A 57671-nucleotide genomic window follows, 5' to 3' on the forward strand; every position below is an offset into this window, starting at 1 on the left:
CGTTCCCTTATTATCCTTCCGTCCGTTAACGGGTGTCCACTTTTTATTCTAGCTCCATGGTGATCGTTAGAATTCCAGAAAGCTAGATTTGGCCTAAATAAGCTCATCTGAGATCGTTAGATTTTGGATTGATGAAGAGATCTGTAGAGAGCTTCAGTTTCTATCATTCATATAATAGACCTTTAGCATTAAGAACTAGTTTAACTTTAAGCGTTCTCTTCTACGCGGCGTTCAATGGCCTCCGACATCGTTTTGTCAGTCAGATGCGCATAGATTTCGGTTGTTTCGGTTGAAGCGTGACCAAGCTGCTCTTTTGTTTTATAAATGTCATTTTGCAAATAATAGTCGGTGGCGAAAGAGTGGCGTAATTTATGCACGGTCAGATAGGGCTTGCCAAAACATTTGGCATATTTCATGATCATTGCCTGAATAGCACGTTTAGTCATGCGGCTGCCTTCCGATTCCCCGTTACGGAGTGCGATAAAGAGCGCCTTTTCTCGTTTGGGTGTGCGATACCGTGATTGCCGCAGATTCATATAGGTTGCCAGTTCATCTTTGGCCTGTTCCCTGAAATATACGGGAGTTTTATACGTTTCATCATTGTTACCTTTGCGGTAAACATAAAGCAGTTTATTGCCTGGATCAAGGTCATCCACATTCAAATTAACGACTTCGGATACCCGCAGACCTGAGTTCAGAATAAGGCTGGCAATACAAGCATCTCGTTCTTTGTTCAGCTCATGTGAGTAAAGGGCTTGTTTGTTCTTTTGCATATCTATGGCGTAGCCTTCAAGGATGTAACCTATAAATTCAAGCAACTCGTTTTCTTCCAGTATTTTTCCTTTGAGTTTCGCGGCGGTGTCTTTTGGTTTATGGGTGCGTTTGATCTCAATCTTGGCCATGATATTCCGTTTAAGAAGGGGATAGAAGTCTTCATCTTCAGCAATCTGGCTTAAATAATGAAATAACGACCGCAGGGAAGATAGTTTACGTGAAACCGTAATTCTCGAATTGGTGCCCTCGCGTCTCGTGGTCAGGAATAATCGGTACGCAGTAACGGAATCCATACGAAGCACTTCCAGTTCGGTCAATGTCACCCCTTGGTTCGAGTCAGCCTGGGACAACCCTTCTGCACGCAGCCAGCTAAAAAAGGTATCATAATCTCTCAAGTATTCTAGCAATGTAGACGGAGAGAGGTCAGGCAGTTTATAGTCAATGAATTGCTGAACAAACCAGGGCATTGAGGGTAGTTTTTCATCCAGTTTACGTCGGTCAATCTCTTTTTGCACGTTGGTCAAATTCGGCACCTCCATATGAACGATTGTTTTATCAAAGTATATTAAGTGTACCATAATTTACATGCAATCATCTTGTTTAATATTACTGGTATATATGCAAATAACTAGGCTGTTCATGCTAAGCCATGTCATGTTATTGCCCTACATCTTATAAAGGTTTACAGTATGTTATACATGCAGACTAGACTAGAGGAGGCGAACCAAATGAATATGCAGATTGAGATGGTTCCCCGCGAACGCAGTCAGGTGATTCGGCATCTCATGCAATTTTATCTCTATGATTTTACGAAATATCTGAATATTGATGTAGATCAGGATGGCATATTTCCGGAATATCCGGGTCTGGATGCTTTCTGGACGGAGACAGGTCGAAAATTTCCTTTTCTGATCACGAGTGAAGGAGCACCGGCTGGATTTGCACTTGTGGAGAAGTTAGAACCAGGGAGCAAGGATAATGACTACTATTTGACTGAATTTTTTGTTATGCAAAAATACAGGCGCAGCGGCATTGGAACACAAGCCGCGTATGAATTGTTCAGACGTTTCCCCGGACGATGGAAAGTAACACAGGTTCGAAACAATATGATTGCGCAGGCGTTCTGGCGTAAAATCATTGGCGATTATACGGGAGGGCGTTTTCGAGAAAAATTCCATCCGGAACTGGGCAATCCTAGTCAGTATTTCTTAACCTGATACAAATATTAGGACAAGTCTATATAATAAAGTCAGAATTTCGAAAAAGGAGGGATAATTATGACCGCACCGGCATTTCATCTGGATGGACAAACAGCACTGGTCACAGGTGCAGGCAGGGGGATCGGCAAAGCACTTGCTATCGGTCTAGCCGAATCGGGAAGCAACGTCGTGCTTGTATCCCGCACCATGAAGGAGATTGAAGAAACAGCAGCGACGATTACTGAACAGACGGGACGCAAAGCATTGGCTCTCTGCGCGGACGTAACTTCTAAAGAACAGATGCAAGAGACTTTCGAGCAGGCGATCTCCGAGATGGGACGTATTCATATTCTCGTGAACAATGCAGGTATGAACATCCGAACGCCAGCCCTGGAAGTAACAGATGAACAGTGGGAAACGATCATGCAAACGAATCTTAAATCAGCTTTTTTTGCTTCACAATGGGCGGGTCAGCATATGAAGCCGTATGGGGATGGGAAAATTATTAACATCTCATCGGTCGGCGGACATACAGCATTGCGAACAGGTGTTGTATACGGGGCAACAAAAGCGGCTTTAATTCATATGACGAAGGTGCTGGCGCTGGAATGGGGGAAATACGGTATTCGTGTGAACTCGGTTGGGCCTTGGTATTTCCGCACCCCGCTGACGGAGAAACTGCTTGATGATCCGCAGTATATGCAAGAAATTACTAGTCGTACTCCGCTTGGGCGTGTAGGGGAATTACAAGAGATTGTTGGCCCCGTTGTTTTTCTTGCTTCGGATGCAGCAGGTTATATTACAGGTCAGACTCTATTGGTGGATGGTGGCATGTCTATTTACGGTTTCTAAACGTATTCACGTATATTGGTGTACGAGAGAAGTTTTTTTAAAAATGTGCTGCTTTCTGCCGCAACGGGTAATAACATATGAACGCGACATAAAACATGAAATACGAAACCGTGCAGACAAGTCAACGTGCAAGTGATGCAAATGAGATCATACGAAGAAGACGAAAGTCTCCTGTATCGTACTTATCTTGTTTAAGCCACTAACCTATTCTGGAGGAGGATCACGATGGAACTTCGTAATTACGGAAATACCGGGATGAAAGTCAGTACACTTGGTTTTGGCGGCTCTGAGATTCGGGATGCATCCAAGGCAAACGTAGAATTGTTACTTAATCGTGCTTTGGATGCGGGTCTAAATATGATTGATACAGCGGAATGTTACGGGGACAGTGAGGAAAAAATCGGCGACGTGTTGGGACATCGCAGGCAAGAATATTTTCTTTTTACCAAATGTGGACATGCAGCAGGTGTGGACGGGCCCAACTGGGATGCCAACGTGCTCGAACAGACTATTGATCGTAGTCTCAAACGCTTAAAAACGGATTATGTGGATGTAATCCACCTGCACAGCTGTTCGGAAGAAGTGCTTCGACAGGGTGATGTGATTGAAGTGCTGCAACGGGCAAAAGAGGCAGGTAAAACCCGTTTTATCGGGTATAGCGGTGATACGACAGATGCATTATATGCTATCCGTACAGGTGTATTCGACAGTCTGGAGACATCGTTAAATATTGCTGATCAGGAAGCGATTGAACTGACTTTGCCTGAGGCGTGTAAACGAAATATGGGCATTATTGCTAAAAGACCGATTGCCAATGTAGCATGGATGTACGATACGGCAACGGAAGAAGATTATGCTTATGACTATTGGAAACGGTTAAATGAGCTGAAATATGACTTTTTGAGCGAAGAAGCACAGCGAGTGGTGGAAATTGCTCTTCGGTTTACGCTCAGCACCGAAGGGGTGCATACCGCAATTGTGGGAACTGCCAAACCTGACCGTTGGCAACAAAATGCTGATCTGGTGGCGAATGGGCCGCTAGAGAAGGAACAATATGAGGCTATTCGTGCACGTTGGAAAGAAGTCGCACGAGCTGACTGGACTGGCCGCATCTAATCCAAATTCATTCAAACCACGTTAAAAGTAGTTGTTTTGAATAAATCAGAATTTTTCAATGATTAGGATTTCTGGAAAACTGCCTTTTGTGGGCAGTTTTTTTGTGCTCAGAATAAGGTGAGATGAGCGGAAAGGCAGAAAGATCAACTACTTAAACTTCGAAATATTATTTTTTCAACATATGAAAAATTCACAATAGAAAGCGATCCAAAACCAAACCCTGTAATAAAGGTGGGGGATGGTTGCGTTCGGCAAAAGTTTAAAAAAAGCCCCTTAAGGGGCTTCTGGTGAGGTGGAACGTATCGCATACACAATTTGGCTCGACTCACTGCTTATTGACGCAAGTCACTGTTCAATGGCTGGACGAGTGTGGCCGGAATTTTTGGAAGTACGGTTAACCTTACCATACGTAAGCTTTCGCCAGATTGATTCCATTGGCCCGGTCTTGAAACGTTTTAGCCACAGCGAGGCGAATATTACAAGCACGACATACACAGCTATACTAAGCATAAGTGTACCCATAGGTTTTATAGAACTAGCCAATCCAAATCCATATGGAAGCAGAATCATGGTTCCAATGATGGAATGAAGGAGGTAACAGGTCAGCGACATACGTCCAACTTTGGTAAATATCATCAACCCTTTTCGGAGTGCAGGAACATACAAAAACAGCATCGCAAGGCTGCTCATATAAAACATGCTTCCGGTTAAGTTCCCGTGTTGAGCCAGAATCATGAAAAGCTCCATCAAAAATGTATTTTCACTCGAAATAAGTGTATTCAGCATAGTGCTTAACTGAGTAAATATAAATGCACCCAAGCTAATGAACCAGATTCGCTTCCAAATCGATTGCTTGGATTCCATGTTTGTGAAGAAGTCCATTTTTACAAAATACATACCGATCAGGAACATCAGGAACATGGAATAAACTGTAGAAAATGAACTTGCTGCCATCACGCCCATGTCTGCCCATCTTGCTACCAAGGAGTCCAGATAGGTAAGGCTGGTATGACTGGTTAATGTGAAATCGAAATAAGTTGGCATGTCCGAAGATGTAGTTCTCATCGCATTATAAATCATCATAAATACGGAAGCCAGTAATTGCATCGATATAAGAGCGATAATCCAGCGCAAAATCGTTTTAGGCGTGCGGGCATAGAACGCGAGTAATAAAAATCCGGCTACGGCGTAAAAAGTCAATATGTCGCCAACCCATATAAAGGTGATGTGCAACAAGCCAATACAGAATAGAATGATTAACCTGCGGGCAAAAAGTTTTCGAGGATGTTCTACGCGTTGTACGGCCCGATCCATAAAAATCATAAAGCCAACACCAAATAGAAAAGAAAATAACGTAATGAATTTTCCTTCGGCGAATGTGGAAACCAGGCTGTGGACCAGATCGTTAGAAGTCATATCAAATCCCTTCATCGAGTCTACGATCAAAAAGTAATTCACAATAATAATGCCGAGCATAGCAAATCCACGAACGATATCTAAAAAATGGACACGTTCTTTCAAACTCAGGGGTTGTGCAAGATTCTCTTTTTTCGCATTCTCGTTCATAACATTTCTCCTATTCATGTTTATATTTAGCCTGAGCGAGTCTTGGTGTGTATAAATACTGCCCTTACCTTAAATAACTATAATGACCGATTCTTAACAGTTTCTGAAGGATCGTTTTTTATTTAAAATTTGTGACGAATGTATGACAAATGATTGCATTCATAAATGGTTAAGATTTATGATTTATCGTATTACCTAAGAGTTGCCGAAGGACGATATATAATGAAGACGCGTAAATAACATCAGGAATTATGAGGTGAGTAAGGCATGTCCCATCGGATATTAGTCGTAGAGGATGATCAGGATATTGGTGATCTATTAGAAGAGTCCCTTACAAGAGCGGGCAATGAGGTGTTAAGAGCCAGGGACGGACAGCGTGCGTTACAACTCGTAGATGACGATCTGGACTTGGTCATTTTGGATATCATGATGCCAGGGATCTCGGGGATTGAAACATGTGAGCGGATTAGAACTTATTCCAACGTTCCTATTCTGTTTTTAACTGCTAAATCGAGTACGCTGGATAAAACGGAAGGTCTTCTGGCAGGCGGTGATGATTATATGACAAAGCCATTTTCAGAAGAAGAGCTTCATGCCCGGGTTATCGCGCAATTACGAAGATACAAGATTTACAAGGAAAAAAAAGAAAGCGGAGATACTTTTCTTGTTGGGGGCAAATTAAAGGTCAACGAGCATTTTAATGAGGCTTCAAAAGAAGGGCAACAGATTAAGCTTTCTGATCTGGAGTATCGCATCCTGAAGCTCCTGATGAGCAAACGAAACAAAATATTTTCTGCGCATAATATTTACGAGAGTGTCTGGGAACAGCCGTATTTTTATTCTTCAAATAATACAGTGATGGTACACATTCGCAAATTGCGTGCAAAGATAGAAGATGATCCGGCGCACCCGGTTTATATCCTTACCGAATGGGGGAGAGGATACCGTTTTGGCACACCGTAAATTTACGCTTACCAAAAAATTAGCTTTAATCATTTTGCTCGCGGCTACGGTAAGTGGTCTGATCTTTATGACGATGCAGAAGATCAGTAATGGGCTGATTGACAGATACCTTAACTCGGATGAGTACTATAAGAGTGAGTCTACCCAATCGATTGCGAAGTTTAGCAATTTTGTTAAGACAAATCATCTACCATCAACTGATCGCAAGGCATTTGGGGAATGGGTGAAAAAAGAGAACTACATTATGCTTACCATCTACAAAGATCAGGTCTTGCAATATGATTCCAATTACTCGCTGGAAGATGAGTCCGGATATGGAGTAGAGCGGGAAACGTTATATGCTCAGAAACATTCATACTCAGTCATGTTTAGTGATGGAGAGGGGAGAGTGACGGTTGACGGATTTTTCTCATCCCGATATTACGATATCACCTTCACCCTGGAACTACTCAGCTCTACGTTAATCTTCCTGTTAATTGTACTGCTAGGCATTCGTCGGAGTCTCGCTTATCTAAGAACGATTCATGAGGAGATTCACATTCTTGAAGGTGGAGAGCTAAATTACGAAATGACGATTCGAGGTCACGATGAATTGGCCATGATCGCTGAAAGCATCGAAGAGCTCCGTAAAGCCTTTCTGGATAAACTGGATGCGATTGAAACATTACAAGCGGAAAGTCGCAGTCTTGTCACCGAAATGTCTCATGATATGCGAACCCCGCTGACCTCTTTGATCATGTATTTGGAGTTTGCAAAGAAAGAACAGAGTGAGTCCGTTTCAGATAATGGCCGTTACATCACGAATGCATACGGTAAAGCCATTCAACTCAAAAAGCTGTCCGATGACTTGTTTGATTATTTCCTTTTGGATAAAGAGCAAGAGGAAGACCTTGAAAGCATTGCTGTGCAGGAGGCTATTTATGATCTGATATCCGATCAGATCGCCATTCTGCGTCAGGAGCAATTTAAAGTCCGCATTATGGGTGAACTGCCGCAAGTTTATATCACGGTGAATTTGGAGGAACTCGGGCGGGTCTTTGATAATATTCTGTCCAATCTATTGAAGTATGCAGAACCCAAGGATGAAATCTGCATTACATTCAACTCGAATGCGGAGTTATTCGAGATTCAACTGACCAACACCATCAAAATTGCAGAGGATTCTCCGGAAAGTACAGGTCTGGGAGAGCGGATCATAGGCCGGATGATGAACCGTATGCAAGGGCAGTTTTCCAGGAGTCAAGAAGGAACAAGCTATCGTGTTGTGCTCAGCTTCAGTAAATCCAAGGTCTAAAACGTGCTGTTGAGTGCGTTTGCATTTCAGATAAAAATACACAAGGGGTTTAATTACATCTGTGGAGGAATCAGAATGAACCCGATAGAGAAACCTATGAAAGGCACCTTATTAGCAGCTCAATCCACGTTTACGTCACTTATGGACACGTATCAATCGATGGTATGGAGGTTGGCTTCGCGCTATTTCCGAGATCCACAGGATCGAGATGATATCGTGCAGGAGACATTCCTGCGGGTATATACGCATATCGAACAAATGAACAGCCAAAAGAATGTCGTAAACTGGATTTATACCATTGGGAGAAATGTATGTCTAGACGTTCTGCGCAAGAAAAAGAGACAGAGTCTTGCCATAAGCTCGTTATATGTAGAGGATACAAAAACGTCTCCGGATGCTACATCTGATCTAATGTCCCGTGAACCTGGCCCTGAAGAAAGGCTGATTCAGAACGAGACTTCTTCCGAGCACAAACGTCGGATCAATGATGCATTTTATCAGATTCCAGGGAAGTGGAGACACTACGTCTATCAGCGGTACTACTTGGAAATGACCGTCAAAGACATCAGTATTTTGAATGATATACCTGAAAATACGGCCAAAACGTACCTTTTTCGAGGAAGAAAACATATGAAGCAACAATTAATTGACATCACGTATTGAACTAGGAGACATGACAAATGAAAGATTTCGTTACTAAATTCCAAAAAACACCACACATTTTACAAGCGCTTCTGAATATCTGCCTGTTCTTTCTGGCCTTGGCTTTAAGCGCACTTCTAATAAGTGAGACATGGTATATTGTACAAATTGTGTACCAGTCTTTTGTAACTCGTCAAGATAGCTACTATGAAATGTTATCCGAATTGCTCGTTTTCTTCTTGTACTTTGAATTTATCGCCTTAATTGTGAAGTACTTTAAGTCTAATTTTCATTTCCCTCTTCGTTACTTTATTTATATCGGAATCACAGCGGTGATTCGCTTAATTATCATAGATCATGATCAAGCAATGTCGACGTTCTGGTGGTCGTTGGCTATTTTGATCATGGTAGGTGCTCTGTTTATATCAAATCGACGGAATCCAGGAGCTCAGAAACATGAAAAAAATGAAAGTGATCATTGATGGGAAAACGATAGGAAGCGTAGAAGATCTGCAGCGCGTACTTCAAACCGAGTTTTCGTTGCAGCCCGCTCATTTTGAGAGTATGGATGCCCTATGGGAAGCGCTAGTATGGCATGTGCCAGTGCCGGTTACGCTGGAATGGATTCATTATAACGACAGCAGAGCCGCGATTGGACCTTATGCAGATCAACTGATGAACTTACTGTACGAGGTCGATGAACAGCTAGAGGAATTGTTTAGATTTGCAGTAAAATTATAAAATTTCAACATATGAAAAATTCATAATAGATAAATCAAATAAGCTCCATTGTTACTTTACTGTATATCAACCCTATCACACTCCAATCAACTCCGAGTAACGTATTAACGAACCTACACATGCTGAGGTGAACGTCAATAGAAAAGCTGCTCCTTTCGCTATGAAAGGGCAGCTTTTTTATGTTCTATAAGCAATTCGTAAGCTGAGACGGATGATAGGCGACGTATATCATAGAAGCACATTGAAGCTAGGGCTATTTATCTAAAAAATAACTTGCCACACTGCAATGACAAACTTGTACAAAAAGTAGAACGCAAAACCGATCAGAAGAACCCCCGCCAGACTCGAAACGAGCTGTACCATCTTGGCACTCATCATTTTGCGTGTGATGGATACGATGGTGAGCAGACCCAGATCATGCAACAGAATGCCGCATAATATCCCGATTGCTGCAATGATAAAACTGAGTTTTCCTGCTGATTGATAAGAGTCTGATAACACAACACCAAAGACAGAAACCCAAAACATCAGATTACCAGGGGAGATGGCTACCAACAGACCATTACGATACGTTCGCCAAAAGGAGGGGGGAGCTTGTACTGCTTTTCCGTCCGTGGTGGACAGATTTACATCTGAGTTACGTATGGAGTCATATCCCAAATAAGCCAAAAATCCCGCACCAGCCAACCATAACGGAATCTGAACGAAAGGAATGGACAGCAGCGCAGCAAACCCAAAATACATCGCAAAAATCAAAACCGTATCCAGTGTCATTCCGCCCAGACCGACCGCCCAACCATGTAGGAATCCATTTCGCAGTCCCTGCTTGGTCATCTCTACCGTGATGGCTCCTACAGGCATGGCAATAGCAAGCCCAATCAGGATAAACTTCACATAAATCTCCATAATCATTTCCTTTCCGGAAGGTTGGGGTTGGGTAAACTAACAGCTACAGCTTGTCCATTTATGAAAATGCATGCTTAGGCCAGATCTATGTACCTCTTCATACCGAGTGAAAAATGAAAAAAATGCGCTCTCCTCACATGATCTGCTGGTATACAGCTTATTCGGAGGAGAGCTTTTTTAGAATGCTAAATTTTATTCTCTCGCTTTTTCTTGCTGCAGTGAGCGTAGAAAAGGACACTTGGATGGAGCCGTGTCATCATCTCGCAGAAAATACTGTTTGTACTCCAGATTTCCTTCTGCCCCGTATTGCTTTAATTCAGGATGCGCGGGAACGGTGTCGTAGGCAGCAAGCCTGGCACGAATTCTCGGGCCTATGGCTGCAGCCCGCTCGGGCTGCTCATTCCACAGATCAAGTACCCAGCGAGGTGTCATAGCGAGCATAAAATAAGGGAAATGGCGACTTTGCCTTGAGCTATGGGCTGGTGTACCGCAGTAAACGAAATATCGTTCATCGTTAAAACAGTACTCCCATAGGGGGTTCTCTGGATCTTCAGGGATATCTGCTGGCCAAGATTCGGTATCAAGAGTTCGCATCTCACTTAACAGGTTCCAGAATGATTGTTCGTAAGTGAGCACATCCTTGTGTTCCTTTTCTTGTTCAAAAAAAATAACCAGTGAAGAATAATTTCCGAAGGTACGTGAAGAAGCTCCATATTCGGATACGATTTTCGATAATTGCTCGGCAAGAGAAACTCTTTCGGACTGAAATATAAATCCATAACGAAGGTGACCCAGTGCGTACGCTTGGGTAGCAGGAATACAGGGAAACCTGGCCTCCCGGTCACTCATCTTGGCGGAAAATAACCGATAAGCATCTCTTTGCCATTGAGCAAGAGGAAGCTCACCATTTACCATATCGGCAGAAGAAAACAACAGAGACATTGAGTAATCCTCCTTTTACTTATAGGATATAGCCCGTAAGCAAAATGGTGACTGTCCATGTCATCCGATTCGAATATTATTGAAATGGTGTACCCTAAAGATTACTAATTGTAAAAGTACATATATCCATAAAAATCGTAGGAAACTAGGCTCGTAAGCAATTAAAGAATGGAGGACTAACATGTTTTTCTATCGTGAAGACCTGATTAATCTGATTGTACCGGACAAGCCCGATCCGGCTGCAGCCAAGGTACTACAGGAAACGCTCGGTGGTCAGTTCGGTGAAATGCGTACCATGATGCAGTTTTTCTTCCAAAGCAGCAATTTTCGGGGGAAAGCAACACAATATAGAGATTTGATTCGCGGCGTGTTTCTGGAGGAGTTAAGTCACATTGAGCTAGTACAGCAAACCATTAACCAGTTGTTAACTGGAGCTGGAGCAGCTGGGGCCGGAAATGCCGGTGTAGACGGTGCTCCACTGGATGAAGCGATCAAACATGCCAACCCTCATCATTATATTATGGGAGCACAGAGCTCTTTACCTGTAGATGCTGCCGGCAATCCGTGGCTGGGCAATTATGTGTATGATCATGGAAATCTAGTCAGCAATCTGTTAGATAACATTGTTCTTGAATCCACTGGTGTTCTGCAAAAATCAAGAATATATGAGATGAGCACCAATAAGGCGTTTCGCGAGACGCTGGGTTTTCTGATTGTTCGGGATAATGCACACCAAAATGCATTTGCGAAAGCACTGGAGACACTTGGCGTGGATTGGGGCGGAATATTCCCGATTCCGAATTATGACATTAACAAATATCCGGAATGTCGAAAATATGTCGATATGGGCTTCCACAACGCACAATTCAATTTCCGTTTGGACAATACACGTATAGCTGAAATTTTCAGTGGTCAAACGCCAAGCCGCAACGGGGGAGAACTCAGAGTGGTCGATCCACCTCAGGGCCATCCGCTTCCATATATGCCAGAGCTACCGAATGAACATAGCCCGGGCACACATGATTTACATGCTTAAGTTTTAAAAGGAATGATCGACTGACTATGCGTTCTATGAACTCAGCTCAGATAGAGACCCTACGGGGTCTTTTTTTTAATCTGAATTAGTTGAAACATCAAAAGGAGCCCGTTAAACGAGCTCCTTGTTTTTCCTTTTTATAGACTAACTCTTCTCAACCTATTGACGATGCTGGTTCGAGAAATTGCCAAAAGATTGACTTTGACCTTGAATGGTCGTGTTAGGTGTATTGTACGGTTGGTCGATGTAAGACACATGCTGGGAAGATGTATTCGCAAGCTGTTGAGCGAGGTTGGAAATTTGTTGAAGCTGCTGAATCGCTGTCTGATGGCCTTGCAATGCCGTTTGAATAATATGAGCCGCTTGCTGCTCGCGCTGGGCCAGTTGCTCCAGTTGTTGTGCATTACTTTGCTCTTGTCTCAGCAATTGTTGATATTGCATGGATGCTTGTTGTGTTTGTTGTGTCAACTGTTGAGCGAGCTGAGTAATCTGTTGTGATTGCGAAAATTGGTTCATGAACGGTGCCTCCTAAGTGTTTGAATTTACCTGTGTATTATGCTGAGAGGGTTGAAGAAATATTCAGGGAGATGTTTTGCTGAAAATAGGGAAGGCTACGTATTGCGATTACAATACACTGGAAAGGGATTGACGAAATGGGTCAAGCTTCAAGCAGCAAGTCATCGGGAGAAAAGAAATTGAAATGGTGGCAGCTCAGTCTGCTGGGCGTTGCGGGCACCATTGGAACGGGCTATTTTCTCGGCTCAAGTCTAGCTATTACCATCGGCGGTCCCGCCGTAGTTATTGCTTATGCACTTGCTGCGTTAGGTACATACGTTGTTTTTGATGCATTGGCACGCATGACTTCAGATCATCCGGAACAAGGATCGTTTCGTTCTTATGCCAAGAAAGCTTTTGGTAATTGGGCAGGTTTTGCCAGTGGATGGGTCTATTGGTTTTCGGAACTTCTCATAATGGGGAGTCAGTTGACTGCACTATCTATTTTTTCACGTTTCTGGTTTCCCAGTGTGCCACTATGGATCTTTGCCGCGGGTTTTGGAATCGTCGGTTTATGTATCGTGTTCTTCGGGAACAAGGGATTTGACCGGGTAGAAAATGTACTGGCAGTCATTAAAATAGCAGCTATAATCATGTTTCTTGTTCTGGCGATCGCTTTGCTTGCCGGTTGGATAGGCGGCACAAAATATGCACACAAAGTGCCGATGGATATGCCTTCCATTTTTCCGAAAGGCGGTCTGGGTTTGTGGTCAGCCTTCCTGTTTGCGTTCTATGCGTATGGGGGTATTGAAGTGCTCGGCATTATGTCGTATCGACTGGAAAAACCGGAAGATGCACCGAAGGCGGGCAAAGTCATGCTGATTTCGTTGTCTTTGGTGTATGTTGTATCCATTGGGCTTGCGTTAACGATGGTGCCGCTGTCTGCTTTTAATCCGAAGGAGAGCCCTTTCGTACTTGCACTGAGCAGTGATCACCTCGCTTTTGTCCCGCATTTGTTCAACGGCGTTCTGATTGTGGCGGGTTTCTCCACGATGACTGCATCGCTCTATGCAGTAACGTCTATGATGATTACGCTGGCACAGGAAGGGGATGCGCCAAAGTTATTCTCACAGAAGTGGAAGAAGAAATATCCTCTATTTGCGTTGTGCCTGATCGGATGCGGTTTGATTGGTACCATTATCATGTCGCTGCTGCTTCCTGGAAAAGTCTATGAATATGTAACGACAGCTGCAGGTTTAATGCTGATGTATAACTGGCTGTTCATCTTACTTTCCTCAGGCAGATTGTTAAAATCTTGTACAATAGATGTCGTAAAACGGTGGATTGGACTGGTGCTGATCAGTGCGGCTGTAATAGGAACTCTTTTTCACGGTTTAAGCCGGCCGGGTTTCTTTATCAGTTTAATGCTGGTATCTCTGATTGCTCTAAGTGATATCATCGTGCAACGTAAGCGCAAAAAAACATCATCTGTTGCATTTGCTGCAGATGCAGTGCAACAGGAACAGAAGGAGCAAGCAGATGAGAGTAGCCCATCGGAGAGAGCCGGCTTTCACATTACAGGTATTCGAAAACAGAAGAGTAAAATGAAGTGAACACTTTAGGACAAAAACGTTATAACCTTTCTTTAAAACACGATTCCTGTACACGTCGGGATCGTGTTTAATGCTATCTAATCTATTAACTTTCAAGTAGTATAATGATTACGAGATTCGTAGTGTAAGGTCTCGAAGCCTCAATTAGATAGTGAACTGCATCCCAGAAAAGCGATGGAGGACAACGATGATGAACAAAGATTACGTATTGCTTTCCAATGAAGGAAAATGGGGTGATCAAGGGGACGGTACTTATGTCAATCCAGTCTTGCCCGGAGATTACTGCGATCCAGATGTTATAAGCGTTGGGGAAGACTATTATGCAATCTCTTCCACGTTACATTGTTCACCAGGTATGGCTGTTCTGCACTCTAAAGATCTCGTGAATTGGAATGTCATTAGTCATGTCGTAGAGGATTTAACAGTGATCGGGCCAGAATATCGGTATGATCGAATGAACCGTTATGCAAAAGGAGTCTGGGCAGGAGCTATCCGTTTTCATGACCAACAATTTTGGGTGTATTTTTTTACGCCGGATGAAGGTTTGTTCGTGAGTACAGCTGAAGATCCTGCCGGCCCATGGGAGCCTCTTCATCATAGTTGGGAAATCGCTGGCTGGGATGATTGTTGTCCTTTCTGGGATGATGACGGTCAAGGATATCTGGTCGCTACGAATTTTGCTAACAATTACAATATTCATCTGTTTAAACTTAGTGAGGATGGAAAACAAATTTTGCATGACAGTGGTGTCGTGATCCATCAATATAAAGGTAGTGAAGCGAGTAAGCTTTATAAAATAAACGGACTTTATTACATTTTTCACAGTGAGGTTCGACCAATGAATGGTGAAGATGTAAGGGTTGTTATGATGCTTCGTTCGGAGCAACTATACGGCCCTTACGAAGAAAAAGAGTTAATTCATACGCATGGCGTGGAAATGGACCGCGAACCGAATCAAGGCGGGCTTGTACCAACACCGTCTGGAGAGTGGTATTTCATTAGTCATCAAGGAGCCGGTGGTTACTTTGAGGGTAGAACACTTCATCTGCTTCCGGTTTCATGGATAGATGGTTGGCCAATCATTGGTGAGGATACAGACGGTGACGGCGTTGGAGAGATGGTTTGGGGAGGAACAAAACCAATTCTAGGCTATCCTAAAACAACCTTAACCGTGAATGATGATTTTAATAAGCCTGTACTCCGGTCTCACTGGGGATGGAACCACCAGCCCAAAGCAGACATGTGGTCTTTGACAGAGAGGCCGGGATATTTGCGGTTACATGCCTGTCTTCCTTCCGAAAGGAACGATTTCTTTAAGATACCGAATACTCTTTCCCAACGGGCGTATCGTGTTCCTCATAACGTAGTGACTGCCAAGTATGATCTAAGGGGTATGGTTGACGATCATGAAGCGGGTCTATGCCATTTTGGACAAACCTATTGTACGATCGGTGTTCATCAGCAGCAAGGAACGCGGATATTGAAGTACAACAATTCAGGTACAATCGAATGGGGACCATCTATTGATGCGGATGTGACTAACCTGTGGTTAAGATCGATTTGGAACTTGCGTGGTGAAAACAAGTATGAATACAGCCTCGATGGAGAGAACTTTATTCCCTATGGGGAAGTCTATCAACTAGGTTGGGGACACTATCGGGGAGATCGAGTTGGGGTGTACAACGTGAACTATGAAAGAGAGCAAGGGTATGTGGACGTGGAACACTTCAATTACGAGTCGAGATGAGCGAGTCTAATTTTTTCTGAATACGAACAAGACCGAGAAGAGGAATATGTTATTCTTCATCTCGGTCTGTTTGGCCACCACGGAGCACTTTATTCGCTATAAACCTCTCCATAATGCATCGCCTCGTTTGTGGGATTCTCGTTTTTAATGCCCATTGCTAATCCTCTATTAGTTGATTTTCCCCACTGCGTTAGGATTCCCATGGCTTGGCCAAGGACCTGACCTGACCGATATGGAAATCAAGAAGCCGACGAACTCTTACCTTCCCTGACGCAACGCACTCCAAATTCATTAAAGAACGCTGAGCATCTTTTTCCATACATAGATCGACTATTGATAGCAGAGGGGTTGAGACATATGTAAGATCTCCCGCAACTTTGATAATACTTGCGCCGATCAGTTAAAGAGTAGGGAGATGATTTAACCATGGAGCAATACAAAGGACAGGTGATCGTATCTAGCGAAAAGCAATTCGTCTACCGTGACTCCGAAAACAGAGGACATGTGCAACTGCCGAATATGGTGGTCTCTTGTTTGGAATTATCGGACACGTCTAAGATAGCCTATGGCGTGATATCCAAGTACGTTTTTGAGAACGGAAGAGAAGCATTCCCTGCTGTATCACGAATTGCCATGGCTTGCAACTGCACCAAGAAAACAGCAATCAAGTACATTGACGAACTCTGCGAGAAGGGATTCATCCTGAAGGAACGTAACGGTAATCGGAAGACGAACTCCTACTATCTGATGGACATAGACAAGATTGACCATTTACATGTATCTGAAATGTTCTGGCGGTCTGTAAATTCCGTGTACAAAGAAGTTGAGGTTTGTCTATACGAAGATATATATGAAGGCTTTATTAAGATGCTTGAGAAGCTTAAAAAAGAGGGTGTCATCTTTCGGGAGATTCCTGTCGATGCTGAGACTGAATCACATATACGCGAGACCCTTTTAAGCAGGGTAAAGAAGGTAGGGGAAGATGTGTTCAACCCTCCGTACGGTGGAAAGGCGAAGCCTGATATCTCTGACAAACCTGTGGCAAAGGAAGTAATGAGAAACGTTTTAGGCGACACAGTCGAAAAATCGGACAACTTTTGGGGAGGGAAAGGCAGGTTCTCCCTACCTGAAGACATTGACCGATGGAAGAACGACAACTTCGTTCAGTACTTCTACGAGAAGTTTATTGATGCTACAGATAGAACACACGAAACCGTCCGAAGTAAACATCGTGGAATAATGGGGCGCTTGCTCAAGAATGTTGACGGCAACAAGGTGCTAATGAAGCGAAGAATAGATGCCTTTTTCCAAATTGGATATGACAATCAATCCCTGGAGTGGTTCAGTACCTCAGGACGGGCGGCAGAGATTGATTTGTTTGTCGAGCAAGGTAATAAACCATTCTATATCGAGAAGCAAGAGAAGAAGGAAATGATTCAGAATACCGTACAGACCAAGAGCGGCATGTCTGCTGAGGACTTCCTGAAGAGGATTAGAGGAGGTAACTAATGAGTATATTGACTGGGACAACGACAGAACTGTTTAGCACATGTGAAGCCTGTGTGGTAAAGGACTGGTGCAAACTTCGTAGCGGTGAAGTGAAGTTGCCACCCGAGCATATGCTCACCTATTGTGTGGGCTACGACAAACTGGAAAAGGCTATAGGTTTGGCTAAAATCCCCAAGGAGTACCGTACTGCCAACCTGCACAACTATATTGAAGATGCGGACAACACTGACTTTGTACCCATCCTGAAGGACTTATTATCTAATTCGGTAGGCTTTGTCACTTCAGGTACGAACCTTGCCTTGATTAACCGGGGCAAAGGTACAGGTAAATCCTGGACAGCAAGTGCCGTTCTTAATGAGTTTATTTACAAAGTTTGTCGTGATCCGCAATGGTTTGATTATGAAACTCCCGTAGGAATGTATGTGAAATTTGGAGCTTGGGCTAACCGTCAGCGAGATATTTACACTCGCAATGACGAGAAGTTTACCTACGAAGCCCACCGAGAACTCAACCAGATGAAAGACGTCCCGCTACTGATACTGGATGATATCGGGAGCGGTCGAATGACCCCAATTATTCGAGACCTTATCTATGATGTTATTGACTTCCGCAAAGAAGAACAGAAAAGCACAATCTTTACAAGCAATTTCCCTGTTTCAATATTACGTCAAGATGACATGCTTGGAGACATGGTTGTATCTCGAATGCTTTACAATACGATGGTTATTCCGTTGGGCGGCAGAGACAGAAGAGAAGATAATACCTACAACTACTAAACTTAAGTAGAGCGTTCGTTGATGTGTTTAATGAAGACATACATATTGTTAGAGATGCAAGCGAAAACAGCCCAAAGTAGCACCGATCAGACAACTTCGTTGCGCTGGTCGCGTGACCTACCTTAACAACAGTCGCTATATGAAAAACCGTAGGCCTAAAGGACTCACCGAATGCAATTACTTTTCTAATTGTATTCGGTGATTCCTTTCTTGTTTCCGAAATATACCAATTACTTATCAGTGGAAGAAGTGATTGATAAGGGAAATGAATTCACATAGAGCCTTAGCTGGAAGCCCTCCGCACCTTTTTCCGTACATGACTCGACTACTAAGAGTGTAATCGGAAATTGGGAGGGGAACACAATGGCGGCAATCGAAGAACTTCAGCTACTTAACCACATCCTAAACGTCAAAGAGTGGGGCGTTGTCGAGGATGCAGGAATTACTGAGGGCTATTTTCAGGTACACAAAGACACCTTCGAGTACGTCAAAGGCTTCAAAAAGAACAATGGATACCTGCCAACAATAGAAACGGTATTGAACAAGTTTGATACGTTTGAGTTAGTGGAATTGGAGAACATTGACCATGTTGTGCGAGCGGTGAGGGAGGACTTTCTTTATAGGGAGTTCAAACCGATTCTGGTATCTGCTTCGGAGACTTTCGCCAAAAAGGAAACGACAGCGGCTATTCAACAACTTCAGATGGAAGCAGGAAGATTTCTGAAGTCTATCGGCTTAAGCGGTCAGGGCTACTCCTACATCAAGAACGCTCAAGAACGTCTCGATGCTTATAACAAAATCCACGGTAAGGCACAAGATGAAATTATAGGAATGACTACTGGATTCAAACCGCTTGATTTAGCGACCAACGGACTAGAATACACAGATGGAGCGGTCGATTACTTTCTAGTGTTCGCGCCAACAAACATGGGAAAAACCCTCATATCATCTTTTATGATGTCAGCGGCATGGAACAGTACATTAGATGATGACTATCCAGCCTACTTCGCATTGGAGCAAAGAGCGTCAGAAATTGCCCATAACTGGGACAATACACTCGCGAAAGTGTCACGCCTTGCTTTAACACGCGGTACGCTCTCTAACGAAAAGCGAGATGCTTATGCGGAGTTTGTTGACCGCCTCAAGCAGAAGAAGAAAGACATGGCGATTTACGACCTTAAGAGTAACGGCGGCAAGCCTTACACGATTGACGAAATCCACCGGATACTCGAACGAGAAGGTCACAATCGTTGGACACTCGACCAATTATCCAAGTTACGACTTACCTCACGGAGTAATGGCGATCTTAGACAGCGGCTGTTTGATGTATCGGCTGGAGTCCGAGACTTAATTCTCGATACGGGTAAGCCCGCAATAGTTGTCGCACAAGCGAACCGCGATGCCCTTAAGAAAGTAAAAAGGGATATTACGGAGAGCGTAGATGCGGGAGACATTGGGGAGACCTTCGCCATCGTACAGGATGCTTCAAAGGGCATCTCCATCGTAAAAGTGAGTGACAACACCTTTAGAATCTTGGTCATAAAAAATCGTGAAAATGCAAGCGGGCAATCGTTCCTTGTGCGCTATGACTTCGACACTGGTACCGTCTCCATCCTGGATGACTCCATTGACGAACAATACTTCTAAGAGAGAGGGAGGGACTAGCCTATGCGGGTACAACTGTATCTTAACTCTGTTAGCTTAGGAGCGTATAGGGAGGGTAAGGAGGTAACGGCTTACTGCGAATACGTTCCGAACTTCTTCAATGTGCACGTCGATGTTCATGAGGAGGAGGCAGAAATCCACCCTCCTGGTTCCACCCAGATATGGGGGAAAAGGAAGTGATAAATCTCTCTCTCAAACAAGAGAATCCAAATATTGAGATTCTTGAATCCTTGTACATTGATCCTGAAGAGTTAACAGATGAGCTCAGGTTCTCTTATCAGCATCTCTCGAAGGTTCTCAGTAACCCTAAAGCATTCACAGGACTGAATGATACGGGTGAATGGGTCATGAGTTGCTGTCCATTACACGCCGAAACAAGGGCATCTTTTGGCATTTCTAAAGAACCGCCCTATCACTGTAACTGCTTTTTTTGTGGCTACTTAGGAACCATAGATACCTTAATAGAGAACGCTCTTGATCTGGATGAAGGAGAAGGCATTAAAGTTTTGCTTACTACCTATATCTTCGAGGAACAACGACGAACGTTCGATATGGTTGACTTCATAGATAATCGCAGGAACAAGTACGTTATTCCCAACCTTGAAGAGAGCGTTCTTACTAGCATGAAAAATTCGAGAGCTAGTAATGAACTACTCTATCAGACTGGCATGAATTACATGCGTTCTAGGGGATTTAACGACAGAACCCTTGAAACCTACGAAATCTGTGTTGACACTGCAACTGAGACAATTGTATTCCCTCAGAGGACAAGATCCGGAAAACTCCGTTTTGTGCAGAAGAGGAAGATAGGCAACAGTTATCACGGTACTAAGTTCATTAATGAAGGCAGTGCGATAAAGAAGGATATTATTTTTGGTTTGCATTTCATTAACAAACTTAGAACAACGAAAGACCGAATTAGACGGGTCAGGATGGTTGAATCACCTATCGACTGTATGTCCAACTATCAGGTGCATATCCCCGCAATCTCAATTAACGGACGTATCCTTTTTGGAAATCAAATTCGGGAGTTGCAGTTGGCTGGCATCGAGGAGATTGATTTGATGCTAGATAACGATAAAGCGGGCGAGAAGGGGATGAAAGACGCCGCAATCTTACTGGATAGGGCAGGGTTCATCGTGAACCGTGTACGCTACCCTAGCTTTCCTGCGCTCAAAGACAGCAATGAACTACTTAATGCTTGTTTACTAGACCGTCTCGAAACCTACAACGTGAACCTGATTGGGTCAATGTTCAATTAGGAAAAATTCTTCACAAAATGAATCACATCTTAATCAGGCGAGGCAACAACCACTGATATTACTAGCAACACATTACACATGGAACTGTTGGAGGAATATTAACCATGACAACTCAAACAACTATAGCAAACTTCGATATTGACTCCTTAACACCGATCTTCAAATTCATACTGAAAGGTGTGAGAAGTGAGGACCGTGAAGAAGTTCAATCAGAAGCCGTTCTTCGTATTCTTACAGCCATAGATAAAGGACAAGTTAAGAAAGATATATTCACATTCTCTCATACTGTTGTTCAACGTGCAGTATTTGACTACTACCGCAAAAACAACCGAATGATTAACAAAAACAGCACCTATGTTCATTTTTGCGATGGGGCAGATGAAGAACATGGTTCAACTATCGATTATTTCTCTTACGCAACTGAAGAGATAGGCTATGGTCTGTCTGACGTAAAAACGGATTATTTGAACAATCTCTGTATGTTTACACCGCAACAACGTCGAATCATTGATTTCATGCTCTTCACAGAGGAAGGAATCGATATGAAGCCAACAGAGATTTCTAACTTGCTTGGCTTGAACAAGTCTCATGCTTCCCGTGCGATGAAGACGTTGAAAAAATTATGTCAGGGTTAAAAGCCTAAATTACCTGCCATATAAGGTATACATAGATTATTTAGTAAAAGTGTGCTTAGGAGTATTTTGTTTATTTCTCTATTCTAAAGTATAACATACTTTGCATTAAAGTCCCTTAACTTTTCATATATATATGAAAAGTTCTCATAGAAACATTTTACAACTGGCACTTAGAGTAAGTCAACCATACTATGTAGTAAAACAATGTAATTAAAACAGGCTCTATAATCAATCGATAATTTTACATATCCTATTATGAACTCAATTCTTTAGCAGTTGAAGCAAATGACATAGATTTCTAAAGCTATATCTCGACTACTAATATTAAGGAAGAAATATTAAAAGAAGATTAAATGTCATTACATATATCGTATCCAATTTCTTGAAAAGTCATTCGCTCCTTTTTAAGAAGATGGAACGACGACTAACATTAAGAGTCAGCGAACATCAAATACAAAATACATTTGGAGGAAACACATGATGTCTAATACAGTAGTTCGTGGTCTTGGAGCAATTCTCTCTGGCGGTGCAGATTTTATGAATTTTGAAGAAGGAAAGCCGATGACTATGCTTTTCATTGACTGGTTTGAAGACCTGCTCGGTATCCGTGAGCACTATGAAGCGGCTCTGACACCAAAATACATTCGTTGCCCCGGCAAAGACATTTGCCCGCTTTGCAAAGCAAACCCTTCCAAATATCCTGCATTGCGGATTAAGTTCCGCGTGTATGACCCTGTAGTGAAGAGAGTCAAATTCGTCTCTCTGGCTAAATCTCACGTTCAAAAGTTGAACCAGGAATTCAATCTTGACGAGTGTGACCCTACTAAGAACTTCGTGACCCTATACCGCACTGGTAAAGGGGCTTCCGACACTGCCTACAGTGCTCGCCGTTATGTTACAAGCCCTGAAGCTGGAAAACCTGTTCTGGACTTCCCGACGCAAGAATTAATCGACCAGATGCCTGATATTACACCGCAAGTAACACCACATAGCCCGGCCGAGATTGCAGATATCATGCAAACGTTGGTAGCCGGTGCCCAGACTCAACCTTACGTTTATAATCAGGCACCACAAGGTGGTCAGCCATCCTATGAGCAACAAGGAGTACCTGCAACACAACGCAAACTTCCATTCTAGTCACAACAGTCAATACTATTCATCACAAAATTAATTTTATTTCGATATGGAGGGGGCATTGTGTCCGATAACGAAGTCATAAACATTATAGCTAAGGGCGAAAAAAAGTCTGCCCGAACCCTACGCACTAAGAACACAGAAATAGTTAAACAGGCAAAGAAACTAACTAAGAAAGAACAGAAAATCTTAGACATTGAATCTTCAATTGTCATGCCTGACAATTACACACTCATCAACACTCCTGAGTTACTTCAGCGGTTAGTCAACTACTATAAAGCATATAAAACGATGTATCAAGGCGATGCCTTTGTCTATCTAGACACTGAAACTTATGGACTAAACAACTGGCGGGACACTTTAATCTCAATCTCCATAGGTTTTGAATCAGAAGAGTATTTTAACATACCCATGCGGCCTTTTCTCCATGGAATGTCGATCAATATTGAAGCTTTGTCATTAGAGGAGGTTTCAAACGCCCTTAAACCATTGTTAGAAGATGAAGATATGATCGTCATGGCAAACGCCAAATTCGATATTCACGCGCTCAAGAATTGGGCAGATATTGACATTACGTTTAATATTCATTGGGACACGATGATTATGGGCGGATTGTTAAACGAAAATAAACCAAAAGGTCTGAAAGAATGGTACAACTCTTACGCTCTTCCTTGGCTAATCGAGCAGGGTAAATTGAGCCATGATGAACTTAGCCGTCCAACTTTTAAGTTTGGTAGCATGTTCGACAAAATTCCATTCGATCGTATACCTCACAGGCTTGCTAACTATTATGCTTGCCATGACGTGTTCATGACTCATTGGGTGTTCAGATATCAAAAAAGCATTGTAGAAAATCCATCTTTTGGACTAGAGGGAGTTTACCGTCTTTTTCGAGAAGTTGAGATGCCATTGCTGGCTGTTTTTGCTATAGCAGAACGACGCGGAGTAGAGCTAGACTCCAAGTTTCTTAAGGATACTGTTGGTAAAGTTCTACAAGAGAAATTGTACGAACTTAAGACAGAGATTTTCAACGTCTTAGGCGACACGATTACTCTAATGAAGTCACGAACCCGACAGCGACAAGGGATTAAGTTTAAGGAAGAGTATGAAGTAGTGGAAGAGTTTAACCTGGGTTCTCCCGCACAACTAGCCAGCAAACTATATGTAGAGCATAAGATTCTTAAGGCTGAAATGGTTTACGACAAAGATCTGAAGCGTAAAGTACCTAAGCTGTCTACAAGTAAGAAGGTACTTACTAGAAATAAGAAGGCAACCGTGACCATTGGTAATAAGACTCACAGAATTATCGACTATATTCTGGAATACCGTGGGCTGTCGAAGCTAATTGATGCGTTCTGTAATAAGCTTCCTAACGATACGGTAGAGGGAATCATTCACTGTTCCTACAACCAACTGGTAAGGACTGGACGTGTTTCCTGTTCAGCACCAAACCTTCAGCAAATCCCATCAAAATTTGACCTGATACGCCACGCCTTCCGTGCCCCTAGCGGGAGACTGCTGGTTAGCGGAGACTTCTCGCAACAGGAATTGCGCTGGTTGGCTATTTTTACTCAGGAACAAACCCTCATGGATATTTTCCGTCTAGGGCTTGATATGCACAGTAGGGTAGCGTGCCAGATTTACAGCTTCGACTATGATATGTTTGAAACGATTCGGGGTTACAAGAGGGATTCAGAAGAAGAGACCAGCACCAACATTGAAGAAGTGATTACGAAGTATGAACGTTCTCAGGAACTTATCTATGCAATAACTTACCTGAACAATAAAGAGCAGGGCGCTAACTCTTCTACTACGGAGATTGTTCGTCCGACCATTGAACGCCTTGCCGCATTTTTTGAGTTACTTCGTAAGAAGACCAAGTCCGTCGTATTTGGTGTAATTTACGGTATTACGGAGCTGGGTTTAAGCGACCAAATTGAATCCAGTAAAAAGGAAGCAAAGGAACTGATTGACGGCTTTAAGTCATCCATGCCTAACTACCTTATGTGGGAAGCAACAACCCACAAAGAGGTTATGGAGAAGGGCTACATTGAAACTGTTCTTGGACGTAAACGCAGATTCGGTGAGACCATCGCTGAAGCTAAAGAGGAGGATATGTGGAAGCGTTCGGGCTGGCACTGGAAAATTGAAAAGTGCAAGCGTCAGAGTTGTAACTCCAAAATCCAAGGCTCAAGCGCTGACCAATCCAAGAAGGCAATGGTGGAACTGTTCTACCCTAAACGACCAGATGGTACTACATGCTTAAACCGTCGTGAGTGGGTAATCAATGGCTATGTGTCTCAACTTGAGAAGGATGATATCCACCTTGTCCTTCAGGTACACGACGAGTTGATTTTCGACGTCCCTCAGACCGTTGACCCTGCCGTTCTGATATCGATTACAGATACTATGGCTAATGTTATCCCTAACGATGCGGGAGTCCAATTCAAATCGGATATCGAGATATCACCTTATTGGGGCGGCAACTTCTCGCAAGAGCAAATCCGTCTTATGAGCGAAGGTGCTCTGGATTGGAGAGATATTTTCGAAGAAGAGGTTAAGAAGAAGCTTTCCAAGTTCGGTATTGAGTATGAAGTAGGTATGTTCGCTGAGAAGGATGACGAAGAGGAAGAGGAGGCCGCATAATAACGGCTTCTTTGTTACTATCTAAGGTGAGTACCATATATTGTAGATAGCAAGTCTGGAAGGAGCGATAACATGGCAACAGTTTCAGGAATTAGGGTGTGGGGAAACGTTTCTCTTGCCCGAGACACAGAGATTAAAACCGGAGCTAACGACAACATCATCGTTACTGTCAACGGAACCGATTACCCTATCACATTAAACGTAGGGGAGTATAAGACCAGCCATTCGCATGTAACATCCGAACTGGTTCAGCATATCGCAAGTAAATTAACTGCGGCAGGATGTCCTGTTTACGCCAAGGTGGGAGGGATCCACGATGATAACCCGAGAACGGTACTTGTCATTGAAGCGGTAGATCATGGGGAAAACGTAACAATGGCAGTGTCTGGTAATGGCGCTACTGCCTTTATAGGAGATGAACCGTACCAAATCCAGCCTCCCGTTTCGGTTTCTGAACCTACTTTAGGGGCGATGAGTTTAACCTCAAGCATACAAGCCAAAAAGAACTAAAAGACCCTTTCGGGGTCTTTTTTATTTTACCGCACCTTTTTACGAAGATAGCTAGACTACTGTGATTGTAAGGCAAAACAAACAATCGAAACGGAGCTAGGGAAACATGACAACAGTAAAATTCAACCCTAATACGCAGAAGCGTACTTCTCAACGAGCCATGGTGCTGACCGCACTTCGTAACGCAGGTTCTAAAGGATTGGCCAACTATGAACTGTACGAAATCAGCCAGCGTTGGGCGGCACGTCTGCAAGAATTGTACAAGCAAGGCTACAAGATTCGTGTTGACAACTTGGGTGACGGTATTTACAGCTACACATTGGTCGAAGAACCTGCTGCAGTCCTGCCGAGACCTGACCGTGCTCAAGATGTCCTGACTCGTGAGATTGAAGGTAAGTTCGGCGGTTCTGTGACAACTGCTCAACTCCTTTACATCCTGCAATCTAACAAACTTCAGGTCGGACGTAAAGCCGGAACATTTAGCGTATAAAATACCAGTTCTACTTATTGATATGTACAAGGCATAACGATCGAGCATGTGATTTGCAACTAATCGGGACTATGTAGCGACCACTATAGAGAAGGGGGCGACAAGCTATGAAGATGACAATAGAACAATACGCAGAAATCATCGCAGGTAAGGTTGCTCACACGGCAAAGAACATCGCTAAGAAAGGCGGTCGGCAAGAGGAAGCTGATTCTGATGTAGCCGCCGCAATGATTATCACCTTCGCTCAAGAGATGATGCAAGTCATGAATCAAGTTGAGCAGATGAACGGTAAAGCAGCTATTTTACACTAGGAGGAAACTCTTGAGTGATTCCGAATCGAATAGTCAGAGGAACTCAAAGCAACCTGCGAGTTCCGTCTCAGGGTGATGACAAAGATAATTGATTTCAAGACTGAGGGAGGTCAGTAATGTTTAATCGATACGCTGTCGGTGGGCGGCTAGACCCGCCCTATTACCCTACAAAACCTCACCCTCACTTTGTGGGTAGAGCAATCTCGATTCCTGCGAAGGCGAACGGGGATAGGGTTTTAAAGGATACCTTTACAATGTCTCATGACCTTGAGTTTTATGCGGTATCCATCAGAACGAACATGAACACCATCGAAGACTACTGGAATTTAACTGTGGACGGAAGGGTACTCGCGAGGAACATTCACTGCAAAAATTATGAAGAAGGCTTGTACTTTCAGGTAGCGCATCCGGTGGTGGCAGGTAAAGAGTTCCTGTTCGAGTACCACACACCACACGGAGACGGAAAGAATCTTGAGTTGATGTTCCACTTCCTTACTGAGCCTGACGTTAACCTTGTTCTCACCGGAACAACTGAATTAGGCAACTACCCTGACCCGCCCGAAGAACCAGCCGAAGACCAACAACCACCGGACGCACCGGAAGGTGGTATACAGCTTCCTGTTACGTGGCAACCGTTTACTTCCGTTGCTGAAGCCGAGAAGTGGGCAAGTAACTTGGGAGTGTCAGTAAACTTCGCCAAGAAGATTGATGCCGCTAACTATGTGACGGAAGCGTTGGCATTACTCCTGAATACCTGCGGCGGTTTCGCTGACATGATTCAGAAGCATAAGCTAACAATTCAGATTGAGAACGGTAATGGTGCGAATGGATACTTTGACCCTTCCTCTGGAAAGGTTGTTGTAAGTAAGACGTATGACTACGCTAACGCTGATGTCATCGCTCAAATGGAATATGATACCGGGCAGAAGTCTTCTCCTAATAAACTGAGGACGGTCATTCATGAGATTGGGCACTGGCTTCATTATCACAACGTTGGAGCACAACAGTTCTATACATACTCTGCCCTGGACCCTGACAACTACGGAGTGAAGACAATCCTGACCAATGCGGAATCGACGTATATTGCGAACCACCTTTGTAACTATGCGACCAAGTGGTTTCCTATTGAGTTGATGCCTGAAACATTCACCGCCAAGATAACCGGAGTACCTATTGATGCGAAGATATGGGAGTGGTACGAGCAGTACGGTGGATTCAAATGTGAGGGTTGGTAACTCTGTGCCAACACGTGTTTCATAAAATCACGTATACGAAAGAGATGGAATTGGTGGCAATGGAGAGGAGATTTTTGTAATGGATATTACAGTTCCTTGCATTTTCTGCAAGCACTTTAATAGGGACGAACGGGAGAACATGACCTGTGCGGCTTACCCTAATGGAATACCTAGAGAGATTCAGGAGCTAAAAGTAATTCACACCGAGCCTTACCCCGCCGACAACGGAATCAAGTACGAGCCATTAAGTGATAAGCATGATTACTTCAAATACTTTAAGGGAGAGATTCGACAATGAAAAAAGTAGTTGGAGCGTTATTAACAGGTTTGGGGATTGGTGCGGTTGGAGCAGTCGGGTTTGCAGGAGCGGCAGCAATTATTATTATTACTATTCTACTTAGACCATTGTTTGCTCTCTTGGTAGGTTGGGTGATCGGGTTCGGGTTAAAAGTCATTGCGGGTTCATTCGTGGCCTGTACGTTGAGTACGATTTTCCACACCGTAATTGCCGCTTCCGCTTTGCCGCAAATCTTCGCGGGTATTGCATTGCTGGCTTCCTTCATTAAACCTTCCCGCAATGTAACTGTCGAGAGCGCAAATAAGTAAAAGGTTAAAGATAGTTTTGAAACCTGAAGAGAGGACTTCGTAACTCCTGCTAACCATAAGCTGACTATTATAGAGAGGTGACATGAATGATAGGATTTTTAAACAAGTGCCCCCAATGTGGGGCACGTTCTTCTTTTACACCCGAAGAGATGGAATGTGATAAGGCGTTGGTGCTGTGGTGCAGTCACTGTGGAAACTTCATCAATCAGACATTTACGATCGAGACTGTCCGCAGGTGGTGGGTACGATACGACGAAGGTGAGGAATCTATCGTTCCTCCGGTCAGCAAGTATAACCTTCAGAAACTCATAGAGATCGAACAGATGCTTAATGAGCAAGGTGAATGGATGGAGAGCATTGAGATTCACATTAAAGACTTTAAAGACTACCAGTATACAGACGAAGAGGGTGACATTAATCATGAAGGTTCAGATAACAGCTAAGTTTTTCCTTGACAACGGCGAAGTTAAGAGGGTCGATTGGTTGGAGATTGACCCTAAGCTCAAAGGTAACATTGTCGAGGATGGCGTAAACAAGCCTGTGGAAATAATCCTCAAGGCGGCTAAGGATGTGCAAGATGAATACAAGAAAATATTCCGCAAGTATCAAAAGGACGGTGAAGTATTCGCTGTCGAAAACATCTTGGGTGAGGTATCCGGCATTCCCTTTACAAAGGTAACGTACTGGACATTAAAAGCAGAAGAGGTGAAAGAGGGGGCAAGCGAGTCTACCCATAGCGCAACTATCTAATAGTAGCTTGGATAGGTCGATTTACTAGTATGAAGCGACCACGATAGAGAAAGCATACAAACAACGGAGGTAACAACAATGACAAAACCAAGTTCCTTTAACCCTTTCGGTTTCCCTGTAGTGCCTAGCATGGCCGATGCTGACCTTCTTGCCATTATCCAGAAAGCCGCCCGCTATGACGAGACGGTCAAGTTAAATAAAGACTTATCAAAACGTGTTGAGGAATTAGAAAGTACTTTAGCTGAACAAACGCTTGATTCAGAGGAAGCGTTTGCAGTCCCTTCGTTCCCGCAGGGTTTTGAATACTACGGAAACGCCGGAGAACTTACCGACGAAGAGATTCAGTATGGTCTGGTTTCTGCAGCACAGGAAAAATTGGAAGCGGGTAAGTTCCACTTCATCGGAGCAGGAGATTCAGCCATCATTCGTATGCACGATGGAGATCGTATCATTACTATCGTAGCTCAAGGGTACTATGAGCACCAAAAAATCCTCCCTGAACAAAACACTAACGCTAACGGTTGCGATGATCCCGATTGTATCTGCCAAATCTATAAGTTCGCTTCTACCACCTAGGTTACAAAGACCCTCAAGCGAAAGAAGGTAAAAACTGTTGATGGACAAACACGAAAACGCAAGGATTCAGGGAAATAGCTCACTGTTGGTAGCTGATGTGGCTTCTTTGATTAAAGCCGGAGAGCTGGACAAGTCCATCCCATTTATGGCTTATAACCGATCCACCCGCCGTGCCGCTGAGAAGCAAGCAATGAAGATGATTCGTCGCTCGAAGGTAAATGGAAGCCATTAATCAACAAAAGGGCACACGTCCTTTTGACATTTCATATCACGTAGCCCGCACCTTATAACGTACATAGAGCGACAATTATAGAGAACTCAAAACAAGGGAGATGTTGATAAGTTAGAAAGATCATCCGTAGAAACTTCTTGCTTCAACCTGATGCTTATAACTGTCGCACCCCCTTAAAGATAAATATAGTTTGATGTGATGGAGGGAGTGTCCGGGGTGAAGTGGATCGACAAATGCTGGGACACCTTCAACGCATATTACCTAGGAGGGATAAAATGGAAAAAACTTATGTTTACACTCTTGGAGTTGTAGTAGAGCAAGTAGAGATGATTGAGAGTGCTATCAGGAATATGAAGCAAACTATGCGCCATGTATCACCCGCCACGGTAGACGTAATTCGCAGAAACAAGAATCAGCTTGAATCATTGCTGGAACGTATCATGAACGCTGATGTATCTTCCACCCCTGGGCTTCAGGCTTCTATTGAAGGTAACAAGCAGTGTCTTCAGGACTGCTTCTCGGCAGACTACACAAACCGTCTCAGCACGATTAGGAGGACAAGACGATGAAAATGAAGTTCAGCGATGTTTATGGAATCCTTCAGAACAACAGGAAGGCTGTTTCTGATATGGGACTGGATTATACCAATGTGCTTGAAGGAGAAGGCAAGTGCCTTATCTCTGCGGAACTGGATGCCCTGAAAGAAAGCTACGCAGACCTGTACAATTCGGACATCCAATTGAACGAAAATATCGACGCTATCAGGAAAAAAGCTAACTCCTGTTTTACCTGTTTAGACCTAATTTAAAGGTATATCAATCTGACTTCTTTGAAAACAAGCGACGTAACTACGCCAAAACAACCTCTTCCAACGATCGAGATAACTTGTAAGAAATCAGAGACCTTCGGGTCTCTTTTTCTTTCGCATCTTTCTCCCTACATAAATCTACTACTGATAGTAAAGGGAGCGTGATACAGATGAACATTGACCACAGAATAGCCGCAGGTTTGCTACTTAAAGAAGTTCCTGAGAAGCACATGAAGGAGATTTACTTCCAAGCTAACGGAAAGAGTATTTTCCTGAGTTCCATTACTGAAGAGAAATTGGTCTCTGAAGATAAGTTCGATATGTTCCAGCACTGGATTGAAGAGACCGTAATCAACCTACCTTCCTACGAGATCCTGTTGGAAGTTCTTGAAACTGAAGGGGACGTTGTCTAATGACAACTAACGTAAGAGACATGACGGACAACGAGTTCGTGACCACCCACCAAAACCTTGTACACAGTGCATGTCAGCGGTACGTGGCTTTACTTGATGTGATTAAACATTCTTCCGGTGCTGATTACGAAGACCTGCTGCAAGTGGGCATGCTGGGTCTCCTGAAGTCAAGAGACAGGTTCAGCACTGAGTTGGGGTTTCATTTCTCTACCTATGCTGTGCCTATGATTATCGGGGAGATTCGCCAATTCCTTCGGGACAATAACAGGGTAAAGACTTCACGGTGGATTAAGGAACAGTATCCAAGATTCCGTAAGATGGGATTGTATGAAGAGGATGCTTCAACCGTAGCCGCCGCTCTTGATATTTTTGAGAAGCAAGCCAAGATTCTGCTAGAATACAAACCGCAGTTCCGTTCACTCAGCGAGGTGCTATTTAATGATGCTTCAGGCAACGTGGAAGTAACCTTACTGGACGTACTGAAGAGCGACTACAACCTTGAGCAAGATGTGGTCAACCACACTATTGTTAAGGACTTCCTAGATATACTGAGTGAGCGTGAACGTAACATTTGGTTTGAGTACCACCAGAGCGGCAATAAGCAGTCTACTCTATCCAAACGCTATGGGGTTTCACAGGTGCAAATTAGTAGGATATTAGAAAAAATAGAGACGAAAGCGGTGCGCTTCGGAAGAATGAAGGGCTATGCTAACGAGTAAACAAAGCACTGGTGAAAATTAAGAGGTAATTACATAAGATATGTTACTGGCCCATAGCGAGTCGCCTATATTGGTGGTAACGCACCGAGAAAGGAAGTTGTCGCTATGGCTAATAAGCACTTGAAAGATATAATCCGAGAGACCACAGAGGTCTTAAAGGTGGAATCCCGTCAGAACGAAGCGCTTCATGAGATTCACCCGAATGATGTTGAGCGTGTTCTGCGGAGAGGTCTCGATACTATTCTCGAAAACTTGGTTCAAGGCAATAAAATCTATCTTATCCATTCCTTTAATCTCGAACCCAAGGACTATGACGCAAAGCATGTCAAGAATCCTCAGACCGGAGAGCCGATGGTCATTGAACCCTATCGTGCAATCCTTATCAAACCGTCTGACTCTGCCAAAAAACGACTCAAGAGCGGCAAGAAAACCTATCCGCTAAAGTAATAGAAAGACCCCGAAAGGGGTCTTTTCTTTTTGACGCATCTCCTGCCATACATAGCGCGACTACTAGAGTATGAAGCAAATAATACGGTGAAGCACCGTAAGGAGATGAGATAAATGAGTATTGTTAATACCCACAAGAAAATCGAGACAATGGATGACGCTGCGTACAAAGCTTTTATGGAAGGAAGCGGCTCCGCAGAACCTCAAGGGTCGAAATTAGAGTGGGGCGATTTCAAGAAAACATTCAAAGTCACCGGGGATGGGGTCGTGGTTACAGCAGATGGTGAGGTAGAGAACGTATTGAAATCTGCGCAAGAAGACAGACAGTTTGAGGTGAAATACTAGTGCTGAGTCCCAACTACCTACAACTTAGGCAAGACAATCTGAAGGATATGCACAATATAGAACTCCTGAAAGCATGTAAAGAGGACAGAGAACTCATGGGCGAGTTCTTGAAAGCCAATAGAGACTTTATCTTCTCTATCATCAAGCACTTTAAAGGGAGTGTCGAGGAACTTGTATTTAAATTTCGTATCACCGAGGATGAACTTTACCAACATGCATGTATCGGCATACTCACATCGATTAGAGACTTTGACTTTGATCGGGGCATCAAGTTTACTACATTCGTCGTGCGTCCCATCCTTTGGGAAATCAATCAGCTTCTTTATAGTGACTCTCAGTCTGTACGGTTAAGTCGTGGTGCAGTTGACCTCATTAAGAGGATGGCCGAGATTGAGGAATCTCTTGGGTATCGACCCGCTGAGGATGAAATGTCCCAACTGCTTAAGGTGACTGTCGAACGCTATCGAGAGATTGCGATGTTCAGTGATGAACTGGAGCACTACGACGGTATTGATAACTTCGAGTTCACTAACAAGGATGAGAGAAGTATTGAAGAAGAAGTCACCAATCGTCTCTATGTAAAGCAATTACTGGAAGACCCAATGTTTACAGATTTCGAGAAGAAGGTTATGTGTTTAGTCTTGGAGGATGCAAGCAACAACAATACACAGATTGCGGAACGTCTTAACGTTTACCCGATGACGATTAACCGTACCTTGGCGCGAATTAGAAGTAAAATCGAGAGCCGTAAGTCTTACGTAAAAGAAGAGAAAACCAAGATTCCTTCCAAGTATGAACGGGAGATATCCATTATTGCTCAGGAAACCAAGGAGCGCAATGAGAACCTTTGCATCGAAGATATCACGGATCTGCTTGAGGTGTGTGGTTACGACCCCGCCACCTACTCGACAAGGGTTCTCTACTATATCCGCCAGAAAGCCAGTCAACAGGGTGCTTAAAGCAAGATGCGGAAGCAACCATTGTTTATAACCAGGTGCTGGCGATTAAACGTCTAATAGAAAGGGAAACGAATATGAGAGAACGAGACGATCACGCCTGCAACATTGAGGTATACGACAACCAAGCTAAGTTCCCGAATAATTACGGTGACGAATGAACCTGACTCTTTATTACAGCAACGACTGCGGTCACTGCCGCCGCATACAGAAGACTCTCGACAAGATTGCTCAGGAACGACAGAAGGTCAACGTTTCCAGGATTGAATACGATCCTTCCATTCACACGGAAGTAAAGTTCATCCCGACAGTGGTTGTAAGCTACGGAGAGAGAGAACTAGGGCGTTTCAGCAGTGCTCTAGCAAAGAAGAAAATTGACGCATGGCTGGACCAACTAGAAGAATACATCAGAGTTCACTTGGGGTAATAATACATATTTGTCTGAAAAACAAACTAGCTTTGGCATCCAAATCTATTTCCATATCATATAAAAAATATAAAAAGTGATGTAATAAATTAACTTAAGTGAACCGTAAACTTAAAATGCTTGCATTAAAAGTCTTGATACTCAAGGCTTTTTTTCTCATGCACATGTACGTCTAGTGCGTACAAAAAGTTCAAGTGCGCACAAACCTTCCTATATTGGTACATGAGGTGGTCATATTGAAATGCGGTTGCGGAAGGTTTATCACGCAGAATGCAAAGGCTCTAGCCACGATCTATGAGACGGAAGGCAGTAAATGTATCCATTGTCTATCGGATGCCTTGAATGTTCCTTATCAAGAGTTAGTGGATAGGTACATGGGAATTTACGAGTGTCGACCTTGTGCTCAAGATAAGAAGAAAGCGGAGATACGGAGAAAATTACTTGGACTAGGGGGATAACAATGAAATACCTGAGATCAGGTTTTACTGACACATTGGTGAAGAACAACTTTCGTATTCTACTGAATGGTAAGCCAATCAAGAGATTTGCTATTGACCCTTACAATGAATTGGTTCGAGAAGCGAAGCACTGGCTCTTGATTCTTTCCGGTAAGAAGTCGAACAAAGGGAATGATGTAAAGTGAATGCGCTAATCAAGTGTATAAAGTGCGAGTTCAGGTACGTCACAGAGAAAGCAAGGGAAAACTTTGTTGCCGAAGGACTTCAAGGAGAGCCCCTGCTTTGTCTCCATTGCATCGGTAAAATTACGGGAAAAGTCATGAACCGATATGGCTACTTGGTCTTGCCTGAAGAGTTAGAGGATTCTAACCAACGGATGCAGGTTCTACCAAAAACACTCACTGGATGTAGACCATGTATGAAGAAGAGAGGGTATCGTGATGAAAACAGAGAGAATGTACTTGATAACAACTCCCGAGAATAAAAAGCATTTGCAGGAGGTGGCTAACCGGTATTTTGAAGGAAACCTGTCTGCCGTTTTCGAGTTTAGGATTGAACGTTTTGACATGCACTTAGAAGGAAAATGGGGGCATCCAGAAACTAAAGACAAAGCCACAGGCAACTTACGCCGTGGCTCTGTTTTTTTTGGTATAAACGTAGAAAAGTAGTCCGCAATCCTCCAAAGCCTGTAACGATACGACAACTGTTTTCCTACTCAGTTTAGTCAGCTTTACGATGTCATCTTGCAACGGGAACTCCGTCCTGCCATCGCTCAGAAGCTTCGTCACCGCAAGGTATGTTGTGATAGCCGAAGCATTCAACCCTCTCTCGAATAGGTCAGCCGCCAGCCAATAACTCTCATTTTCTACGTCCTTTACCACCCCGTATGTGCTTGCTCTCATGGAATCTCACTACCTCTCATTTTGTTGATAGAGACATTATTCACAAGATTAGTAGATTATATACGTGTTTATATATTTCTTTTTATACCATATAAGGAATTAAATAGATGAATACTGCATGTTATGTCTGAAGTGTACGGTTTACCATTCAGTCTGAAGTGTACAGTTTACCATTCAGATTCCATATGAAGTGTAAAAAGTGCATTTGTTGTGAGTTTCTGTATTGTAAAATTTACACCGAATAAAGAGATATAAAAGATTAAGAGATAAAAAGATAAAAGATAAAAGAGATATAAAGTAATAAAACATAGGCCAGGGGTGGTGAATATACTCACGGAGTAAAACTATGGTGAAGCGTGGCGTTACCCTGCGGGTCACGCTATTTGTTTTTTAAAGCCTTCGTTAAAGCGAGGCTCCGCCTACCTATAATGAACGCACAGCAGGTAAATACGACCTACTTTAAGTTAATTAAAGGTCTTCACCCTATAATGACCTGTGACAAAGATAGGAAGGTGGTGAGAAAGTCACAGGAACACTCCTGGACGGAGTGTCTTAAACAAAGTCGGGTCAGAAATTAGTTGACGACTTTTAGTTGGATTGAATGATTACATATCACAACGAGGGGAGCATTACAACAATGGCAGGAACAACAAACAAACGCAAGAGGGCTGCTGAATCCCCTGCAGATACGAAGAAAAAAGCCAAGTTAGAAGTACTAGCTAAAGCCCCTAAAGCCCCTGAAGTAAAGACTGAGGCGGTTAGCGTGGATGGATTGGAGGGCGATGTAGTTGCAGAGTTTACCCAACAACTTTCTATTTCCGGTCATTTCATCTATAACGCACAAGAAGAAGATACCATCCTGATTGTCGAGAACTTGGGCTTCGGGGATATCTATGTCAGCGACAAGCCGGATCTTCGAGTGGGCAATGAAGAGCAACGTTTGCTTTTCAAGGAGCAAAAAGCTTTCAAGGCTGGGAAGTTATATATGACTTCAGATAGCCAGCCTGTGGCATCCATTATCGAAATCAAGTAAAGAAGCACGGTTGGGATGCATATTCATCGATAGCACGTACACCATCTACGTAGTTGCTAATGAGTTCATTTCGGTGGTGAACAACGCAGTACGCAGGGCGGTTAGAAATATACCTGTCTCAACTTATATTGGTATATGAAGCATTCATAAGAGGATGTGATGATATGGGAAAGATCAACGTCTCTGATGTTTACGCCTATATTCATTCCACGCTTCGTCAAGACCCTGAGATTTTTGCCATGCTGGGGCTGGAGGCAGACGCTTCTCTGGAAAATTTGGCAACGAAGATCCAGAAGAGAAAGAAACCGCAGGGCTTAGTTCAGCACAACTTGCCCTTGGTTACGTTCTACAAAAATCCCGGCACAAGAGGCGAGAATTACCATGAGTATAGGTTCATCGTTGACTTCGATATCTATACACAGGATGACGTGGAACTGGCAGTGAACATCGCTGACCGTATTTGCCAAATTTTCGACGATCAATACTTTTGGATGCCGAAAGGAAGTGTGTTCAAAGGTGAGTATGTCACAAGTGCTGAAGACGACATTGACCTGGAGAACACCTACAAGTATTTCACCCAAATATGCTTCACCATTGGGATAGATAAATATAAGGAGGTTTTCTGAATGAGTAAGGTTACTAAGAACAAAAAAATGTTGATTAAGGGCGCTGGTAAGTTTATGGCGAAAATCCCGAACTGTGACGACCTCGTTACAATCGGTACGTTGAACAATATGCGTCTGGATATTCAGCTGGACATGCAGGACATTGAGGGCGGTGACTCTAGCGTAGCACTGGATACGTTGCTTCGTAAGAAGACAATTGATATCACAGCGGAGTCCGCTAAGTTCGATCTTAACCTTGTACGTTTGGCTACTGGCTCGAAACTTCGTGAAGGTGTTTCTGGTTCTGCGTACAGCATGGTCACTGAGACCTTTGTAGTCCCTTCCTCTTCTCCGTATCAAGCCAAACTTACTCAAGTCGCTCTTGCTTCTCCAACACCTAAGTCTTTCGAGGGTGCTGTAGGCGGCGCTGACCTGAGTACAGACGTTACGGTCAGTGGTCAGGATGTCGTATTCGATATGGCGCTTGCAGGTAAGACTGTTGTCATCGTTTATGCTGTGGCACTGGCTGGGATCACACCAGATCCTGACGGCTTCGTGTGGGTGCTGGAAGAAAAGCACACGGTTAAACAGAACGGATCAGACTTTACTGTTGATCTTGTGTACGGAGCATCCCTGAACGTTGATCCTCAGATTTCTGTTCGTACTCTGCAAGGAAATAAATTGCTTAAGAAAACGACTAGCTCTACTCCTACGGAAGACCAGTACGTAGTAAGTGGCGGCATTCTGAAGTTCAACTCAGCTCTCAATGATGTAAACATTTACGTCAACTACAAGCGTAACGAAGTTGTGGATATCCTCGATATCACAACCAAGGACATGCCGCTGACAGTACACGTTGTTCACGATGGTCAGTTTGAGCAGAAGGACGGCACAATCCAAGGTTATCAAACCGAGTTGTTCCAATGCCGCGTGAAGTCCAACTTCACTCTCGATGCACAACGTCAACAAGCATCCACGCATAGCGTAACGCTGACTGTAATCGACCCTGAACGTCCGGATGGTAAGCTTGGTTCTATCAAGCGTTACGAATCTGGTTCTGTATCTGCGGAAGATTGCTAATCACTAGACTCCCTTCGGGGAGTCTTTTTACATACCTGATGTTAGAGTCTAGGCCGACTTACTTAGAATGTTCTATGAGTTGATTGCAGGGACTTCCCCCGCCCTGTAGTCAATTCGATTCACTTTTCTTGGGGGAGAAATATAAAGGGGGCTATTCAAATGAGTGAACGAGATTTAGTTATTCCAAAAGCCGGAGGCATCGCTGAAGAAGTGGCCAGTCAAGTAGAAGATCAGACCCCACAGGGAACGGCTGAAGAAGAGAAGAAGCCACTGACCCAAGATGAAGCTGACATTCGTGAAAAAGTATTCTTCGAGACAGATGAACAGGTTCGTTTGCGTGACGGTAAGACGTATTACATCCCACCACTAGGGTTGCTTGATGCTCGAAAGTTGATGAAGAGACTCAATACGATTGATTCCGGTGTAATCATCGCTAACCTTATCCCGGAAGATGAGGAAGATAGATTTGAAGAGTTGCTTGAGGTACTCCTGGTGGCATTTAAACCATATTACAAACACATGACGGTCGAGCATCTTGGCGAGTACGTTGATTTGGAGACGGCTAAACAGATTATCGATTGCATGATTGGTCTCAATGGGCTAAAAAAGTCCATGTAACCACTCAGGAAGAGGAAGAAGACTATGACAGTCAGCCGCCTGTCGATTGGGCTAACATCTTCTTCAAACTGGCCCATTACTGCCACTTGAAAAAGCATGATGTGTGGCAGTTAACCTTACCTCAGTTAGGTTACTACTTGGAACAATGCAACGAACACATTCAGTTTACAATCAAGGTTTCTACCATGTCGCTTGGCGGTCTGTTCGGAGGAAGCGTTCCTGCTGGTGATTCAACCAGTGAAGAGGAAGTAACAACTGACGGTAAATACATGAATGGTTATAAAGTAGCCGATGCGGAAGACATGAATTTCCTTGCACAGCTATTATAAATCCTCCTGCTCTGCTTCCTTCTAGGGAGGGGCAGGAGTTTTATTTTATGAGGGTGGTGAGACTATGAACAACAAAATCCAAACGGACGTAATTTTAGAGTTGCAGAAATCCATAGATCATATGGCTCGATATGGGCAGGAGATGGAAACTCTCGATTCTCGTTTTGGTAAATTGGAGCAACGGATTGACGCAATGCGTTCGTCCCTGTCCGGTTTGCAATCGCAGATATCACGTGAGTCTGGAAGTAATCTCCGTCAGTCGTTGACAAATGAACTCAACAATCTCATCGCAGGGAACGGGATTGTTCTTGAACAGTTAGGTTCGGCCGGGCTCAGTGTTAAACCTGAGACTCTTCAAGGGATCTTGGGCAAAGTAGAAAATGAAATCAACGAAGAGTTGCGGACGTATGTCCGTAACATACATATTGAAATCACCCCTAACTACGCTAGCGGACAGAAGCTTCCTATCGGTAAAGATGGCTTTAACGAGATTAATAAAGAAGTAGCCAAGGTCATCAAACTACAAATTCGAAACCTTGTTAGTACGATCCAGAAGCAAAAATCCAATCAGGTTAAATCGGAAACTCTTGACAGTTTACAGATTACGATTGGCAAGGAAACGGTTATGGCTTTCGTCAATAAAATCAAACAAAAGATTGTGAATATGCTTCAGAATCCTGACGTAGCTGATGCCGGTGACATGAAAATTTCCAAGGCAGATCTGAACAAGGTAATCAAGGAAGCTAAGGAAAAATTGTTGAAAGCACTGGATGTTGAAATTCCCGACATGGGCGGAATGGAAGTTGCAGACAAGGTAAAGAGAATCCCTAACGAAATAGAACAAAGTCTGAATGAATACGTCAACAAAACCGTTGCAGGCATTAACACTGCAATGGCGGGCAAGATGCAGATTCCATTAGGCGATCTTAGTAAGAAGGTCAAGAAGATCCTTGCTCAGGAACTTGACACTACGGTGGACAAGCTGGAAGCGCTCGGTACAGTCGATTTAGGCTCTATTCATGGTGCTGGATTGAAGGCTCAATTTGAACGAGTGGCGAAGGCTCTTGACAAGAAAATGAGCAATAATGTTCAGGAAGAGATTGAGCAATTAACAAAGGCCATACAAGATGTTGAAATCACCCCTGAGCCTAAGCTAAAACATCATCTTGTGAATCAGATTAACCGCATCAACAATGCATTAATTAACAAAATCCGAGAGCAATTTGACGTTCAGATGCAGTCGATCATCCAAGAGATTAATAAGGTTCAATCCGGACCAGGTGGACTTAACAGTGATACTCAGATTCGGAATGCAGGAGGCCTTGGCCTTTCTACTCCTCGTTCTGGTTCGTCTTCTTCTGAGAGTCAAAACGACGGTGGAGGAACTGCATCCAAAGTAAGTAGTAACAGTGAAAAGGGTAGTGGGTCGGGAGCGGTTAACGCCGAAGCTGTACAAGGGGCAATTATCAACATCTTGCGTCAACGAATTTCGGGAGCCTTCGATAATGTTCTAATGATGGCGATGTCTAAAGGGGTTGAGGCATTTAAGAATATTCAGCCTGAAAAGCTTAACATGATGCAGAACTTAAAGCAGAAGGACGAATACAACCAAGACAAAGACGGTAACCCGCTTGAAAGGACGAACATGGCTGGCGTGGAAAGTACGGTCAGCGATCTGCAAAACTTTATCAGACAGCAGTCTATGTTTTCCGGTACAGATTACAAACAGCTTTATCAAGTAGGGGGCATGGCTTCTGGTTTACTTGATGACCCTGTAGAGATGAAGGAGTTTGTCCGCGTAACTGCACAGTTGAATGCACTAGCCCCTGGAAGTAATCCTGTCAATATCGCCAATGGTCTTGCGTCAACGAAGGCTCAGTTTGGACTTGAGGTGGCTGATCTGGAGGGTAGAATCGCACAACCTTTGGCGGTTGTATCCGACGTGACAAAAGCAAGTATTGAGCAAATTATCGATGCGCTGAAAAGTTCAAGTTCCAAAGTTGACCCTGAAACGGCAATCGTTATGGCGGGTACGACTCTCCAAGCAAAATCACTTGAAGGAGGGAATGTCAGTAACTTCTACAACTCCATTCTGAACAGATTACAGTCTCCTAATGCACTGAATAAGATGGATAAATCACAGGTTGATCCTTACTACGGCGACGACGGTGCAGAAGTAGCCAACAGACTTCAATCTCCTGAAGCTATGAAAAAATTGCAGGAACTGGGTCTAGCGAAAGTTGATGACACAGGAGCGAAGATTCTTGTTCCAGCGGAGGAACTGTTTAAGTCCATTGCCGAGAAGTTGTCCGGTGCAGACAGCTCTACCGTCCGTAATACCAATGATGCTTTGTTCGGTTCATACCAGTCCTCCAAAGGTGCGGCTACAATGCACCAAATTATGAACACGTTTGTTAAGACCATGGAAGTTAGTGGAAACTTTGATAAATCTAAATATGAGAACATGGTCAAGTCGTCTGTAGACAACCCTCTCGTCAACACTAAACGGGCAGGGCAAGGCATAACTATTGCCTTTGATGCTCTTGTTCAGGAGATGACCCCTACCATTAATAAAGTGTCCTACGCACTTATGAACATGGCAGAAAACGTGGCGAAAAATGCCCAATTGTTCGTCACCTTAGGGGACGTGTTATCTAACGTATTGCTTGGGATGATGCTGCTTAAGGGGATCAAGTGGGGAGCTGGGAAGGTTGATGCTGCCTTTAGACCAAACTTTCAGAGAGAGACTGCACGCACCAAATTCCTAGAGAACGTATCAGGCATGAATGTTGATGATTCTATTAAGAAAATGACGCGTAAGCAGGTAGGTAAGATGCAGGAAGATCCATTGCTTGGTGGTTATTTACGTGATCTGAACGGGATGAAGAAAGAGCAAAGCGAGCATTTTAAGAACTACCTGAAGTCTAATAATATAGAGGTTAAAGATTTGCCAACTCTATTTAGCACGATGGACGAAGCTAAAAATTGGCAGCCAGGCAAGGAGTTGACGGATGATGAAAAATTCGACCGGACGAAGCAGTATCACAGTCGCCTAAGTACCCGAACTGAATTGGCTTCCGTCATTACCCCTAGCCTCCTGACTACCCTGAACAGCAGCACAGCTAATCAGGGCGTGTTTAATACTCATAGAGCAAGCGATAACAATTACTTGGATTTGTCCAATAGGATGTCCCAAATGTCACAAGGAGATTTCCAGGGATTTGAAGACCACTTGGTGGACAGACAGCGAAACGGCTTACCCCCGATTGATGATATTGAAAAGCTGAGTGCTGCGATGAATGATTACGAAAAGACCCAGCGGGAAGCCGCTGCTTCTGCTCGACAAGCATCCCCTGCCTTCGGAGATCTGTCTAACGCTGTACGAGGCATGAACTCTGCGGCATCCAAGAAAGGGTTCAAACAGTTCTTGCTGGATATTAAAGACATGGGAAGAGGTGCTCTGTCCTCTATTAGCAACTTGACGAAAGGCATCGCTAAGATGGGGCTAGAGTTAGTGGCATCAATCGCACTGGCAGAAGCATTCAAGGCTATCTCTTGGGAGGCCTCTTCTACAGAAGACCAACGTATGCTTGCAATGGCGGACACAGACGACAAGCAACTCACGTCGGCAGCAAACACTATCCGTATTGGTAAGGAAGGAGATGGGGCTTCCGTTGCTGGATTCTTCAACTTCTTGGGTGGATTGTACGGAGATGGCATGAACCTGATTGATAAGTACGTAGCTGGCAGTGACATGTCCCATGCGGGCCTGTTTACTGAGGGCGGCAGTGATGAGGTATCAAAGGGTGTTATACAAATACTCAATAGGGACAGGAATGCGAACATCCGCTCTCTAAATGAACTATACAAATACCTGAATGATAACAAAGACGACCCTACCTTGAACGAATCGCTTCTTGTTGATCAGTGGGCAACGGAGACTGGCCGGAAGGAGGAAACTAGAAAACTTCGTGAGGAAGCCACCACCAAGCAGTACGAAGCATCAAAGCTTGAAGAGATAGAGCAGAAGAGACTCGAGGAGATTGCGAAGAAGAAATATGAGGAAAAGTACAAGGAAGGTGGAGTCAAGTCTTCTTCCATCGACTCTGACTCTGTTCTAAGCCGTGTCTCTGACCGTATCAATGAGATTAAAGACACGAGCCAAATTGACACGCTTCGTGCGCTCATGGGCGGAATGAAGACTGACTCCGACGAGTACATTGCACTTCGTAAGAAGCAGTCTGAATCCATGCGACAAGTATTAAATGAAGAACTGGCTATCATTGACAAGTATATTGCCAACGCCAAGGCGGTCATGGACAACGCTGCCCCTGGGTCGCAAGAGTACACCGATGCTAAAGCGGCTTACGATAACCTTACTTCGACAAGAGATAAAGTGGCATCCGAAGGGGAAGTTGACATTCTTCGAGAAAAGTGGAACGAAAAACAAGAAACGTATCAAAGTCGGGTTCGTAAGGTTAACAACAGCTTGTCCCGCATTGACCTTATTGCTCAAGCCAAGGAACTGGCGGCGGCGTACAACATGGACACTCAGTCTCAAGAATATTTGGACATCATGAAGAAGATTACACTGAGTAAGCTAAGTCAGATGAAAAATGAATTAGCGAATCTCCAAGCCATCCAAGCCGATGGAGATCTCACCGATGACCAAGCCAATCAGGTTTTACAGCTTCGGAATACAATCGCCAATGAGCAAGCGCGCATTAAGGAGTACAATCTTGCTTCCATCGGAATTGGCAGAGCTAAGATTCAGGACAACAGTTCTGACCGTGAGAATGAGTTGCTGGAACTCAAGTTACGGACTGGAAACCCTGACGACTCCTCGCCGATCCTGCGTAACAAGCGGATTGCCAATGCCAAGCAAGAGGTATCTGAAATCAATCAAGTCATTGCCGATCTGAGAGCTAAACTTCCTTCGGCGGGAGCGGACGAAACAACTAAGATTAACGCCGAAATCCGAGACTTGCAAAAGCAATCTTTACAGACTCAGTTAGGTATCCTGGATGAAATGAAATCCACAGCGGGAACGTTTAACATGCCTAATGGAGTAAGTGCTATGAGCCGCTACGAGTACCTTACCCGTGGCAACACTCACAACACGACAACCATCGGTACAGGGGATGTCACCGTCAACATCACGCTTCCTAACATCACCAACGGGATGACAAACCGCCAGTTGCAACAAGTCGGACAATCCATTGGACAAGGCTTGTCTGTCGGTCGGGTAGGCAACCTTCGTAGCCAACAGGCTATGAATCCTAGCAACTATAGAAGTTAGCGAAACCACTCCCCGTCTTATAATGAGATGGGGAGTTATTTTATAAGGAGGTACAACCATGACACAACAAAATAACCTCTTGTCAGAGGATTCGGTATATAAGAAGAAACTGTTTTACGATAACGGAGTCCAGTTTAGTCAGGTCAAGGCAAAGCTGATTACGGAGTACAAACCGCCGACGCCTTACCTGAAGACCCATGTCAACCAGACCTTGGCATCTTCTGCAGGACTTGTGCAGAACGGAACGTCTCATTATAACGCTACCCTAACCATGCTGTTTTATTCTAAGAAGGAATATGCTGACTGGCTTCAGTTCATCGGCTCTCAACATAAGTATTACGACGAGAAAGGTACAGTTTACATCGGCATCGTGACCGGAGAACCCGATATTAAAACCGCTGAGATGGAAACGAAGTACATTGTAACCATCGGCATGTCTCTCGTCCGCAAGCAAGATTTTGAGTACAAGTACATGACAGAGTTCATTGATATCGAAAATCATTGGGCAAACAAGTATATCGACAATATGCAACAGCTTGGACTTATCGCAACGAACTGGGAAGCAGACGGGGAGTCGGTTGTTTACTTCCGTCCGGACGAAGCGGCTACAAGAGCAGAATCCATTACGTTCCTGATGCGGACATATCGACACGTAGACAAGTTGCTGAGGGGGTACTAAGAAATGAAAAGATGGATTGACGTAGATCCGCTGGATTGGTATTACCGTGACACACTTGAGATTACCCGTTTGAGAACGGATTTGACGGGTGACGTAGAGGTTTTAAGCGGCATGACGTACAACGTGTTCAAAGAAGGGTACGAACGAATGGTCAAGCGGTTCGTGACCGTAAGCGGACAACAAGAGTTTCTTATACCTGATTACAAATACCACTTGAACAATCCGGTGTTCGTCATCGTGAACGGGGTGGAGGTTCTTCCTGAGAAGGTAGAGAACGGAAAAGTGACAATGACCAATCCGCTGTCGGCGGGCATTGAAGTTGTGGTCATTGCTTATGGCATCCCTGATCGGAAAGATATCGGGTGTGTCAATACCCCTTACAACGAATCAGGCGACTACCGGATGCCACACGCTACCCTGAAGTATGCTTCTACATACCATTTCAGTTACAGCAACCAACCGGAGTCTTGTACAGTCCTTGGCGTGAAGCTGAAGAGACTTCTCGTCACCGTTGGCGCAGGAAGTGATGCGGGCGTGGTTATCCGGAACGCGATCGGATTTCAGCGTGACGTGTTTGTTATTCATAAAGGTGAAGTTTACTTGCCATACATGTACAATGGCTTCCCTGCTGTCATAGGGTATAACGCCGTAATTAAAAAGGTTAGTAGACGTACAAGTGAAACGGTCGTCGTGGAATCAGGGCGAGTGACGTACAACGATCGATTTTTCGGAGACGTTCGTATTCGTCGCGGAGACTTTTTCGCACTCATGAGCCGTATTTACGAGAACCTGCACAATCGGTACACCGACCGTGCATTCACATACAATGATACGCCGCTGAGACCGATTGTGGATAAGGATGTTATCCTTTCCAAATGGTACTCGAAAGATGTACTAACCTTGTTAGATGAAAAATTTCATGACGGGTGTTATGTGTTCCCGCTTTATGAAGATGGTAAGTTTGAACCGGAAGCATGTATTACAAGAGCGGAAGCCGTAACCTTCCTCAACAGATTGATCGAGTGGATTACGGAGAAATATAGATAAGGTAGGTGGCTAAAGTGGCTTATGTATCTAACGTTAATTACCCTTCAAGGCAATTGCTACAAGGAATTATGGAGCGTGTGAACGCGCTAGGGAACGAGCCGAAGGTAATCGTAGAGTTAGACAAAACATCATATGTGCGGGGCTTTCGTAGAAAATACGATGCAGTTCAGTACGTGGTAGACAGTGCAGTGAATGATATGCTGTCCATCGACAAAGCGGAGAAAATTACGAACTACGTTGACGGTACGCTGATTGATACCAGCACCGATCTGAGGAACGCAGACTTCTCCATGCCAATAAAAGCAAGTTCAACGATGCACGGGAAAGAGAATGGCAAGCGTACCATCAACGGGATGTATATCACCGACTGGTTCGAGACAGACCCTCGCTGTTCCCGTAAGAAGCATAAAGGGATTGACCTTGACCTTGCGATGAACGACCCTGTATACGCTGTATGGGCAGGTACAGTAACCATCGCCAGAACCTTGAGAGGGTATGGTAAAGTCGTCTACGTCAATCACGGAAACGGATGGCAGACAAGGTATGCTCACTTAAACAAAATCAGTGTCAGTGTGGGAGATAAGGTTAACGCGGGTAGTCTTGTAGGTCTGGGAGGCAACACCGGACACTCCATCTCCAGTGGTGGCGGTGACGGAACACACTTACACTTTGAAGTACGATTTAACGACGTAGCACAGAATCCTGAACCGTTCCTGCGGGGCAAGAAAACCATCCAGACAGCAAGCAAGAAAATCGACCGAAGGAACATTCAGGATGCTTCTGTTTTAATGGACGCTTCAGGGGGAATGGCAGACTCGACCTCCTACGTGGAATACAATATGGAAGCAACGGCATATGTATCAGATTGCCCCGGCTGTACTGGAACCACAAAGGGCGGAACTGACGTAACAACATGGCAGAACTGGAAGATCATCGCGGTAGATCCCTCTCTTATTCCTTTGAAGAGTAAAGTAGAACTGATTGTCAATGGAACGAGTTGGGGAGAGTATCTTGCGGATGACACGGGCGGGGATATCAAAGGCAACCGGATTGACATTCTTTATGATACGAAGGCGAATGCCCTCAAGTTTGGAAGGAGGCCCGTTGTTGTAAGAGTCAAGTCCTGGGGCGATGGTAAATCAAGATCGGCAGACTCGGCGGGAGATGCCAGCATCGACAAGGAAATCGTCACGTACCAATACAACAGGACAACCACTAAACAAACTTACTTCAAGGATTTCACAAGCAAGAAGACTACACTTGATGTGAAGAAGTACACAGAGAATAACGGTGCAGTACAGATGACCGTTGTTGATGACAAAACTTCGATGAACGTTCTCGGATTTAACGGAACGGGAGGGGCAGGTCAGGCCAAGACGCTGGTTTTCGAGCATGATTGGTTTAAGGCAGGAAACCTTGGCTGGGCATACTTCTCTGACCTTGAACTGGATGACACCATGATCGTCACAGTGAATGATTACGAAGTCGTTCGTATCAACGGGGTTAGTGCTAAAAACGGAGTGGCATACCCACCTTCCATCCCGATGCCCAAAGGACATAACGTGGTGAAATTCACTTTTGCCAATTCCGCGAAAGCATCGAGAGGAAAGTTCGGTATTTTATGGCTCAGAGCGAAAGAGTTCGATGTAGAGACCGTTGAGTCGAAGGCAATGTGGGACTTTGAAGATGGAATGAACAGTGCCAACCAATGGACTCCGTACAGCACAGTCATACAGAAGGACAAGGGAGATTATCAGGCAATCTCGACCAGCGGAGGTGAAGCAGGGATCGAGCGGCTAGGTAAAATCAAGAAGTTTCCGTTTACGATTAACTTTAGCCTAAAGACAGCGGCGGGTACAAGCGGTAAGTTAGTTATTAGTGATGGAACGAAGGGTTTCCTTCTGAACATCAAAGATGACCAAATTTATACTTCTGGTGGCGGCACGTATAGACTAAATACGACTTCTGATTTTATCGAGTACACAGTAGTCTGCCATGATCAAACAGATATCGATGTGTATGTGAAGATAAATGATGTCTGGGTCAACACCGGAATCCGTGGGGCGGCATTCGACTACCCGTACCAAAGCAGAATCCTGTTTGCAGTGACGGATGGAACGATGTATCTCGATAGTGTGAAGTACGCTTCCAACGACTACGCCATCGAGCAACTAGCTACTGCCATCGGTGATACGTATGACGAGAAGTGGTACGAAGTTGGGGACTTCGTTTATGAGGACATGTACTCCATCGATAAGGATGTAATGAGTTGGGAAATCAACACACATCTCGATGCGACTATCAGCACCGCACGGCTAACGCTGGACAACTCTTCCGGTATTTATTCTCCATCTTGGGAGCGTAGACCAGAGTTCCCTGACTCATTTAAGACTGACAAGTCTCCGTTGAGTTATTACGAAGAAGGGGAACTGCGGCATGTTATAAGCGAGTACACTCCAATCCGGATTTATGCGGGATACGGGGAAGAAGTTGTCCGTGTATTCACCGGAATGATTAAAGGCGAAATTACGGAGAACTCCGAAGATAAGACCATCTCGTTTAGCTGCGTGGACAGGTACGACATGCTTGAGGAGTTTATCTTCTACAAACCTATGCAATACCCACCGGAAGAAGCTTATTCAGGAGATAGCGGGGCGTTCTCCTGGATTAAATCAAGCATTGTAGAAGATATTGTTGTCCATGCAGGAATGAGCACGTGGAAGTTTCATTCGGAGGATATGAGCAACCCTGACTACGTAATTGAGGACACCGTTTACATTGACGTAAACAAAGGGAAGGGCACCTTCATGAAATTCAATGAGAGCGGAGAACTGGAAGCCGTAACTCAGGAGCATATTATGGAAGTGGGCGGCTGGCAGAATCCGTTCGTGGCAAGTGTATCCTTCCCAATAGGTACAAACGCTGCAGATGCCGTACAGTCCCTTATCCAAGATATTCCTTACCGTGTCTACTGCGACAGATATGGGACGTTCCGAATGGAGAAGATGGATTTCCTCGATTCACCAGACTGGGCTATGGTAGCGGGCATGAAGTGGGAGTTCATTGATGGAGAGAACCTACTGGAGGTTACTTCTTCTACGGATTACTCCCGTGTCAGAAATCACTTGATGATTTCCGGTACAGCGGGTATCGTGGAACACTTCTTCGACAAATCTCTGATTATCGCAACCAAGGGGAATATCCGCACGGCGGGCGCTCAGTTGGACTGGATTGAAGAGATCGATGGAAACTCCTTAAGAGACTTGAAGGAGGACGTAGCCAATAAGATTTTCTTTGATTACAAACGTCAGGCAAGAACGAAGAACGTCGTAGTCAAAGGTAATCCGTTAATCGAATTGCTGGACTCTGTCTACGTATACGATTCCAAGACGTTCACTGCCAATTACTTCCTGGTTAAAGGGAACAGAATCGTCGGTAACAGCGATGGCATCGTCAACTACCTGGAGTTGACGTGGCAGTCTATATCAGAAGTAGGATAACCACATAAGCAGGGAGCACTTACGCTTAAGGCGCTAATTGTTCCCTGCTTTTTCTTATAATGCTATGGAAGGTGAGGTGTATGCTATGGACACTAGAAACTTTGTAAACTCGAATGAAATCTACCCCATACTCGATTTAATTCGTAGGGAGATGAAGAAATCCGGTCTGTACACTGGCGGCGATGATTTAACTGTCATGGACGCACTTGTAGAACCGAATGTAATTAACGTGGAAGCCCGCAGAGAATCGGCAGGTTATTCTGCTCTCGTAACCTCTGTGGTATATACATACGATAATGGTGTAATCGAAGTTCTGACCCTTGAACGGGATGAGAATTTAATCGTGGAAGGTTTTCTGATAGAGATTACATATCCTTCCTTAGTCAATGAGGAATTAGAAGAGGAAACGGATATCGCATCTTTCAGCACGGTCAGAGCGACTATTATTAGAGAGAACGGATTATTTAAAAATCTGGAACTCGAATATATTAAGGCGGTGTAGTGAATGTCTAGCGGAGCAAATTTTGCAAGTTATTTGGTAGGCGGTAGACTCGACCCTCCTTTTATGCCTACCAAAACGAACCCGTACATTGAAGGAATTATGATAGAGTCCCAAATGGCGGGCAAGATTGAACACAAGCTGACCATACAAGAAGATTGTGAGTTGCTTTCCGTTGCAGTCGGCGTATCCAATTATGAAGCAAGGGACTATTGGAACTTGTACGTAGGGGAACGGCTGGTGTGTAAGAACATTTACACAAAGGATTTACCGGAGGGTATGTACCTGACGGCGATTATCCCGTGTAAGCAGGGAACGCAATTTCATTTTGAGTTCTTCAATGAGGGCGGCAAGCCTAAAGTGGTATGGGCTAACTACCAAACTCTCAAATAGAAAGGAGGTGATGAAATGGCAGATACGTCATACCAGCCAACGCCGTGGCTCGACACGACCATCAACGAAGAGTTCCTGCTGGAAGGGCTTGCTGGAATCATGACAACCAACGGCTGGACAAAGGTAGCAGAGTTTACTAAGGTAGCCTACTCCAACAAGCTGACCAAGCCAACAATCAAGCGTTTCTACCTTCCGTTGGCTAACCCTGTAATAGATTTGCCGAAGATACTGAACGATGATTACTACATCTTCCTTGATGGGGAGATTGCTCCAACATCCTATTATACAGCGGTCAAGAACACGGACGAAACTACCACGATTACCTTTGAAGCCGGGGTATCCGGTCAGGTAGCGATCTACTACAGTACGGTCGGCTCAGCGGACATCTTCGACTTCTATGTGACCAAGCATATCGTCGTCAGAAATATATCAGGAAACTTGTTCGGCATGGCGATGCTGGCTCACATTAATGAGCAGATTGGACGGACGGGCTGTAAAGTACCCTTCGCAATCTATGACAAGAATGCCGATTACGGGACTCAGTTGACACCGCAGGACAGCGGCGTATTCTCTTGGGCTATTCAGAAGGCTAACGAAGATGCGCTCTTTGAGCGACACACGCTTTACTTTTATCAGCTTGAGAAGTGGATTGGAAACGGGAAGATGCTGGTTGGGTGGGAGAATGTCAATGAATTGAAACGGGTGGCTTTGGATGTTGAGGTACAGACAAGCATGTGGGGTCTGGACAACAATACAAACGCGCTTCAGTCAAGAATTACGGATTCCTTCCCGCAGATGTACCAGTCACCCATAGTCACGTCCCGTACAAGAATTCCTCAGCTTGAGCACACGGAAAAGATTGCTTTCGTTGACGTGAAATTTACGAACTGGTGGGACGATAGTAAGGTGTTCGTCAAAGGATTTGTAGACGGTAAGTCGCTCATGCTGATTATTGTTGCGGACACTGCTCCGGTGTGGGATGACAACGCCGTACCTGCGATTCCTCTTTACATGGGAGACTTTGATGTGAGCGGTTTGACAGAAGAGGTTATTAATCGGGATATCACGTTCGACTTCTACCGGAAGCAAACGAAGACTTCCACAATTATCTCAGGTAAGCCGATGGTCAATGCAGGTTCGTATGTAAAGGTATGGCTAATGGGTGACACGGACGGCGACATGCCTGACGAAGCTGTCACGCTGACCATTGCAGGACAGGAGATAGGGAAGTTCAATACGATCGGAGCGGTAGAGCCGACAAGTAACAAGAACGATGCTGAGTTGATGGGGCAGTTCGATATTACGGGAATCGAGGGCATGTCCTCTGTAACCATTGAAGCAGTGAGTGGAGATGGAGTGAGTGGTTATACGCCGGTATCCGGCCGGATGTTCCTTGAGATCCATATCGAGACCAATCGAAACGCTGAAGGCGCACCGTCTGCCTTATTCTCAGGGACGGGATACAACAAGGATGGAGCTACCTCAGAAGCCGCTCTCAAGCAGTCCGGTAAGTTCAATTATGACGATGCCAGCATCAAGCAAGAGATTTTGCTTCCTGTTATGAAGGAGTATCCGCACTTCCCAAGTAACGGTATTGACTCCATTATGGTCAAGCGAAATAAGTTCGGCGCAAGGTATCAGGCGCATTACCTGTCTTGGAATGTGCCTTCTAATTCTATGCCACCGCTAAGAGAAAATGCTGACAACCATAAACACCCAAGGGCTTGGAAAGATTACATAAACGAGCAGTACAAGTATCAGTTCAGTCCGTCAAGATACAGCGGGAAAGCCCATTCATCCCGTGCACTTCTGGTTCATCCTGAAGATGGTACGTTCGGAACACTGCGAAATGTTATTTTAACTTCTCCCCTAACTATAATGAATGGTGACGAGTTAAAGGCTGTGAGAGATTACTGTGACGACGAGAACAGGTATGAGGTTTACTCTTACTATTTGGTCGAAGGAATCTCCCCACTGACAAAGAGACCTGCAACGCCATACAGACCTGCCGCTCTCGGCATCCTGAAGGCGGGGTACACTCTCCCTGAGATTCCTCCTGCACCGCCTGAACCCCCAGCTCTGATCCTGTCTATCGACCCTGCTTACTCAAGCATAGAACAGGACACGGCAATCAGGTTCACATCGCTGTACAGCAAGCATTCCCCGATTACGAATTACAAGTGGGAAGTGGCGAGTGATGTGAAAAAGGGCTTGTATACAGTCGATAATGCAACGTTTACGTTCAACAATGTCGGCATGTATACGGTCAAGCTTACCGTGTGGAATGAGGTAGGTCAGCAGGCAACGGCTACGGCAACCATAACGGTAACTGCCAAATACGTGCCGCCACCACCGCCACCGCCACCACCGGCTAATACATTGCAGTGCGGTAGGGTGAACGATTCCGGCGGCGGGGCTTATACGGAGAAACTGCATGAGATGGGCAACTCATCTGGACGGGTCGTTATCACCTACAACATGTATGGGGTAGCTGACCGTATGGATGTTTACTATCAGAACCAGTTGCTTGCCAGCACCAACGGGGAAGTATCTAACGGAGGTTCGCTTCAATTCCAGTACAGTCCTGTTGGCGGCGTAACGCAAATAAAGGTGGTCATGTCCTCCAGTTCAGGGTCAGGTTCGTCATGGGAATACTTGGTAAACTGCCCTGTGTAACAGCAGGGCTTGCCATATAAAGCTTAAGCTAATAAGCAAAGGGGTGCTATTTAAATGCCATTTATCGACACAACTCCTGCATCGTTTACCCCAAAGGTAACGGAACAGGATATTCAACCTCGGTTGGGAGACCTACTTGCTACTCAAGGTTGGGAGACAGTCGCCAATTTTAAGAAAGTAGTTTTTGACGCAGGAATTATGCGGAGCACGTACACCGGTCCAAATTCGGCCGACATTGCGATCTACGTGGCAGAGCACTTCATTTACAAGAACACCGCGGGTAAGATGTTTGGCGTAGCTGTTCTTGGTACATGGAGTCAGAACCTTGGTCAACTTCGGAAGTTAAACAAATCACCTGATTCCGTAGCTCCGGCTCCTGCAACACTTGCGGTGTTCTCGGAATGGGCTACAAACGAGTTCCGTAAGTATCGTTCCCCTCAGACTCTGTACTTCTACATGGTGGAGAAGTTAGCGGGGCTTATGCCTAACTACTCTGATATAACACTGCCTTGGATTAACACAGGTGACCTGAAAAGGGCGGCTCTGGATATCGAAGTAGAATCGGCAGGTTGGGTAGCCACAGGCACAGGAACGATGCCTACCTTCACTGTATCTAAAGCTGAAGGTAGTCGGATGCAGTCTCCCATCATGCAAGCTGGTCTTCGTACCAACCTTTTAGAAAACTACCACGACGACAGTATCAACTATGCGATCCAAAATACCAACTGGTGGGCTGACTCGGAAATCTCTATTAAAGGTCACTTGAACGGAGATAGCCTGTTTTTCATTATCCAATGTGACAACGTACCTGCACCGGAAGGAAACCTTGTTCCAATCATTCCTCTCTACTTCGGTAAGCTGGATGCCATTGAAGAAGGTGATGATGCCTACGCCATGTTCGCAGGTAGTGTACCAATCGTGACACAGACAGGCTCAGCGGGGCTGACGGCCATTGCTGAGTACGACTTCGATGATACAACGAAGAGACAACCAAACATCATGCCGCTGATGAAATCGTACCCTAAGAATCCTGCGAACGGATTGGATAACGTTATGGTCAGCCGTGGTAAACTCGGTGCTCGATATCAGGCATACTACCTGTCCTGGAACGCTCCAGCCAACGCCATCCCTCCAATGCGTACTTCGCAGGATGGTAAGCGAGACTACCCGCGGGCTTGGAACAACGCTGAGAATCCTCTTTACAAGTATTCCTTTAATCCTTCTCGATATAGCGGTAAAGTTCACACTTCCAAGCTATACGTGGTTCATCCAGAAGAAGGGGTAAGGGGAGCGTTGAAAGACACCATCGCATTTTCGGCGCTGTCCTTTAATGCAAACAAACTGCGTGTGAAGAAGGAGCATTGCCCTGACGAATTCGATGTATTCCGTTATTTCCTGGTTGAGGGTGTATCCCCACTGACAAGTAAACCGGGAACTCAGTATCGTCCAGCAGGTATCGGCTTGTACTTAAATACGGTAGATGACGAAGGCGTAGAGGTCACTCCGACACCTGCACCGACACAGCCTACAACCCCATAACAATATACCCCTGTCATTAATCCTATTAAAATCATCTTTTTAATTAGAATAAATGACGGGGGAATTCAAAACGAGAGGTGATTTATCGTGAGTTGGTTTGATGGAGATTCCACGATTCAGTTATTCCCTAAAGACCTTGAAGCCATGTTTAACTCCAAGGGATGGGATACATTCATTAAGTACCGCTCCGTATCTCAGGACGGTCAGAAATTCGCAGAAGTTCGCTTGTTCCGGTCTCTCGGCTCGGACAACCAAATGCGGAACTTCGGCATGGTTTACGGATACGGCAAAAAAAACAAGCCAACCTTGGGTGAGCAAGAATTTATTTCACAGAACTCCGTCCTTGGTGCGTTGCTTGTAAACGAGACATTAAACACGAAGTTCCACTTTCAAGTGTTCCCTGTACTCAAAGATTCCGTAATTGTCTATAAGAACGGTAACGCGGTTGCTTCGACTGACTACGTTCTGGATGAAATGAACGGTATCATCACATTCACGTCCGCACCGTTGTCTACTGACGCGATTACTGCAAACTATTCCCCATCTCCAATCGCACCTCAGCCAGTGAAGCGTATGTACTTCTTCACATTTGATGATGTGCGGGGCGAACGAATCGTACAAGGCGTTAGCGGTTCTGTAGTAGTTGGTGACCCTGAATCCATTTTACCGGATGGTGATGGGACTCGTAAGTTATTCCAAATTCCAACAGTCGCGACGATTAAAGCGGACACTGTAAGGGTTTATGTGAATCAGGTAGAACAGGACGCAAATTTATACACTGTTGACTACAGCAATAATAGTGTAACGTTCGTTGGCAAAGCACCAGACGCAGGCGCAGAATTACATGCATCCTACATCAGAATTCTGAATGCCACTGGAAACGAAACGCTGAATTACGGTGATATCACAGTCAAGAACTTTGACCCCGATAAACCGAATGATCTTATGAACGCTGTTTACTCTTCCATTTACTACATCTACCCATCTCTACCGACGGCATTGTCATTCACTCCATTGCAGAACTTTGATAGAGGATGGCAACGTGATAGTACGATGTACTATTGGGGGAATGTGACCAAAGACCGAATCGTAATGTTTTTCCGTCCAGATCCTACTCCGGGCGCTGAGAATACTTACTTCGCTCCGTTGTACATCGGGAGACTAACGACTCTGGGTAAGTCTCCTCGTAAGAACAACGTCATTATCTCCGGTTGCCGGGAAGCCGATGAAGTTGTTTGGAAGAAGGATATGAAGTTAGGTGCAGTTTATGTGGACTACGGTAATAACACATCCAACGGAAACCGCGGGGTACAGCTTCAGCAGTCCATTGGTGGTACTTATTACCAACAGCATTACCTCGCATTCATAACGCACGATAAAAACGTTGATGCGGGCGAATCACGCTTTAATCCATCGGTTTATAGTGGGAAATATCATATTTCTCCGATGTACATCGTTCACCCGAATGATGGTTTTGTAGGCAAGTTGGACGAATGTTACGCCGTACACCCTAAGAACATTTCCCAACTCGATGAACTTGAGGTCGTGGAGACATCCGACCATGAGGAAGTAGGCAAGGGTACTGGTTTTAACAAAGTATTCCATATGGCGCACTCACCTTCTCTGAAGGATGACGGAACTCCGTTTATGTTGGAAGTTCAGGTGGATTGTGTAGACCAAGTGCTCGGCACAGACTACACGGTTGATATCGAGACGAAGACAATCAACTTCCTTGAGGGAAAAGCACCTGCGGCTGAATCGGAAGTCCTTGCTACTTACGAGTACAAGCAACTTTACCGTTACACGTTAGCAGACACACCTGTCAGCCCGTTCACACTGGCTAACATGTCGCCGTTTGCTCCAATCGGTCTTGGCATCCTGAAAGAGACGTTGAAGAAGAACTCGTAATAAATAGCAAGGGAGGTTGGCGGTGAATGATGAACGGTAAGAAATCTTACCTAATCAGCTTCACCGCCCTTTTTTCTAAAAAGGGCTATGAACTGACAATTGGGTTTGAGCAGATTATCCAAGCTAGCAATCAATATCACCTGACCGCTCCCGTTAACAGTACCTATCGAACACTGATTGAAGATACCATGAAGAGCGCAAATAAAGTACCTCACTCGGCTACCGGGTTATTTGGGCGGCTAGGAAGTGCTGAGTACGTCACTCCATATGACGGTTTTGAGGTCGAGACTGTAGTTGCTTCTATTGTATCGTACCTGTCGGGCATCCATAAGTATTTTAACGGCGAAACAGTAACGGATGTAACAACAGAAGAACAACAGTGCGTACGTAGGCTAGAGCAGGTATTTGATGCTGAAGGTGCGGCAGTGAGTGAAGGTAGTCGCATAGATCAATTTTCACTTCTTGATGAAATGTCTTCCGGTGATCTTTATGATGTTAAGGTCTCCGTAGAAGAAGGGAACAGGGTTTCCATTTCTCTGTCTAATAAACAGAGCATCGTTCACGTACTTGAATCCGCTATATCGGGTACATCGTATGACACACACATGGGTGGTATGGAATCGGCAGAGAATGGTGTTCGGTTGAATGTTGAAGAAGGACGGGCAATCCTATCCAACATCGTCCGCAGTATTTTAGATGGAGAGATTGCTTTATCCAGCATAGCAACGCATGACCCTAACATCAACTTGGTGGGTGAGTTGTCTCGTA

At 44.5% G+C, this 57671-nt stretch carries 59 protein-coding genes (1 of these 59 running past the window's edge); 53 read left to right on the forward strand and 6 right to left on the reverse strand.

What is annotated here, in order from left to right; all coding sequences use genetic code 11:
- Positions 1-206 precede the first annotated feature (206 nt).
- Entirely contained in the window at positions 207-1298 is a 1092-nt protein-coding gene (xerS, locus tag ACUTVW_RS06220) for a tyrosine recombinase XerS (protein ID WP_434758304.1), read from the reverse strand.
- Between the two features lie 204 nt (positions 1299-1502).
- On the opposite strand from xerS, the gene ACUTVW_RS06225 reads away from it, so the two are divergent.
- From ACUTVW_RS06225 to ACUTVW_RS06235, 3 genes are all read left to right on the forward strand, one after another.
- Positions 1503-1991: a GNAT family N-acetyltransferase gene (locus ACUTVW_RS06225; RefSeq protein WP_445644995.1), complete on the forward strand. Its 489-nt coding sequence runs from the start codon at positions 1503-1505 to the stop codon at positions 1989-1991.
- A 60-nt stretch (positions 1992-2051) separates the two neighbouring features.
- A complete protein-coding gene (locus ACUTVW_RS06230; RefSeq protein ID WP_445644996.1) occupies positions 2052-2825 on the forward strand; it encodes an SDR family NAD(P)-dependent oxidoreductase in 774 nt (257 codons plus the stop codon).
- Positions 2826-3050: 225 nt separating this feature from the next.
- Positions 3051-3941, forward strand: a complete 891-nt coding sequence (locus ACUTVW_RS06235) for an aldo/keto reductase (protein ID WP_445644997.1) — start codon at positions 3051-3053, stop codon at positions 3939-3941.
- 345 nt (positions 3942-4286) lie between these two features.
- Here the strand turns inward: ACUTVW_RS06235 and ACUTVW_RS06240 are convergent, their stop codons facing one another.
- Positions 4287-5507, reverse strand: coding sequence for a DUF418 domain-containing protein (locus tag ACUTVW_RS06240; RefSeq protein ID WP_445644998.1), 1221 nt, complete (start codon positions 5505-5507; stop codon positions 4287-4289).
- Positions 5508-5774: 267 nt separating this feature from the next.
- Here ACUTVW_RS06240 and ACUTVW_RS06245 point away from each other — a divergent pair, with 267 nt between their 5' ends.
- The 5 genes from ACUTVW_RS06245 to ACUTVW_RS06265 all read left to right on the forward strand — a co-directional run bounded on the left by ACUTVW_RS06245 (position 5775) and on the right by ACUTVW_RS06265 (position 9147).
- The gene (locus ACUTVW_RS06245; protein ID WP_445644999.1) at positions 5775-6470 is read left to right on the forward strand and encodes a response regulator transcription factor; all 696 of its coding nucleotides are present in this window, start codon (positions 5775-5777) and stop codon (positions 6468-6470) included.
- Entirely contained in the window at positions 6457-7764 is a 1308-nt protein-coding gene (locus tag ACUTVW_RS06250) for a HAMP domain-containing sensor histidine kinase (RefSeq protein WP_445645000.1), read from the forward strand. The genes ACUTVW_RS06245 and ACUTVW_RS06250 overlap by 14 nt, the downstream gene beginning before the upstream one ends.
- A 75-nt stretch (positions 7765-7839) precedes the next feature.
- On the forward strand, positions 7840-8427 hold the full coding sequence (locus ACUTVW_RS06255; protein ID WP_445645001.1) for an RNA polymerase sigma factor: 588 nt from the start codon (positions 7840-7842) through the stop codon (positions 8425-8427).
- A gap of 17 nt (positions 8428-8444) precedes the next feature.
- Positions 8445-8888, forward strand: a complete 444-nt coding sequence (gene psiE / locus ACUTVW_RS06260) for a phosphate-starvation-inducible protein PsiE (protein ID WP_445645002.1) — start codon at positions 8445-8447, stop codon at positions 8886-8888.
- On the forward strand, positions 8863-9147 hold the full coding sequence (locus ACUTVW_RS06265) for a barstar family protein (RefSeq protein ID WP_445645003.1): 285 nt from the start codon (positions 8863-8865) through the stop codon (positions 9145-9147). The genes psiE and ACUTVW_RS06265 overlap by 26 nt, the downstream gene beginning before the upstream one ends.
- Positions 9148-9408: 261 nt before the next feature.
- Here the strand turns inward: ACUTVW_RS06265 and ACUTVW_RS06270 are convergent, their stop codons facing one another.
- Positions 9409-10053: a LysE family transporter gene (locus tag ACUTVW_RS06270; RefSeq protein ID WP_445645004.1), complete on the reverse strand. Its 645-nt coding sequence runs from the start codon at positions 10051-10053 to the stop codon at positions 9409-9411.
- 192 nt (positions 10054-10245) lie between these two features.
- Positions 10246-10995 carry a YqcI/YcgG family protein gene (locus ACUTVW_RS06275; protein ID WP_445645005.1) on the reverse strand — a complete coding sequence of 250 codons (750 nt, stop codon included), beginning with the start codon at positions 10993-10995 and terminating at the stop codon, positions 10246-10248.
- Positions 10996-11176: 181 nt separating this feature from the next.
- On the opposite strand from ACUTVW_RS06275, the gene ACUTVW_RS06280 reads away from it, so the two are divergent.
- Positions 11177-12031 carry a manganese catalase family protein gene (locus ACUTVW_RS06280; protein ID WP_445645006.1) on the forward strand — a complete coding sequence of 285 codons (855 nt, stop codon included), beginning with the start codon at positions 11177-11179 and terminating at the stop codon, positions 12029-12031.
- Positions 12032-12190: 159 nt separating this feature from the next.
- Here the strand turns inward: ACUTVW_RS06280 and ACUTVW_RS06285 are convergent, their stop codons facing one another.
- Positions 12191-12547 (reverse strand): AMP-dependent synthetase and ligase, encoded by a 357-nt coding sequence (locus tag ACUTVW_RS06285; protein ID WP_251505069.1) that lies wholly within the window; start codon positions 12545-12547, stop codon positions 12191-12193.
- Between the two features lie 137 nt (positions 12548-12684).
- Here ACUTVW_RS06285 and ACUTVW_RS06290 point away from each other — a divergent pair, with 137 nt between their 5' ends.
- From ACUTVW_RS06290 to ACUTVW_RS06430, 29 genes are all read left to right on the forward strand, one after another.
- Positions 12685-14139: an amino acid permease gene (locus ACUTVW_RS06290; protein ID WP_445645007.1), complete on the forward strand. Its 1455-nt coding sequence runs from the start codon at positions 12685-12687 to the stop codon at positions 14137-14139.
- Positions 14140-14326: 187 nt separating this feature from the next.
- Entirely contained in the window at positions 14327-15886 is a 1560-nt protein-coding gene (locus ACUTVW_RS06295; protein ID WP_445645008.1) for a glycoside hydrolase family 43 protein, read from the forward strand.
- A gap of 426 nt (positions 15887-16312) precedes the next feature.
- Positions 16313-17395 carry a helix-turn-helix domain-containing protein gene (locus ACUTVW_RS06300; RefSeq protein WP_445645009.1) on the forward strand — a complete coding sequence of 361 codons (1083 nt, stop codon included), beginning with the start codon at positions 16313-16315 and terminating at the stop codon, positions 17393-17395.
- A complete protein-coding gene (locus ACUTVW_RS06305) occupies positions 17395-18171 on the forward strand; it encodes an ATP-binding protein (RefSeq protein ID WP_445645010.1) in 777 nt (258 codons plus the stop codon). Before ACUTVW_RS06300 ends, ACUTVW_RS06305 begins: the two co-directional genes overlap by 1 nt.
- A gap of 363 nt (positions 18172-18534) precedes the next feature.
- On the forward strand, positions 18535-19818 hold the full coding sequence (locus tag ACUTVW_RS06310; RefSeq protein ID WP_445645011.1) for a DnaB-like helicase C-terminal domain-containing protein: 1284 nt from the start codon (positions 18535-18537) through the stop codon (positions 19816-19818).
- A gap of 179 nt (positions 19819-19997) precedes the next feature.
- On the forward strand, positions 19998-21098 hold the full coding sequence (locus ACUTVW_RS06315) for a toprim domain-containing protein (RefSeq protein ID WP_445645012.1): 1101 nt from the start codon (positions 19998-20000) through the stop codon (positions 21096-21098).
- A gap of 104 nt (positions 21099-21202) precedes the next feature.
- Positions 21203-21733, forward strand: a complete 531-nt coding sequence (locus ACUTVW_RS06320) for a sigma-70 family RNA polymerase sigma factor (RefSeq protein WP_445645013.1) — start codon at positions 21203-21205, stop codon at positions 21731-21733.
- Between the two features lie 477 nt (positions 21734-22210).
- A complete protein-coding gene (locus ACUTVW_RS06325; RefSeq protein ID WP_445645014.1) occupies positions 22211-22870 on the forward strand; it encodes a hypothetical protein in 660 nt (219 codons plus the stop codon).
- A gap of 60 nt (positions 22871-22930) precedes the next feature.
- Positions 22931-25513 (forward strand): DNA polymerase, encoded by a 2583-nt coding sequence (locus tag ACUTVW_RS06330; protein WP_445645015.1) that lies wholly within the window; start codon positions 22931-22933, stop codon positions 25511-25513.
- A 72-nt stretch (positions 25514-25585) separates the two neighbouring features.
- A complete protein-coding gene (locus ACUTVW_RS06335; protein ID WP_445645016.1) occupies positions 25586-26023 on the forward strand; it encodes a hypothetical protein in 438 nt (145 codons plus the stop codon).
- Between the two features lie 106 nt (positions 26024-26129).
- Entirely contained in the window at positions 26130-26513 is a 384-nt protein-coding gene (locus ACUTVW_RS06340; RefSeq protein WP_445645017.1) for a hypothetical protein, read from the forward strand.
- A gap of 107 nt (positions 26514-26620) precedes the next feature.
- The gene (locus tag ACUTVW_RS06345; RefSeq protein WP_445645018.1) at positions 26621-26824 is read left to right on the forward strand and encodes a hypothetical protein; all 204 of its coding nucleotides are present in this window, start codon (positions 26621-26623) and stop codon (positions 26822-26824) included.
- 116 nt (positions 26825-26940) lie between these two features.
- Positions 26941-28059 carry a hypothetical protein gene (locus ACUTVW_RS06350; RefSeq protein ID WP_445645019.1) on the forward strand — a complete coding sequence of 373 codons (1119 nt, stop codon included), beginning with the start codon at positions 26941-26943 and terminating at the stop codon, positions 28057-28059.
- A gap of 79 nt (positions 28060-28138) precedes the next feature.
- On the forward strand, positions 28139-28357 hold the full coding sequence (locus ACUTVW_RS06355) for a hypothetical protein (RefSeq protein ID WP_445645020.1): 219 nt from the start codon (positions 28139-28141) through the stop codon (positions 28355-28357).
- On the forward strand, positions 28354-28665 hold the full coding sequence (locus ACUTVW_RS06360) for a hypothetical protein (RefSeq protein ID WP_445645021.1): 312 nt from the start codon (positions 28354-28356) through the stop codon (positions 28663-28665). Before ACUTVW_RS06355 ends, ACUTVW_RS06360 begins: the two co-directional genes overlap by 4 nt.
- Before the next feature lie 86 nt (positions 28666-28751).
- Entirely contained in the window at positions 28752-29108 is a 357-nt protein-coding gene (locus tag ACUTVW_RS06365; protein WP_445645022.1) for a hypothetical protein, read from the forward strand.
- On the forward strand, positions 29086-29415 hold the full coding sequence (locus ACUTVW_RS06370; protein WP_445645023.1) for a hypothetical protein: 330 nt from the start codon (positions 29086-29088) through the stop codon (positions 29413-29415). The genes ACUTVW_RS06365 and ACUTVW_RS06370 overlap by 23 nt, the downstream gene beginning before the upstream one ends.
- Positions 29416-29493: 78 nt before the next feature.
- Positions 29494-29991 (forward strand): hypothetical protein, encoded by a 498-nt coding sequence (locus ACUTVW_RS06375; protein WP_445645024.1) that lies wholly within the window; start codon positions 29494-29496, stop codon positions 29989-29991.
- A gap of 40 nt (positions 29992-30031) precedes the next feature.
- Positions 30032-30223, forward strand: coding sequence for a hypothetical protein (locus ACUTVW_RS06380; protein ID WP_445645025.1), 192 nt, complete (start codon positions 30032-30034; stop codon positions 30221-30223).
- 275 nt (positions 30224-30498) lie between these two features.
- Positions 30499-30792: a hypothetical protein gene (locus tag ACUTVW_RS06385; protein WP_445645026.1), complete on the forward strand. Its 294-nt coding sequence runs from the start codon at positions 30499-30501 to the stop codon at positions 30790-30792.
- Complete coding sequence (locus ACUTVW_RS06390) at positions 30789-31031, forward strand: hypothetical protein (protein ID WP_445645027.1); 243 nt, start codon at positions 30789-30791, stop codon at positions 31029-31031. Before ACUTVW_RS06385 ends, ACUTVW_RS06390 begins: the two co-directional genes overlap by 4 nt.
- Before the next feature lie 170 nt (positions 31032-31201).
- Entirely contained in the window at positions 31202-31444 is a 243-nt protein-coding gene (locus ACUTVW_RS06395; protein ID WP_445645028.1) for a hypothetical protein, read from the forward strand.
- Positions 31444-32163: a sigma-70 family RNA polymerase sigma factor gene (locus ACUTVW_RS06400; protein WP_445645029.1), complete on the forward strand. Its 720-nt coding sequence runs from the start codon at positions 31444-31446 to the stop codon at positions 32161-32163. The genes ACUTVW_RS06395 and ACUTVW_RS06400 overlap by 1 nt, the downstream gene beginning before the upstream one ends.
- A 105-nt stretch (positions 32164-32268) precedes the next feature.
- A complete protein-coding gene (locus ACUTVW_RS06405; protein WP_445645030.1) occupies positions 32269-32610 on the forward strand; it encodes an HU family DNA-binding protein in 342 nt (113 codons plus the stop codon).
- Positions 32611-32724: 114 nt separating this feature from the next.
- Positions 32725-32955, forward strand: a complete 231-nt coding sequence (locus ACUTVW_RS06410; protein ID WP_445645031.1) for a hypothetical protein — start codon at positions 32725-32727, stop codon at positions 32953-32955.
- Positions 32956-33050: 95 nt separating this feature from the next.
- Positions 33051-33914, forward strand: a complete 864-nt coding sequence (locus ACUTVW_RS06415; protein WP_445645032.1) for a sigma-70 family RNA polymerase sigma factor — start codon at positions 33051-33053, stop codon at positions 33912-33914.
- Positions 33915-34068: 154 nt separating this feature from the next.
- Complete coding sequence (locus ACUTVW_RS06420; RefSeq protein WP_445645033.1) at positions 34069-34338, forward strand: thioredoxin family protein; 270 nt, start codon at positions 34069-34071, stop codon at positions 34336-34338.
- A gap of 460 nt (positions 34339-34798) precedes the next feature.
- Entirely contained in the window at positions 34799-34981 is a 183-nt protein-coding gene (locus ACUTVW_RS06425) for a hypothetical protein (protein ID WP_445645034.1), read from the forward strand.
- Between the two features lie 255 nt (positions 34982-35236).
- Complete coding sequence (locus ACUTVW_RS06430; protein WP_445645500.1) at positions 35237-35464, forward strand: hypothetical protein; 228 nt, start codon at positions 35237-35239, stop codon at positions 35462-35464.
- Here ACUTVW_RS06430 and ACUTVW_RS06435 read toward each other — a convergent pair.
- Positions 35420-35698: a helix-turn-helix domain-containing protein gene (locus ACUTVW_RS06435; RefSeq protein ID WP_445645035.1), complete on the reverse strand. Its 279-nt coding sequence runs from the start codon at positions 35696-35698 to the stop codon at positions 35420-35422. The two genes, ACUTVW_RS06430 and ACUTVW_RS06435, sit on opposite strands and share 45 nt — an antisense overlap.
- Positions 35699-36335: 637 nt before the next feature.
- Here ACUTVW_RS06435 and ACUTVW_RS06440 point away from each other — a divergent pair.
- The 15 genes from ACUTVW_RS06440 to ACUTVW_RS06510 all read left to right on the forward strand — a co-directional run.
- Positions 36336-36731 (forward strand): hypothetical protein, encoded by a 396-nt coding sequence (locus ACUTVW_RS06440; RefSeq protein ID WP_445645036.1) that lies wholly within the window; start codon positions 36336-36338, stop codon positions 36729-36731.
- A 164-nt stretch (positions 36732-36895) separates the two neighbouring features.
- Positions 36896-37357, forward strand: coding sequence for a hypothetical protein (locus ACUTVW_RS06445; protein WP_445645037.1), 462 nt, complete (start codon positions 36896-36898; stop codon positions 37355-37357).
- A complete protein-coding gene (locus tag ACUTVW_RS06450; protein WP_445645038.1) occupies positions 37358-38416 on the forward strand; it encodes a hypothetical protein in 1059 nt (352 codons plus the stop codon). It begins immediately after the preceding gene.
- A 159-nt stretch (positions 38417-38575) separates the two neighbouring features.
- Positions 38576-39034, forward strand: coding sequence for a DNA polymerase III subunit gamma/tau (locus ACUTVW_RS06455; RefSeq protein WP_434750844.1), 459 nt, complete (start codon positions 38576-38578; stop codon positions 39032-39034).
- Positions 38995-39363 carry a hypothetical protein gene (locus tag ACUTVW_RS06460; RefSeq protein WP_434750845.1) on the forward strand — a complete coding sequence of 123 codons (369 nt, stop codon included), beginning with the start codon at positions 38995-38997 and terminating at the stop codon, positions 39361-39363. The genes ACUTVW_RS06455 and ACUTVW_RS06460 overlap by 40 nt, the downstream gene beginning before the upstream one ends.
- 64 nt (positions 39364-39427) lie before the next feature.
- Positions 39428-44662 (forward strand): hypothetical protein, encoded by a 5235-nt coding sequence (locus tag ACUTVW_RS06465; protein WP_445645039.1) that lies wholly within the window; start codon positions 39428-39430, stop codon positions 44660-44662.
- Between the two features lie 58 nt (positions 44663-44720).
- Positions 44721-45341, forward strand: a complete 621-nt coding sequence (locus ACUTVW_RS06470) for an S-layer homology domain-containing protein (protein WP_445645040.1) — start codon at positions 44721-44723, stop codon at positions 45339-45341.
- Positions 45342-45344: 3 nt separating this feature from the next.
- On the forward strand, positions 45345-46388 hold the full coding sequence (locus tag ACUTVW_RS06475) for an S-layer homology domain-containing protein (protein WP_445645041.1): 1044 nt from the start codon (positions 45345-45347) through the stop codon (positions 46386-46388).
- 14 nt (positions 46389-46402) lie between these two features.
- Positions 46403-49888 (forward strand): peptidoglycan DD-metalloendopeptidase family protein, encoded by a 3486-nt coding sequence (locus ACUTVW_RS06480; RefSeq protein WP_445645042.1) that lies wholly within the window; start codon positions 46403-46405, stop codon positions 49886-49888.
- An 85-nt stretch (positions 49889-49973) separates the two neighbouring features.
- Complete coding sequence (locus tag ACUTVW_RS06485) at positions 49974-50390, forward strand: hypothetical protein (RefSeq protein ID WP_445645043.1); 417 nt, start codon at positions 49974-49976, stop codon at positions 50388-50390.
- 3 nt (positions 50391-50393) lie between these two features.
- The gene (locus tag ACUTVW_RS06490) at positions 50394-50780 is read left to right on the forward strand and encodes a Low copy number virion structural protein (RefSeq protein ID WP_445645044.1); all 387 of its coding nucleotides are present in this window, start codon (positions 50394-50396) and stop codon (positions 50778-50780) included.
- A 15-nt stretch (positions 50781-50795) separates the two neighbouring features.
- Positions 50796-53456: a PKD domain-containing protein gene (locus ACUTVW_RS06495; RefSeq protein ID WP_445645045.1), complete on the forward strand. Its 2661-nt coding sequence runs from the start codon at positions 50796-50798 to the stop codon at positions 53454-53456.
- Between the two features lie 54 nt (positions 53457-53510).
- Positions 53511-54995 (forward strand): hypothetical protein, encoded by a 1485-nt coding sequence (locus ACUTVW_RS06500; protein WP_445645046.1) that lies wholly within the window; start codon positions 53511-53513, stop codon positions 54993-54995.
- 87 nt (positions 54996-55082) lie between these two features.
- Positions 55083-56903 carry a hypothetical protein gene (locus ACUTVW_RS06505; RefSeq protein WP_445645047.1) on the forward strand — a complete coding sequence of 607 codons (1821 nt, stop codon included), beginning with the start codon at positions 55083-55085 and terminating at the stop codon, positions 56901-56903.
- 26 nt (positions 56904-56929) lie between these two features.
- Positions 56930-57671, forward strand: the 5' portion of a protein-coding gene (locus tag ACUTVW_RS06510) for a hypothetical protein (RefSeq protein WP_445645048.1). The gene runs 3230 nt beyond the window's last position; 742 of the gene's 3972 nt are visible here — the first part of the coding sequence; its start codon is at positions 56930-56932; its stop codon lies off the right edge, out of view.

The organism is Paenibacillus sp. TSA_86.1 (assembly GCF_052691815.1).

Excerpts from the sequence above, each read along its gene's own strand:
- ACUTVW_RS06225 (WP_445644995.1), top strand. The coding sequence starts at position 1,503 with ATGAATATGCAGATTGAGATGGTTCCCCGCGAACGCAGTCAGGTGATT.
- ACUTVW_RS06230 (WP_445644996.1), top strand. The coding sequence starts at position 2,052 with ATGACCGCACCGGCATTTCATCTGGATGGACAAACAGCACTGGTCACA.
- ACUTVW_RS06235 (WP_445644997.1), top strand. The coding sequence starts at position 3,051 with ATGGAACTTCGTAATTACGGAAATACCGGGATGAAAGTCAGTACACTT.
- ACUTVW_RS06240 (WP_445644998.1), bottom strand. The coding sequence starts at position 5,507 with ATGAACGAGAATGCGAAAAAAGAGAATCTTGCACAACCCCTGAGTTTG.
- ACUTVW_RS06245 (WP_445644999.1), top strand. The coding sequence starts at position 5,775 with ATGTCCCATCGGATATTAGTCGTAGAGGATGATCAGGATATTGGTGAT.
- ACUTVW_RS06255 (WP_445645001.1), top strand. The coding sequence starts at position 7,840 with ATGAACCCGATAGAGAAACCTATGAAAGGCACCTTATTAGCAGCTCAA.
- psiE (WP_445645002.1), top strand. The coding sequence starts at position 8,445 with ATGAAAGATTTCGTTACTAAATTCCAAAAAACACCACACATTTTACAA.
- ACUTVW_RS06265 (WP_445645003.1), top strand. The coding sequence starts at position 8,863 with ATGAAAAAAATGAAAGTGATCATTGATGGGAAAACGATAGGAAGCGTA.
- ACUTVW_RS06270 (WP_445645004.1), bottom strand. The coding sequence starts at position 10,053 with ATGGAGATTTATGTGAAGTTTATCCTGATTGGGCTTGCTATTGCCATG.
- ACUTVW_RS06275 (WP_445645005.1), bottom strand. The coding sequence starts at position 10,995 with ATGTCTCTGTTGTTTTCTTCTGCCGATATGGTAAATGGTGAGCTTCCT.
- ACUTVW_RS06280 (WP_445645006.1), top strand. The coding sequence starts at position 11,177 with ATGTTTTTCTATCGTGAAGACCTGATTAATCTGATTGTACCGGACAAG.
- ACUTVW_RS06285 (WP_251505069.1), bottom strand. The coding sequence starts at position 12,547 with ATGAACCAATTTTCGCAATCACAACAGATTACTCAGCTCGCTCAACAG.
- ACUTVW_RS06290 (WP_445645007.1), top strand. The coding sequence starts at position 12,685 with ATGGGTCAAGCTTCAAGCAGCAAGTCATCGGGAGAAAAGAAATTGAAA.
- ACUTVW_RS06295 (WP_445645008.1), top strand. The coding sequence starts at position 14,327 with ATGATGAACAAAGATTACGTATTGCTTTCCAATGAAGGAAAATGGGGT.
- ACUTVW_RS06300 (WP_445645009.1), top strand. The coding sequence starts at position 16,313 with ATGGAGCAATACAAAGGACAGGTGATCGTATCTAGCGAAAAGCAATTC.
- ACUTVW_RS06305 (WP_445645010.1), top strand. The coding sequence starts at position 17,395 with ATGAGTATATTGACTGGGACAACGACAGAACTGTTTAGCACATGTGAA.
- ACUTVW_RS06310 (WP_445645011.1), top strand. The coding sequence starts at position 18,535 with ATGGCGGCAATCGAAGAACTTCAGCTACTTAACCACATCCTAAACGTC.
- ACUTVW_RS06315 (WP_445645012.1), top strand. The coding sequence starts at position 19,998 with ATGGGGGAAAAGGAAGTGATAAATCTCTCTCTCAAACAAGAGAATCCA.
- ACUTVW_RS06320 (WP_445645013.1), top strand. The coding sequence starts at position 21,203 with ATGACAACTCAAACAACTATAGCAAACTTCGATATTGACTCCTTAACA.
- ACUTVW_RS06325 (WP_445645014.1), top strand. The coding sequence starts at position 22,211 with ATGATGTCTAATACAGTAGTTCGTGGTCTTGGAGCAATTCTCTCTGGC.
- ACUTVW_RS06335 (WP_445645016.1), top strand. The coding sequence starts at position 25,586 with ATGGCAACAGTTTCAGGAATTAGGGTGTGGGGAAACGTTTCTCTTGCC.
- ACUTVW_RS06340 (WP_445645017.1), top strand. The coding sequence starts at position 26,130 with ATGACAACAGTAAAATTCAACCCTAATACGCAGAAGCGTACTTCTCAA.
- ACUTVW_RS06345 (WP_445645018.1), top strand. The coding sequence starts at position 26,621 with ATGAAGATGACAATAGAACAATACGCAGAAATCATCGCAGGTAAGGTT.
- ACUTVW_RS06350 (WP_445645019.1), top strand. The coding sequence starts at position 26,941 with ATGTTTAATCGATACGCTGTCGGTGGGCGGCTAGACCCGCCCTATTAC.
- ACUTVW_RS06355 (WP_445645020.1), top strand. The coding sequence starts at position 28,139 with ATGGATATTACAGTTCCTTGCATTTTCTGCAAGCACTTTAATAGGGAC.
- ACUTVW_RS06360 (WP_445645021.1), top strand. The coding sequence starts at position 28,354 with ATGAAAAAAGTAGTTGGAGCGTTATTAACAGGTTTGGGGATTGGTGCG.
- ACUTVW_RS06365 (WP_445645022.1), top strand. The coding sequence starts at position 28,752 with ATGATAGGATTTTTAAACAAGTGCCCCCAATGTGGGGCACGTTCTTCT.
- ACUTVW_RS06370 (WP_445645023.1), top strand. The coding sequence starts at position 29,086 with ATGAAGGTTCAGATAACAGCTAAGTTTTTCCTTGACAACGGCGAAGTT.
- ACUTVW_RS06375 (WP_445645024.1), top strand. The coding sequence starts at position 29,494 with ATGACAAAACCAAGTTCCTTTAACCCTTTCGGTTTCCCTGTAGTGCCT.
- ACUTVW_RS06380 (WP_445645025.1), top strand. The coding sequence starts at position 30,032 with ATGGACAAACACGAAAACGCAAGGATTCAGGGAAATAGCTCACTGTTG.
- ACUTVW_RS06385 (WP_445645026.1), top strand. The coding sequence starts at position 30,499 with ATGGAAAAAACTTATGTTTACACTCTTGGAGTTGTAGTAGAGCAAGTA.
- ACUTVW_RS06390 (WP_445645027.1), top strand. The coding sequence starts at position 30,789 with ATGAAAATGAAGTTCAGCGATGTTTATGGAATCCTTCAGAACAACAGG.
- ACUTVW_RS06395 (WP_445645028.1), top strand. The coding sequence starts at position 31,202 with ATGAACATTGACCACAGAATAGCCGCAGGTTTGCTACTTAAAGAAGTT.
- ACUTVW_RS06400 (WP_445645029.1), top strand. The coding sequence starts at position 31,444 with ATGACAACTAACGTAAGAGACATGACGGACAACGAGTTCGTGACCACC.
- ACUTVW_RS06405 (WP_445645030.1), top strand. The coding sequence starts at position 32,269 with ATGGCTAATAAGCACTTGAAAGATATAATCCGAGAGACCACAGAGGTC.
- ACUTVW_RS06410 (WP_445645031.1), top strand. The coding sequence starts at position 32,725 with ATGAGTATTGTTAATACCCACAAGAAAATCGAGACAATGGATGACGCT.
- ACUTVW_RS06415 (WP_445645032.1), top strand. The coding sequence starts at position 33,051 with ATGGGCGAGTTCTTGAAAGCCAATAGAGACTTTATCTTCTCTATCATC.
- ACUTVW_RS06420 (WP_445645033.1), top strand. The coding sequence starts at position 34,069 with ATGAACCTGACTCTTTATTACAGCAACGACTGCGGTCACTGCCGCCGC.
- ACUTVW_RS06425 (WP_445645034.1), top strand. The coding sequence starts at position 34,799 with ATGAAATACCTGAGATCAGGTTTTACTGACACATTGGTGAAGAACAAC.
- ACUTVW_RS06430 (WP_445645500.1), top strand. The coding sequence starts at position 35,237 with ATGAAAACAGAGAGAATGTACTTGATAACAACTCCCGAGAATAAAAAG.
- ACUTVW_RS06435 (WP_445645035.1), bottom strand. The coding sequence starts at position 35,698 with ATGAGAGCAAGCACATACGGGGTGGTAAAGGACGTAGAAAATGAGAGT.
- ACUTVW_RS06440 (WP_445645036.1), top strand. The coding sequence starts at position 36,336 with ATGGCAGGAACAACAAACAAACGCAAGAGGGCTGCTGAATCCCCTGCA.
- ACUTVW_RS06445 (WP_445645037.1), top strand. The coding sequence starts at position 36,896 with ATGGGAAAGATCAACGTCTCTGATGTTTACGCCTATATTCATTCCACG.
- ACUTVW_RS06450 (WP_445645038.1), top strand. The coding sequence starts at position 37,358 with ATGAGTAAGGTTACTAAGAACAAAAAAATGTTGATTAAGGGCGCTGGT.
- ACUTVW_RS06455 (WP_434750844.1), top strand. The coding sequence starts at position 38,576 with ATGAGTGAACGAGATTTAGTTATTCCAAAAGCCGGAGGCATCGCTGAA.
- ACUTVW_RS06465 (WP_445645039.1), top strand. The coding sequence starts at position 39,428 with ATGAACAACAAAATCCAAACGGACGTAATTTTAGAGTTGCAGAAATCC.
- ACUTVW_RS06470 (WP_445645040.1), top strand. The coding sequence starts at position 44,721 with ATGACACAACAAAATAACCTCTTGTCAGAGGATTCGGTATATAAGAAG.
- ACUTVW_RS06475 (WP_445645041.1), top strand. The coding sequence starts at position 45,345 with ATGAAAAGATGGATTGACGTAGATCCGCTGGATTGGTATTACCGTGAC.
- ACUTVW_RS06485 (WP_445645043.1), top strand. The coding sequence starts at position 49,974 with ATGGACACTAGAAACTTTGTAAACTCGAATGAAATCTACCCCATACTC.
- ACUTVW_RS06490 (WP_445645044.1), top strand. The coding sequence starts at position 50,394 with ATGTCTAGCGGAGCAAATTTTGCAAGTTATTTGGTAGGCGGTAGACTC.
- ACUTVW_RS06495 (WP_445645045.1), top strand. The coding sequence starts at position 50,796 with ATGGCAGATACGTCATACCAGCCAACGCCGTGGCTCGACACGACCATC.
- ACUTVW_RS06500 (WP_445645046.1), top strand. The coding sequence starts at position 53,511 with ATGCCATTTATCGACACAACTCCTGCATCGTTTACCCCAAAGGTAACG.